Source organism: Cellulophaga baltica 18 (genome assembly GCF_000468615.2).
In the GTDB taxonomy this organism is placed as follows: domain Bacteria; phylum Bacteroidota; class Bacteroidia; order Flavobacteriales; family Flavobacteriaceae; genus Cellulophaga; species Cellulophaga baltica.
This window is the reverse complement of the sequence record NZ_CP009976.1, coordinates 3690969-3748639: the sequence shown is the minus strand read 5'-3', so window position 1 is coordinate 3748639 and position 57671 is coordinate 3690969. Positions and strand designations below refer to the sequence as shown.

Annotated in this window: 51 protein-coding genes and 1 riboswitch (2 of these 52 cut by a window edge); of the genes, 29 read left to right on the top strand and 22 right to left on the bottom strand. The window is 34.8% G+C overall.

The genetic code is table 11. The annotated features are described in order from the left end of the window. A protein-coding gene (locus tag M666_RS16065; RefSeq protein ID WP_029446679.1) for a zinc-binding metallopeptidase family protein crosses the window boundary here: on the top strand, positions 1–304 show its final stretch. The gene continues 740 nt to the left of window position 1, outside the view; 304 of the gene's 1044 nt are visible here — the last part of the coding sequence; its start codon lies off the left edge, out of view; the stop codon is at positions 302–304. Between the two features lie 100 nt (positions 305–404). Here M666_RS16065 and M666_RS16060 read toward each other — a convergent pair whose 3' ends face one another. From M666_RS16060 to M666_RS16050, 3 genes are read right to left on the bottom strand one after another with little or no spacing between them, the layout of a single operon-like run. Beyond that, the gene (locus tag M666_RS16060; RefSeq protein ID WP_029446678.1) at positions 405–1049 is read right to left on the bottom strand and encodes a response regulator transcription factor; all 645 of its coding nucleotides are present in this window, start codon (positions 1047–1049) and stop codon (positions 405–407) included. After that, positions 1050–1646, bottom strand: coding sequence for a sensor histidine kinase (locus M666_RS16055; RefSeq protein WP_029446677.1), 597 nt, complete (start codon positions 1644–1646; stop codon positions 1050–1052). Continuing rightward, positions 1625–3070: a tetratricopeptide repeat protein gene (locus tag M666_RS16050; protein ID WP_151198077.1), complete on the bottom strand. Its 1446-nt coding sequence runs from the start codon at positions 3068–3070 to the stop codon at positions 1625–1627. The genes M666_RS16055 and M666_RS16050 overlap by 22 nt, the downstream gene beginning before the upstream one ends. Positions 3071–3710: 640 nt before the next feature. Here M666_RS16050 and M666_RS20810 point away from each other — a divergent pair. The 3 genes from M666_RS20810 (at position 3711) to M666_RS16040 (ending at position 5131) form a co-directional block, all read left to right on the top strand. Continuing rightward, complete coding sequence (locus M666_RS20810) at positions 3711–3845, top strand: hypothetical protein (protein WP_262486524.1); 135 nt, start codon at positions 3711–3713, stop codon at positions 3843–3845. Between the two features lie 108 nt (positions 3846–3953). Then, the gene (locus M666_RS16045) at positions 3954–4280 is read left to right on the top strand and encodes a hypothetical protein (RefSeq protein ID WP_029446675.1); all 327 of its coding nucleotides are present in this window, start codon (positions 3954–3956) and stop codon (positions 4278–4280) included. 62 nt (positions 4281–4342) lie between these two features. Beyond that, positions 4343–5131: a hypothetical protein gene (locus tag M666_RS16040; protein ID WP_029446674.1), complete on the top strand. Its 789-nt coding sequence runs from the start codon at positions 4343–4345 to the stop codon at positions 5129–5131. A 72-nt stretch (positions 5132–5203) separates the two neighbouring features. Here the strand turns inward: M666_RS16040 and M666_RS16035 are convergent, their stop codons facing one another. After that, complete coding sequence (locus M666_RS16035) at positions 5204–6466, bottom strand: mechanosensitive ion channel family protein (protein ID WP_029446673.1); 1263 nt, start codon at positions 6464–6466, stop codon at positions 5204–5206. A 267-nt stretch (positions 6467–6733) separates the two neighbouring features. Here M666_RS16035 and M666_RS16030 point away from each other — a divergent pair, with 267 nt between their 5' ends. The 10 genes from M666_RS16030 (at position 6734) to M666_RS20650 (ending at position 17092) form a co-directional block, all read left to right on the top strand. After that, positions 6734–6925: a cold-shock protein gene (locus M666_RS16030; protein WP_024481017.1), complete on the top strand. Its 192-nt coding sequence runs from the start codon at positions 6734–6736 to the stop codon at positions 6923–6925. A gap of 209 nt (positions 6926–7134) precedes the next feature. Continuing rightward, complete coding sequence (locus M666_RS20280) at positions 7135–8901, top strand: cellulase family glycosylhydrolase (RefSeq protein WP_029446672.1); 1767 nt, start codon at positions 7135–7137, stop codon at positions 8899–8901. A gap of 163 nt (positions 8902–9064) precedes the next feature. Next, complete coding sequence (locus tag M666_RS16020; protein ID WP_029446671.1) at positions 9065–9739, top strand: NUDIX hydrolase; 675 nt, start codon at positions 9065–9067, stop codon at positions 9737–9739. A gap of 20 nt (positions 9740–9759) precedes the next feature. Next, complete coding sequence (locus tag M666_RS16015; RefSeq protein ID WP_151198076.1) at positions 9760–10269, top strand: nucleoside 2-deoxyribosyltransferase domain-containing protein; 510 nt, start codon at positions 9760–9762, stop codon at positions 10267–10269. A gap of 11 nt (positions 10270–10280) precedes the next feature. Then, a complete protein-coding gene (locus M666_RS16010; protein ID WP_029446669.1) occupies positions 10281–11735 on the top strand; it encodes a nicotinate phosphoribosyltransferase in 1455 nt (484 codons plus the stop codon). Between the two features lie 9 nt (positions 11736–11744). Beyond that, positions 11745–12773 carry an ADP-ribosylglycohydrolase family protein gene (locus tag M666_RS16005; protein WP_029446668.1) on the top strand — a complete coding sequence of 343 codons (1029 nt, stop codon included), beginning with the start codon at positions 11745–11747 and terminating at the stop codon, positions 12771–12773. Beyond that, positions 12748–13506: a phosphoribosyltransferase family protein gene (locus M666_RS16000; protein WP_029446667.1), complete on the top strand. Its 759-nt coding sequence runs from the start codon at positions 12748–12750 to the stop codon at positions 13504–13506. Before M666_RS16005 ends, M666_RS16000 begins: the two co-directional genes overlap by 26 nt. Positions 13507–13669: 163 nt before the next feature. Continuing rightward, positions 13670–14548 carry an AraC family transcriptional regulator gene (locus tag M666_RS15995; protein WP_029446666.1) on the top strand — a complete coding sequence of 293 codons (879 nt, stop codon included), beginning with the start codon at positions 13670–13672 and terminating at the stop codon, positions 14546–14548. A gap of 96 nt (positions 14549–14644) precedes the next feature. After that, positions 14645–15604, top strand: coding sequence for an MBL fold metallo-hydrolase (locus tag M666_RS15990; protein ID WP_158400253.1), 960 nt, complete (start codon positions 14645–14647; stop codon positions 15602–15604). Positions 15605–15637: 33 nt separating this feature from the next. After that, positions 15638–17092, top strand: coding sequence for a nuclear transport factor 2 family protein (locus M666_RS20650; RefSeq protein ID WP_226989920.1), 1455 nt, complete (start codon positions 15638–15640; stop codon positions 17090–17092). Positions 17093–17208: 116 nt separating this feature from the next. Here the strand turns inward: M666_RS20650 and M666_RS15980 are convergent, their stop codons facing one another. The 3 genes from M666_RS15980 to M666_RS15970 all read right to left on the bottom strand — a co-directional run bounded on the left by M666_RS15980 (position 17209) and on the right by M666_RS15970 (position 19803). Further along, positions 17209–18183: an alpha/beta fold hydrolase gene (locus tag M666_RS15980; RefSeq protein WP_029446663.1), complete on the bottom strand. Its 975-nt coding sequence runs from the start codon at positions 18181–18183 to the stop codon at positions 17209–17211. Further along, positions 18183–19169, bottom strand: coding sequence for an alpha/beta fold hydrolase (locus M666_RS15975; RefSeq protein WP_029446662.1), 987 nt, complete (start codon positions 19167–19169; stop codon positions 18183–18185). The genes M666_RS15980 and M666_RS15975 overlap by 1 nt, the downstream gene beginning before the upstream one ends. A gap of 70 nt (positions 19170–19239) precedes the next feature. After that, entirely contained in the window at positions 19240–19803 is a 564-nt protein-coding gene (locus M666_RS15970) for a TetR/AcrR family transcriptional regulator (protein WP_029446661.1), read from the bottom strand. 219 nt (positions 19804–20022) lie between these two features. Here M666_RS15970 and M666_RS15965 point away from each other — a divergent pair, with 219 nt between their 5' ends. The 3 genes from M666_RS15965 (at position 20023) to M666_RS15955 (ending at position 22251) form a co-directional block, all read left to right on the top strand. Then, positions 20023–20772, top strand: coding sequence for an SDR family oxidoreductase (locus tag M666_RS15965; protein ID WP_029446660.1), 750 nt, complete (start codon positions 20023–20025; stop codon positions 20770–20772). 61 nt (positions 20773–20833) lie between these two features. Then, positions 20834–21706 carry an RNA polymerase sigma factor gene (locus M666_RS15960; protein WP_029446659.1) on the top strand — a complete coding sequence of 291 codons (873 nt, stop codon included), beginning with the start codon at positions 20834–20836 and terminating at the stop codon, positions 21704–21706. Positions 21707–21951: 245 nt separating this feature from the next. After that, the gene (locus tag M666_RS15955) at positions 21952–22251 is read left to right on the top strand and encodes an EF-hand domain-containing protein (protein ID WP_029446658.1); all 300 of its coding nucleotides are present in this window, start codon (positions 21952–21954) and stop codon (positions 22249–22251) included. Positions 22252–22371: 120 nt separating this feature from the next. Here M666_RS15955 and M666_RS15950 read toward each other — a convergent pair whose 3' ends face one another. Continuing rightward, positions 22372–23124, bottom strand: a complete 753-nt coding sequence (locus M666_RS15950) for an arylesterase (RefSeq protein ID WP_029446657.1) — start codon at positions 23122–23124, stop codon at positions 22372–22374. A gap of 26 nt (positions 23125–23150) precedes the next feature. On the opposite strand from M666_RS15950, the gene M666_RS15945 reads away from it, so the two are divergent. After that, positions 23151–23840 (top strand): ABC transporter ATP-binding protein, encoded by a 690-nt coding sequence (locus M666_RS15945; protein ID WP_029446656.1) that lies wholly within the window; start codon positions 23151–23153, stop codon positions 23838–23840. 47 nt (positions 23841–23887) lie between these two features. Next, positions 23888–26383 carry an ABC transporter permease gene (locus tag M666_RS15940; protein ID WP_029446655.1) on the top strand — a complete coding sequence of 832 codons (2496 nt, stop codon included), beginning with the start codon at positions 23888–23890 and terminating at the stop codon, positions 26381–26383. A gap of 495 nt (positions 26384–26878) precedes the next feature. Here the strand turns inward: M666_RS15940 and M666_RS15930 are convergent, their stop codons facing one another. After that, a complete protein-coding gene (locus tag M666_RS15930; RefSeq protein WP_082007920.1) occupies positions 26879–28939 on the bottom strand; it encodes a tetratricopeptide repeat-containing sensor histidine kinase in 2061 nt (686 codons plus the stop codon). A gap of 435 nt (positions 28940–29374) precedes the next feature. On the opposite strand from M666_RS15930, the gene M666_RS15925 reads away from it, so the two are divergent. Beyond that, positions 29375–30706: a sensor histidine kinase gene (locus M666_RS15925; RefSeq protein ID WP_029446652.1), complete on the top strand. Its 1332-nt coding sequence runs from the start codon at positions 29375–29377 to the stop codon at positions 30704–30706. 21 nt (positions 30707–30727) lie between these two features. Here M666_RS15925 and M666_RS15920 read toward each other — a convergent pair whose 3' ends face one another. The 4 genes from M666_RS15920 to M666_RS15905 all read right to left on the bottom strand — a co-directional run bounded on the left by M666_RS15920 (position 30728) and on the right by M666_RS15905 (position 36143). After that, complete coding sequence (locus M666_RS15920) at positions 30728–32029, bottom strand: Na+/H+ antiporter NhaC family protein (RefSeq protein WP_029446651.1); 1302 nt, start codon at positions 32027–32029, stop codon at positions 30728–30730. 46 nt (positions 32030–32075) lie between these two features. Then, positions 32076–32173, bottom strand: a riboswitch (SAM-I-IV-variant riboswitch). A gap of 243 nt (positions 32174–32416) precedes the next feature. Further along, positions 32417–34162 (bottom strand): thiamine pyrophosphate-dependent enzyme, encoded by a 1746-nt coding sequence (locus M666_RS15915; RefSeq protein ID WP_029446650.1) that lies wholly within the window; start codon positions 34160–34162, stop codon positions 32417–32419. Positions 34163–34313: 151 nt separating this feature from the next. Beyond that, positions 34314–34730: a DUF6789 family protein gene (locus M666_RS15910; RefSeq protein ID WP_029446649.1), complete on the bottom strand. Its 417-nt coding sequence runs from the start codon at positions 34728–34730 to the stop codon at positions 34314–34316. Between the two features lie 537 nt (positions 34731–35267). Then, positions 35268–36143 carry a putative outer membrane beta-barrel protein gene (locus tag M666_RS15905; RefSeq protein WP_029446648.1) on the bottom strand — a complete coding sequence of 292 codons (876 nt, stop codon included), beginning with the start codon at positions 36141–36143 and terminating at the stop codon, positions 35268–35270. A 376-nt stretch (positions 36144–36519) separates the two neighbouring features. Here M666_RS15905 and M666_RS15900 point away from each other — a divergent pair, with 376 nt between their 5' ends. The 5 genes from M666_RS15900 (at position 36520) to M666_RS20070 (ending at position 46083) form a co-directional block, all read left to right on the top strand. Next, complete coding sequence (locus M666_RS15900) at positions 36520–39561, top strand: hypothetical protein (protein ID WP_029446647.1); 3042 nt, start codon at positions 36520–36522, stop codon at positions 39559–39561. After that, a complete protein-coding gene (locus M666_RS15895) occupies positions 39551–41179 on the top strand; it encodes a hypothetical protein (protein WP_029446646.1) in 1629 nt (542 codons plus the stop codon). The genes M666_RS15900 and M666_RS15895 overlap by 11 nt, the downstream gene beginning before the upstream one ends. Positions 41180–41434: 255 nt before the next feature. Beyond that, positions 41435–42949 carry a reverse transcriptase family protein gene (locus M666_RS15890; RefSeq protein ID WP_029446645.1) on the top strand — a complete coding sequence of 505 codons (1515 nt, stop codon included), beginning with the start codon at positions 41435–41437 and terminating at the stop codon, positions 42947–42949. Between the two features lie 115 nt (positions 42950–43064). Beyond that, positions 43065–44840 carry a leucine-rich repeat domain-containing protein gene (locus tag M666_RS15885; RefSeq protein WP_029446644.1) on the top strand — a complete coding sequence of 592 codons (1776 nt, stop codon included), beginning with the start codon at positions 43065–43067 and terminating at the stop codon, positions 44838–44840. Position 44841: 1 nt separating this feature from the next. Beyond that, on the top strand, positions 44842–46083 hold the full coding sequence (locus tag M666_RS20070; RefSeq protein ID WP_082007919.1) for a leucine-rich repeat domain-containing protein: 1242 nt from the start codon (positions 44842–44844) through the stop codon (positions 46081–46083). A 16-nt stretch (positions 46084–46099) separates the two neighbouring features. Here the strand turns inward: M666_RS20070 and M666_RS15875 are convergent, their stop codons facing one another. The 9 genes from M666_RS15875 to M666_RS15835 all read right to left on the bottom strand — a co-directional run bounded on the left by M666_RS15875 (position 46100) and on the right by M666_RS15835 (position 55593). Next, positions 46100–47212 (bottom strand): acyltransferase family protein, encoded by a 1113-nt coding sequence (locus M666_RS15875; RefSeq protein ID WP_039326519.1) that lies wholly within the window; start codon positions 47210–47212, stop codon positions 46100–46102. A gap of 105 nt (positions 47213–47317) precedes the next feature. Beyond that, the gene (locus tag M666_RS15870; RefSeq protein WP_029446641.1) at positions 47318–48196 is read right to left on the bottom strand and encodes a LytR/AlgR family response regulator transcription factor; all 879 of its coding nucleotides are present in this window, start codon (positions 48194–48196) and stop codon (positions 47318–47320) included. Between the two features lie 99 nt (positions 48197–48295). After that, entirely contained in the window at positions 48296–48499 is a 204-nt protein-coding gene (locus tag M666_RS15865) for a hypothetical protein (RefSeq protein WP_029446640.1), read from the bottom strand. Positions 48500–48556: 57 nt separating this feature from the next. Next, positions 48557–49897, bottom strand: a complete 1341-nt coding sequence (locus M666_RS15860) for a DUF3526 domain-containing protein (protein WP_029446639.1) — start codon at positions 49895–49897, stop codon at positions 48557–48559. Beyond that, positions 49898–51337: an ABC transporter permease gene (locus M666_RS15855; RefSeq protein WP_029446638.1), complete on the bottom strand. Its 1440-nt coding sequence runs from the start codon at positions 51335–51337 to the stop codon at positions 49898–49900. Positions 51338–51339: 2 nt separating this feature from the next. Beyond that, positions 51340–53838 carry a TonB-dependent siderophore receptor gene (locus M666_RS15850; RefSeq protein ID WP_029446637.1) on the bottom strand — a complete coding sequence of 833 codons (2499 nt, stop codon included), beginning with the start codon at positions 53836–53838 and terminating at the stop codon, positions 51340–51342. A 5-nt stretch (positions 53839–53843) separates the two neighbouring features. Then, the gene (locus tag M666_RS15845; RefSeq protein ID WP_029446636.1) at positions 53844–54533 is read right to left on the bottom strand and encodes an ABC transporter ATP-binding protein; all 690 of its coding nucleotides are present in this window, start codon (positions 54531–54533) and stop codon (positions 53844–53846) included. A gap of 237 nt (positions 54534–54770) precedes the next feature. Then, positions 54771–55073 (bottom strand): hypothetical protein, encoded by a 303-nt coding sequence (locus M666_RS15840; RefSeq protein WP_029446635.1) that lies wholly within the window; start codon positions 55071–55073, stop codon positions 54771–54773. A gap of 139 nt (positions 55074–55212) precedes the next feature. Further along, the gene (locus tag M666_RS15835; protein ID WP_029446634.1) at positions 55213–55593 is read right to left on the bottom strand and encodes a Fur family transcriptional regulator; all 381 of its coding nucleotides are present in this window, start codon (positions 55591–55593) and stop codon (positions 55213–55215) included. 82 nt (positions 55594–55675) lie between these two features. On the opposite strand from M666_RS15835, the gene M666_RS15830 reads away from it, so the two are divergent. The 4 genes from M666_RS15830 to M666_RS15815 form a co-directional block, all read left to right on the top strand. Further along, on the top strand, positions 55676–56077 hold the full coding sequence (locus M666_RS15830) for a MerC domain-containing protein (RefSeq protein ID WP_029446633.1): 402 nt from the start codon (positions 55676–55678) through the stop codon (positions 56075–56077). A 59-nt stretch (positions 56078–56136) separates the two neighbouring features. Next, on the top strand, positions 56137–56442 hold the full coding sequence (locus M666_RS15825; protein ID WP_316932427.1) for a GTP cyclohydrolase I: 306 nt from the start codon (positions 56137–56139) through the stop codon (positions 56440–56442). Positions 56443–56648: 206 nt separating this feature from the next. Then, a complete protein-coding gene (locus M666_RS15820) occupies positions 56649–57221 on the top strand; it encodes a Crp/Fnr family transcriptional regulator (protein ID WP_029446631.1) in 573 nt (190 codons plus the stop codon). A gap of 118 nt (positions 57222–57339) precedes the next feature. Then, positions 57340–57671, top strand: partial view of a cupin domain-containing protein gene (locus M666_RS15815; RefSeq protein ID WP_029446630.1) — the 5' portion only. 151 nt of this gene lie beyond the right edge of the window; 332 of the gene's 483 nt are visible here — the first part of the coding sequence; its start codon is at positions 57340–57342; the stop codon falls past the right edge of the window.

Here is a 57671-nt window from a genome sequence, read left to right as displayed (position 1 = left end):
GGAAGATTGGGCAGAAACTTGGGCACATTATCTTCACATTATGGATATGGTGGAGACTGCTTACTTTTTCGGTATAAATGTGAAGCCTATTAAGAAACTTAGGATAATGAAAACTAAAGTATCTTTTGATCCATATACTAAAGAAGACTTTGATGTTATTGTACGGACCTGTGTACCGTTATCTTTTGCGGTCAACAGTATCAATAGGGCTATGGGGGTGCCAGATGTGTATCCTTTTGTCATTACCCCTCCGGTAGTAGAAAAACTAAAATTCATTCATAAATTATTATTGCCTAAACGATAATTAGATAAGTACGTACAATATTCTACCATTGGATAGTCTTTAGAAAAAACGACACCTTCTCTTAAGCAAATAAAAACTTGGTTGATTGCGGATGAATTAGTTAAATGTTTTCTAAAAACTCTTTATGCTCTTTGGTCCATAAGAGTAGCGCATCTGTTGCAGCAACTAGCCCTAATTTGGCAATAATATTAGCGCGGTGCTTTTCTACGGTTCTATATGAAACACTTAAGAGGACTCCAATTTCTTTAGAAGATTTTTCTTGAGCGACCAAACGCAGAATGGTTCTTTCTGAAGGAGATAATAATTTTATTTTTTTTAATTGCGGTGCTACTTCATTTTCAAAGACATCACTAAAAAGTGTGCTAAAATAAGGTACACCCATACGTACACTCTGAATACATTTATGTAGCTCTTGAAAAGGTTCGTCTTTAATAATATATCCAGAAATTTCTAGGGTTTTTGCTTTATACACAAAGGCCTTTTCTTTATGGGACGTAAGGATGATAAATTTGGTTGCTATATTTTGTTCCTTACATTTTTTTATAATTTCAAACCCCGTAAGCATAGGCATTTCTTCATCTAAAATGGCAATAACCGGTTGAAACTGCATTATTTTATCGAGTGCTTGAGCTCCGTTTTCTGCGGTTGCTAAGATACTGTAATTGTACGCTTTAAGTTCATCTATTAAACCTTTTAATAAAAGAGGGTGATCATCTGCTACAACTAAGGTAATGGCGTTTGTCATTTAGGTGATTGGTATTTGTACTGTGATGGTGGTGCCTTCTGATTTTTTACTTTTAATTATAAAACTTCCCTTGAGCATACTAATTCGTTCTGCCATTGTTTTTAAGCCTAAACTACTTTGTTTTATTTGTTTACTAAGCTCAAATCCTTGTCTGTTATCTTTAATGAAAACCTGTAGAGCGTTGTTTTCTTTTATAATGGTCACAATTAATGTTTTTGCTGCCGCATGTTTTAAAACATTATGTGCCGATTCTTGTATAAATCTATAAAAATTAAGGGATTCCGTAGCATTAAAGTAAGAATCTATAGGATCAATCTCAACCGATACAAACAAATCTGTTTCTTCATCTATGTTTAATAGTAATTGTTTGATACTTTCTGTAAGTCCTAATTTGGCTAATATTACAGGGTACAAGCCTCTAGAAATATTTCGGACATCCTCTAGAGCATTGTGTGCTAATTTCACAAATTCTTTTTGGTTAGTTTTCTGAGCTTTCATTTTAAGCAATGTAATTTGTTGCCCTACGCCATCGTGCAGCTCTTTTGCAATCCGCGTACGTTCTTGCTCTTGTGTTTTTATAAGTTTTTGAGAGAACACTTTTTGTGCAATTCCTCTTTTTTTAGCATTGATAAAAGAACGGTAGAAGTTGAGTCCCCAAAAAGTAAAAGTAAAACCAGTGCACTAAAGAGAAATATTTGCGTTTTGTTCTCATTTTCAAGATGTAAGATATCAATGCTTGAGTTTTGAGTTTCAATTTTAAGATCTCTTTTTTCTGTTTCGTAGAGCGTTTGGTAGTAGGCTAAAGATTTTATATTTTGAACATTAGCAATAGAATCTTTTATGGCGTAGTACTGTACCAAATGGATATTACTCGCAATAGTATCTTTTAAAGCCCTATAAGTTTTTGCTAAAAATTCTTCAGCTAACATGATGTCTTCCTTCTTTTTTCGCTCTTTTTGAAAAGCTAAAAATGTTTTTCCATGGACTAAAGCTTCTTTATAGTAGCCTTGTTCAAATGATAGTGTCTTTTTTGCATCAATATAGTGCCGCGTATTTTGTGCCGTTTTATCGTTCTCATAGATGGCCTTTAAGCTTTTAAAACTTTTATCAGCAAGTGCTATGCTATCACTCTCTGCATAAGCATTGGTGATGGCTGCAAGTAGGGGAGCTCTGAGGTAAAACATTTTAGGGTCCTTGGTATTTGCCGCTAAAGATGCTTTTAAATACGCTATTTGTTTTACCCTATTTCCCATCCGCTTATAATCTTCCGCAGCATTAGCATATAGGGGGATTAGCATGTTATAGTTGTTGCTCATTTGAGCAATGGTAATAGCTTCTTCGCGCTCTTTCTGCGCTTCTCTGTAAAAAGCATTTTTGCTGTAGAGAATAGATAATCCGTTCTTAGCGGAGAGCACATTGGTGGTGTCGTTTAACTTGGTATAAATTAGGGAAGCTTCTCTAAAACTTAAAGAGGCCTCTGCAAATTTACCGGTATCCGTTAATACAAAACCCAGATACAATTTAGCAAGCCCAACAATGCGTTCTTTTTTTAAAGCAGTACCCAGTGAGATTGTTTTCTTGTAAAAGGCAATAGCCTGCTCTAAATTGTTCGTAAAGTTGTATCCATCTCCCGTGTACAAGTGTAATTCTGCCCAAGTATAGTCATGTTCTAGTTTTTGCAATTGGGGAGCATATGTATCAAACAATACAATAGCTTCTGCAGGAGATTTACTGGTGTATACATGGTAATAAATTAAGTCAGTTAAATCTTTTGCGGCATGTGACAGGGAATCTAATTCAATCGCAAAAGAAATGGTTTGCTGCGCTATACTATCATAATGCAATGTGGGTTTTTCAAAAACTACTTGGTGTAGGCTATCCATCCACTGCAGCCGTTCTCCCTTCTCTGTATGTTTAATCTTAGCATTGAATTGTGAAATTTTCTCTGCTATACTTGTGTTTTGAGCAAATGCACCGGTGGTGAAAAAGATGAACATAATGCAAAGGAAAGTACTTTTCATAGGTTCTTTTACTTCTATTTAGGTGTCTAAACATCAAAATTTTTTTGATGCATTTGGGCCTTTCTCTTAGAAACAAATAACGCAAAATTTATAGACAATCGGACTTTTAGTTTTCAGGACCACCCAATTAGTACGAGGATAAATACGAGTTTTTTAGGGTCTTAACTATTTGTAGATGCTGATGTGTAAGCTTGAAATGCCTGTTATTATTGGTGTTACGGCCGAAATTGATTTTCAATAATGCTCTTCTTTCTTCATTCTTAAAAGCTAGTACCCCTACGTAGTAATAGACCTTACTACTTATTTTAAGAAAGCTGCCTAATAAATAGCTTGCATTAAGATTTAAACTAGAATGATAATGACCCTAGAAGTACTTTTTATTACCAGTGATTTATGGAACCTAAGTTTAGAAAAGCCTTTAGAATGTGGTAGCTATTGGCAGCTAACGTTCAAGAAAAAGTACGGTGAGTTATAGGATTAGAAAGCAGAATTAAGTTATAAAGAATTATGTAAATCTTCGGGGGAATGATTTTCATAGTGTTTGCTAAAAAAGAGTTCTAGTTAAATCGTTAGGACTCTTTTTTTTAATGCTCCCCCAGTAAAAAATGTAACCAATAACAGATAACAAATAATCAAATTTATGAAATCATTAAAAATTATTTTCACACTTGCACTAATCAATTTGGCTTGTATTACAAATACGCAAGCGCAAGCTCAAGGCACAAGCGAATTGAGTTTAGGCTATGGCTCTAACAGTATTTATAAAATTTATTAATTTTACGATGTTTCAATTTCTACAGCATTATCATCTATTTCGTATTCTGAAATTGAGAGTAGTGGGGTGGCCATTTTAAGTTATAAATATGCCGTAAATAATCGGTTTATGCTTGGAGGCTCTGTAAGTTATGAAAACCTAAAAATCAATAAAATCGAATATTTTGGATTTTTAGATTTTGAACAAACTTCAGGACAAAATTTCTCCAATTTCAGCATCGCTATAGAGGCAGATTATAGGTATATCTCAAATCCTAAATTTCAAATGTACTCTGGTTTAGGTATTGCCTATTTCACAAGTGAAGCGTTTGAATCAAATATATCATATCAATTAACTGGTTTAGGATTTCGTGTAGGGAGAAAGGTAGCAGCCTTTGCAGAGTTAGGGTTTGGTTATAAAGGATCTTTTGCTCTTGGTGCTTCATGGCAATTTTAAATGTAAGTTCTATTAGAAGCGGCGACTAAATCGCTTCATAAATAACTTATATGTCTTTAACTATGAAATTATCATTTAAAAACACCCTTGCAAGTGCTATCGTAGCATTTGCTTTTACCTTTTCTATTTCAGCGCAAAATACAGATACTAAATCAGCAGCATTATTAGATGCCCTAGAAACTGTAAATGGTGGATACAAAAAATTGTCGACTAAAAAAGATGTAGAGTTTACCTATGTCTATGATAACTTTGAGAAGGGGAAAGATGTCTCGTTAGAGCGTCATATCTTTAATGGAGAACAATCATGGGCTTCTTACTCGCAACATGACCTTAACGTGCTACCTGGTAAAAAAGGAACGGCCGTACAATCATTAGTAGATGGTATCCCTGCATTAACTTTAGAAGGTAAAGCAATAACGGATCCTAAAGCGATTGGTGGTACGAAATTTTTACGTGAAGTAAACTTTTATTGGTTTGCCATGATGTACAAACTAAAAAATGAGGGTGCTAATTATAAATTTTTAGGAACTGAAAAAGTAGGTAACATTACTTATGATAAGGTAAGCTTAACTTATAGTTCTGAGGTTACTAAAAAAGAGCAGAATGATGAATACATCTTGTTCTTTAATCCTGAAACACATTTAGTAGATCAATTCTACTTCTCATTGCCAGCATGGGGTATTAATAAGCCAGTATTGAAAATGACCTTAACTTATGAAACTATTGATGGTATTTTAGTATCTACGGTTCGTAAAGGATTTGGGCCTGATGGTTCTCCAATGGGAGTTTTCACATTCAGCAACGTAAAATTTAACAACGGTTTCAAAAAAGAAGCGTTCTTATTAAAATAAGAAACGTAACAAACACTAGTTCTAAAGTCCACCTCAAAAGGGTGGACTTTTTTTATGCCAAACGATGAAAGGTTATGCGTCTGAGCTTTTTTTAGGGGCTACAAAGCTTGAATTGCTAGGAAGCTCAAAGAGTTCTAAATGAAAATAAGGTACTGCAGCAATGATATGATCAAAGATATCTGCCATAATATATTCATAATTCTGCCAGCGTTTATCACTACTAAAGGCATAAATTTCTAAAGGAATTCCATGAGCTTCAGGAGCTAATTGGCGTACCATAATCATCATGTCTTTATTGATGCCAGAATGATTTTCTATGTGGGTTTCTATGTACTTTCTAAAGACACCAATATTCGTAAGATTTCTACCATTTAATAGCAATTCTTTGTTAATGTTATGATTGGTGTTATAAGTATCTATATCTTCTTGTCTAGTTTCCAAATAGGTAGTTATGGATTCAATTTTCTTAAGTTGCTCTATTTCTTCTTTTGCTAGATATTTAATACTGTCTAGTTTTATATGGAGAGCTCTTTTTATACGTCTCCCATCAGAAATTTCCATACCTCTCCAATTTTTAAAGGAGTCGGATATTAATGCATACGTGGGAATAGTAGTGATGGTCTTATCAAAATTTTGAACTTTAACTGTAGAGAGGTTAATTTCAATAACATCACCGTCTGCCCCATATTTTTCAAAAGTAATCCAATCCCCAATTCGGACCATATCATTAATCGATACTTGAATACTGGCTACAAAACCCAAAATAGTATCTTTAAATATTAAAATAATTACTGCTGAAGCAGCACCAATGGTGGTAATAAATTTGATAAATTCTATTCCTGTGATAATGGCAAAGGCAGACATGATTCCTAGAAGCCATGCAAAAATCATAAATACCTGTATGTAACTATCTATAGGTTTATCTTTTAAACTGTTTAAGGTTTTAAAGTAATCCTTAAGTGTATTTAAAAAACTACGAACAATCCATAAGGTTAAAATAATAGCAAATACTTGCAAACCTTTTTCTACAAGATTTTCAAAATAGGGGAAATCTATAAACACGTAGGGAATTAGTTCTAGCGCTATGATTAATGGAATGATATGTGCAATGCTGCGTGGAGCTTTATTCTTTACCAATAAATTATCAAAATTGGTTTTTGATTTAAGGGTGAATTGGGTGAATAGTTGTATTAAAACTTTTCGAAGAACAAAATCTACCAGCACAGTTAAAAGTAAAAGTGCTACCAGTAGTGTAAGCATGTTTAAATATTTAGAAGAGTTGTGAGATAATCCTAACTCTATTAAATAAGTATATAAAAGGTGTTCAAAATTCATAGTTGTATAGTTTCAAAAAATAGCGATGCTAAGAAAAACGGAGTCGTTTTTATGGACCGCAAAAATAAGTATCTGCCCATGTAATTCCTTTATTTTAGCATATTTTTATTAATTATGGGGATTTAGAAAAGTTTTTTACACTTGTAACTAGCGCTATCAGAGCCCTCGTAATAAAAAACAGTTAAAAAAGCCCGTAATATGTTGTTTATTAATAAAATGGCACGACCTTTGTCTTTTAATAAGTATTATAAATTTAATTACATTACCATGAGTAAAGGAACAGTAAAATTTTTCAATGACACTAAAGGATTTGGATTTATCACAGAAGAAGGTGTTGAAAAAGATCACTTTGTACACATTTCAGGATTAATTGACGAAGTACGCGAAGGCGACGTTGTTGAATTTGATCTTCAAGAAGGAAACAAAGGCTTAAACGCAGTAAACGTAAAAGTTATTTAATATATACTTCAAGTTTTACAAAAGCCCATCTATTTATTTAGATGGGCTTTTTTTATTTAATATGTAGTCAAATAACATTCTTTTTTTAAGGTAGGCCATCAGCCTATAGGATATGAGGTATAGGCGAATTTGTAGAGATTTTAGTAACTATTATTTTTGATAGAGAGAAAATATCAATTAGCTTAGTGTCTAATTAAAACCCCAATATCATGAAAAAAAGTAACTTTAAACAAAGAGTAAACGCCTGTTTATTCTTCACAAGTCTGCTGTGTAGTTCCGTAGTCTTACAAGCTCAAAATTATTGTTCCTCTACACCCGTAGCGGTTCACGGTAGTTTAAGCGTAAGTGGGAATAGGATTGTAGACAAAAACAACAACCCTGTAAGTTTTGCTGGAAATAGTTTTTTCTGGTCCAATTCCGGATGGGGAGCAGAAAAGTATTACAACGCAGATGTTGTAAATTGGCTGGCGGCCGATTGGAATACTACTATTGTGCGAGCAGCAATGGGAGTAGAAGATTCTGGTGGGTATTTGAGTAATCCTACTGAGAATAAGAACAGAGTTAAAGCGGTAGTAGATGCTGCTATAGCAAAAGGTATTTATGTCATCATAGATTGGCATTCTCATCATGCAGAGGATAATGAAGCTGCTGCGATTTCTTTTTTCCAAGAAATGGCTCAAACCTACGGCAACAATCCACATGTAATTTATGAGATTTACAATGAGCCTTTACAAGTATCTTGGTCTAATACTATTAAGCCGTATGCAGAAAGAGTATCTGCGGCCATTAGAGCGATAGATCCAGATAATTTAATTATTGTTGGAACATCTACTTGGTCTCAGGATGTAGATATTGCTTCAAATGATCCTATTACCAGTACCACTAATATTGCATATACATTACATTTTTATGCGGCTACGCATAAAGAAAGTCTGCGTCAAAAAGCACAAACAGCCTTGAATAATGGTGTTGCGCTTATGGTAACAGAATGGGGTAGTGTAGAAGCGAGTGGTAATGGTAATGTAGATACTGCGTCTACTGATGCTTGGATGTCTTTTCTAGCTACTAATAATATTACGCATGCTAATTGGTCTCTTCATGATAAAAGTGAAGGCGCTTCTGTTTTAAATCCAGGTGCCAGTACCACTGGTGGTTGGGCCGCTAGTAACTTAACAGCATCAGGGACTAAAGTAAAAAGTATTGTCAAAAACTGGAAACAGTATTGCTCAGATACGGGTACTGGTGGTGGTACGACTAACCAAGAGCCTAGCGTAAGCATAACAAGTCCTGCAGCAAACAGCTCTTCTGCAGCCGGAACGACTATTCAAGTAAAAGCTACAGCTACGGATGCGGATGGCACAATAACTCAAGTAGCATTTTATGCAAATGGGAGTCTTATTGGTACAGACGTGAGTAGTCCATATACGCAAAACTGGAATCCAACTTCAGGATCTTATACGTTAACGGCTATAGCAACAGACAATGCTGGGGCTAAGACTACAAGTACAGCAGTTGCGGTTACCATAGGAACTCTGCCTGGTGGTGGCACCTGTACTGATTTACCAGTATGGAATGCTAATACTGTGTATGCAAATGCCGGAACTCAAGTTGTTTTTAATGGTAATATTTATAAGAATAACTGGTACACCAAAAACCAAAGTCCCGCAACCAACTCTGGACAATGGGAAGTATGGACTTTAGAAAGTTCTTGTACCGCCATAAATGCTACGAGTGCACGTACTGAAATAAAGCTCTATCCGAATCCTTCTAGTGATAAAATACAAATTGAAATAGGTGATACAGAAGATTTTTCTAGAGTAACCATCTTAGATTTTCAAGGAAGCGTAGTGTATGAAAACAAAATCACCTCAAAAGGAACCATTGAAATTCCGTTAAATAACTATAATGAGGGAATGTACTTTGTAAAACTATCGGGTAAAAAAGAAGTGACCAAAAGCTTTATTAAAAAGCGATAACGAAAACTAGTTATACTATTTTAAAAGGAAACCGTCTCTAATAAAGAGACGGTTTTTTTTTATAGAATATATAAGATGAACTACCATGGTGGGCAATCCAAACAAAGCATTGATTGTATCACAGTTGATTATTGTATATATTAGCGTACTAAATACGCATAGTATGCCACAATCAATTCAACTTTCTGTAGATGCTGTAGTCTTTGGCTATGAATCAGGAACCATATCTGTATTGCTTATTAAAAGAAAATATGAGCCTTTTAAGGGGCAATGGGCAATTCCTGGTGGTTTCGTTTTAGAAGAAGAATCTTTAGAAGAAGCTGTAGCAAGAGAACTTAAAGAGGAAACAGGTATCGCTATAAATTACCTAGAACAATTGTATACGTTTGGTCATCCAAAGAGAGATCCAAGAAATAGGGTCGTGTCTGTGGCTTACTTTGGTTTAATTAAACCCAGTGCATTTAAAATATTAGCAGCAACTGATGCAGAAGAGGTGCAATGGTTTAAAATAACCGAACTACCAAGTTTGTCTTTTGATCATGAAGAAATACTGCAAATGGCGATAACACGGTTACAAGGAAAAATCACCTATGAGCCTATTGGTTTTGAATTATTAGATACAAAATTTCCCTTCTCTGATCTAGAGAAACTATACACAACACTTTTAGGAAGAGCTATAGATCGACGTAATTTTAGAAAAAAGATGCTAAGTCTTAATATTTTAGATGAACTCGATGAGAAAGTTTCTAAAGGTTCGGGTAGACCTGCTAACTTGTTTAAATTCAACAACAAGCGCTATTTTGAGCTTAAGGAAAAAGGCATAATTTTCGAGATTTAAAGGGTTTAAAATTATTTTGTGTGAAAATAACGCAAATAAAAGTTGCGGAATGTTTAAAAGCATTTTATATTTGCGTCATAATTACGCAAATAAAGATTATGGTATTCACATCAGAAACAGCGCTTCCAATAAAAGAATCAGACCAACGTTATATTTTCTTAGCAGGAAGTATGGCATCTAAGCAGACTATAAATTGGAGAAATCAAGTGGTTAATAGCTTACGTAATTCCTATCAATTTTTAGATCCTACGAAGGAGCATCATGATACTTTAAATGCAACTCAAATGGAAAAACATGTGGAGTGGGAGTTAGACGCTATGGCTATGGCAGATATCATACTGCTTAATTTCCTTCCCAAAGCATTATCACCCATATCATTAGTAGAGTTGGGTTTGTATGTAAATACTAAAAAATTATATGTAGTCTGTCCTAAAGCGTTTTATAAAAGTAGTTATGTGCTTACTTTATGTGAAAGGTATCATACGCCAACTTTTAAGACACTTCCAGAGGCAATAGACACACTAACTTAAAATAACATAACATGAACGGATTATTTTTAACAGACGGATACAAAACAGGACACCACCAACAATATCCAAAAGGAACAGAAGAAGTATATTCTAATTGGACACCTAGAAGTAATAAATATGCGCCAAAAGGGTGTGATAAAGTAGTTTCTTTTGGGCAACAATATGTATTTCAATGGTTGCATAACTATTTTCAGGATAATTTCTTTTCGAAACCAAAAGCACAAGTCTGCAATGAGTTAAAAGAGGAGCTGTCTTTATACCTGGGAACCGATTATGATGTAACGCATTATGAAGAATTACATGATTTACAATATTTACCTATCAGAGCTAAATCGTTACCAGAAGGACTAGAGGTTCCTATTAGAGTACCTATGGTAACGGTGGTAAATACAGATAAAAAATTCTATTGGATTACAAACTTTTTAGAAACTATTTTGTCTGCCATGTTATGGCAACCAATGACTTCTGCATCTATTGCCTTATGTTATAAAAGGATTTTCAAAAAATGGACGTTAGCCACCGACAAAGAAAATATGGGCTTTATAGATTTTCAAGGGCATGATTTTTCTATGCGTGGAATGGGAGGTTTACAAAGTGCGGTTTCTTCTGGGATGGGCCACGCAGCAGTGTTTTTAGGATCAGATACCTTACCTGTAATTAGTACGCTTCGCAACTACTATCATGCCAAAGGCTTTGTGGTAGGCTCTGTGAATGCTACAGAACACTCCGTAATGTGTGCAGGAACAAAAGATGATGAATTGGGTACATTTAGAGCTTTAATGGATACGTATCCTACAGGGGTATTATCTGTGGTGAGTGATACTTGGGATTTATGGAAAGTACTTACGGAATATCTCCCACAGTTAAAAGAAGAAGTTTTAGCAAGAGATGGTAAATTGGTGATTAGACCAGATAGCGGAGACCCTGTAGACATTATCTGTGGCGAAGCTGCGGTACTTGGCGCTCAAAGTCCTAAAGATAAAGGTGTTGTGGAACTCCTTTGGGATATTTTTGGAGGTACTGTAAATGCACAAGGTTTTAAAGTTTTAGATGCACATATTGGTGCTATATACGGGGATAGTATTACTACAGAAAGAGCAGAGAATATTTGTCAACGTTTGAGTGATAAAGGTTTTGCTACTACGAATGTTGTCTTAGGAATTGGTTCTTTTACTTATCAATTTAATACTAGAGATACTTTTGGTTTTGCAATGAAAGCTACCTCTGTAGTGGTAAATGGTGAACGAAGAGAAATTTTCAAAGATCCAATTACAGATGACGGAGTTAAAAAATCGGCTAAAGGATTGATAAAAGTGGATGTGGTTGATGGAGAGTTTGTTTTGGTAGATCAAGTAACACCAGCAGTAGAAAGCGAAGGAGCATTGCAGGTAATTTATGAAGACGGAAAATTTATGAATCAAGTAAACCTACAAGAGATAAGAGATCGGATCAATGAGAATCTATAAATTTTTGTAATGATAAAGGAAATACTTTTAGGTATAGCGATTGGAGATGCATTTGGAGCGGGAGTAGAGTTTCAAGATAGAGATTGGATACGCCAACATGTAGATTTCTCAAAATTTGTAAATGCTAGAGACCAAATAAAAGTTGCACCAGAAAAAAAGGAAGTATTTACCAAAAATTACACTGCTTGGGAGTATACAGATGATACTGAAATGACTATTGGATTAATAAACGCCTTAAATTCGGGAGAATTTTTTTCTGAAAATTTATTAGTTCAAAAATGGAAAGAAGAATATGACCTTGGTAAAGCTCAAAAGGGATACGGAAGAAATGGTCATGGCTCTATGAGTTGGTACTATTCTGGAGCTAAAACAATAGAAGAAGTTCGGGATTTTCAAAGGGATAGACCTAATCCAGGAAATGCTCCAGCAATGAGATCAGTTCCTTTGGGCTTGTTGCGGGATGATTTGATTAATGAGTATGCCGCTATTAACGCCAACGCTACGCATCCAAATAAAAATGCAGTACTATCCAGTCAATGTATAGCTAGAGCATCAGAATATGTACTTATAAAAAAAGGAGATAGAGCCCATGTTATTGACTATTGCTTTAGTACGGTTAATTTAAACGAAGAATACAAAGCATATCTGTCAAAAGTGAATGAGCTAAGTATGTATGAAAACTTGAATACAGAAGAATTTACCATTCTATGTGGAAGTCAACCCATACAAGCTCCGTATTTTTTGCCTGGAATAAACGGAGTGCCGTCAGATTCAAAGTTTACTGCAGGAGCGGTTTTATATGTACTTAAGAATTCTAAAAATCCTTTTGAAGCATTGAAGAAATCAGTTTTATTAGGAGGAGATGTAGATTCAGTCGCTTCTATTACAACAGGGATAATGGCTGGAAGATTTGGTTTAAAAGGCATTCCTCAGTTTATGATCAATACTATTGAAAACTTAAATTATTTAGAACAAGTAGCTGAAAAATTTGAACAAAATAAAAATCTTACAGATGAAATACGAAATAAAGAAATTTAATGATGGGCAAGTAACCGCCAAAATTATAGAAGGAGGCAATTTAGACCTTAAGATTAGAGGAAATAGCTATCAAGATTTATTTACCATAGCTGCTATAAAAGAGGCTTGGGATGCAGAAAATGCCATGCATAAAAATGCAGTCGCCACTTTAACCATTTTATGTTTAATTGGGCAACGTTCCGATAGACGGTTTCATAAAGCAGAATCTTTTGATCTGAAAGTCATTGCTAATTTTATCAATAGTATGAAGTTTGATAAAGTTTCTATCTTACATCCGCACAGCCCTATTTCTCTAGCATTGATAGCGAATAGTGAAATGATTTCTCATTTTCAATATGTAGAAAAGACTTTTAAGTCATTAGGCCATCCGGTATTGGTGAGTCCAGATGCAGGGGCTTATAAAACCACGCACGAAATTGCAGAAAAGCTGGCAGCGGATTTAGTGCCTTCTAATAAAGTTAGAATTAATGGCGCTCCGGTAATTAGTATTCAAGGCAATGTAGAAGGAAAAGAATGCTTGATTGTAGATGATTTAGCAGACGGTGGAAGAACCTTCAAATTCTTAGCAGAAGCACTTAAAGTTCAAGGAGCCACTAAGGTATTTTTGTATGTAACCCATGCACAATTTAATTATGGCTTTGAGGAGTTAAAAGAGAGTATTGATCATATTTATTGTACTAATAGTTTTAAAGATATCACAGATACTTATGTAACGCAATATGCAGTTCTTTAAAGCGATAGAGAAGTAGTCTTTTAAATAAAAAACGCTAAAATTAGAAGTGTAGGAACAGATTATAAAAAAACGTATTCTAATGAATACGTTTTTTTATAATCGTATCTCTTGTAGAAAAAGCGATATAACCTAGCAGAAGCTAATAATTTCATACTTTTACTTTATGATAAGCTCCTTGCCTCAGATAGCGTATAAATCAGATATTCCATTGGATATTGAGGTAATGACTTTTGCCCAAACTCAAGCACAATTGAATAAAACGGAAGATCATGATCCATTTTCTCCTCATAAGATTCAGTTTTATTTAATATTGATTGTTACAAAAGATTTCTATACCCATTATGTTGACTTCAAATTTTACGAATTAAAAAAAGGGAGCATTCTATTTATTGCAAAAAATCAAGTACATCATTTTACAGAAAATTTTCAAAATATAGAAGGGTTTTGTATTCTATTAAACAGTCAGTTTTTAGAACAAAATTACTTCCTTTCTAATAGTATTCATTTAGATAGGTTATATAATTACCATTTAGAAACGCCATTAGTGACCTTGGAAGGTACAGAGGGAGCTATCTTTTTAGAGACAGTCCAAAACCTTTATGTAGAGTATAATTTAGAAGGTGGTTTTGCAAAAGCAGAAATGTTACGTGCTTACCTACATATATTACTTATAAAAGCAGAGCGCGTTAAACAATTACACTCTACGAGTAGTGTTAAAACGCTCTGGCTTGAAGTATTTAATACGTTTAAAAATTCACTTGAAGTGAATTATGTAACTACTAGAAATTCAAAATTTTACGCAGAAGAATTACGTATATCCTATAAGTTTTTAAATGATGTCGTTAAAAAATTAACGGGTAAAACAGTGAAAGGCTTTATTGACGATTTTGTGACGATTGAAATCAAAAGATATTTGTTATCAACCTCCTTATCCGTAAAAGAAATATGTTATAAAACGGGCTTTGATGAGCCTGCGAATATGACTAAGTTTTTTAAGAAAAACACCCAGATTACTCCCTTAAAATTTAGACAACAAGTTTAAGTAGTTGGTTATACTTTTACTGTTTTTGTCATCATTTTGATAATTGAGATATGCCTTGCAAACTGCAACTTTGTCGTATCAAAAAAATCAATGAAAATGATGAACTATTTAAAATTACCCTTAGGGCTTTTAGCCATTTTTACCACACTATTTTTTGTGTCATGTTCAGATGATGAAGACGACGCACCAACGAAAACCGATTTTGGAACAGCACCTTCCACCTCTTTAATTACTACTGGAGTAGTGCAGGTACGTACTGAAGATACCGTGCGTTATCACACGATTGATTTTGCATCGGCACCCTACACGGTTACGATCGTAGAAACTGCAGACGCTTTAATCCTTGTAGATTTAGGTCCAGCTCCAGATTTTGCCGTAGAATTGGAAGCTTACGTGTCCGCAATTGATAAGCCAGGTTCTGTTATCATTACCCATAATCATGGAGACCATTTTGGAGGAGCAGGTAGTTTTTCCGATTTAGACTTCTATGCGGAACTGACGGTAGCAGAACAATTGAACAGTACCGAAGATTTTACAAGCCTACATCCAAACAAAGTAATTGGTGTTACTGGTTCGCAAACTATAGGAGGCTTAGACTTTACCTTTGATAAGGTGTCAAATGCAGAAACAGGAGAGAATGGCTATTGTTACAATGAAAAGTACCAGCTACTCTTTTCAGGAGATTTAGTGTATAACTTATCACACCCTTACTTAAGAGAATACACCCCGAATCTTGGTGAAGATGAAATTGACAATTGGTTAGCAGGTCTTGCCGTACTAAAAAGTAAATTCTCTAATTATTCACATTTATTTGTGGGTCATAATGGGTCACGTACAGATGTAGCAAAAGCAATTGATGAAAATATAGCCTATTTAAATGACGCACAAGGGTTAATCAAAGGCACAAAATTAACTTCTGAAGGAACTACAGCTACAACACAGCAGCAGGTAATTGATGAACTTCAGTTACTGTATCCTACCTATACGGAAGGCGGACTCTTCCTATCGCTTCCAGAGGCATTTTTTCCTGGTGATCCTGGAGCAGATTGGTTTTAATATTTCTCTTAACTAAACACACACATATATATTATGAAAACAAAATTAATAGTACTTAGTCTATTTACCATGGTAATAGCAAGTTGCCATGCAGAAAAGAAAGAACCAACAACAGTTTTAGAGTTCACAAGCTTTAAGCTAAAAACTACGGCAAGTGAGGCAGAATTTAATAAACTTGATGCAGAAATAGAGGATTCATTCACGAGTAAACAACCTGGTTATATCAGACGTCAAAGTGGCGTTAATGAGCAAGGGGAATATGTGGTAATGGTGTATTGGGAATCTCTTGATGCAGCAAAAGCTTCTATGGATAAATTTATGGCAGATAAAGCTGTTGCTACTTATGCGGGTATGATTGAAAGCAGCACCATGAAAATGTCTCGCTTTACCATCGCAGATAAATTTACGGCAACAAATAGTACGTTTACGGAAGTAATGACCTTTGAAACAAAAGAAAATACGGATGCCAAAGCCTTTAAAAAGGTAAATAAAAAAGTTGGCACGGAATTTAGTGAGCAACAAAAAGGATTTTTACAACGTATTACGGGCTCTAATGAAGCGGGAGAGCAAATTGTAGTAGCGTATTGGGATACTAAAGCAAATTCTGATGCCGTAATTAATGATTTTATGCAGGCGCCAATTGCCAAAGAATTTATGGGAATGATGGATCAAACGTCTATAGCTATGATTCGTTACCAAGCATTAAGTGCATTAAAAAATGTGACACTCACGAATAAAGATAAAGTGGTTGCTTTGCTAAACAGTTTTAATACTGGAGATCAAACACCAATTTCGTATATTAATCCAACAAAATATATTCAGCACAATCTAGGCGTTGCAGATGGTTTAGAAGGTTTTGGAGCTGTAATGCAACATGCTCCAGAAGGAGGCTTTAAAGCTGATGTACTTCGTGCTTTTCAAGATGGTGCTTATGTATTTACCCATACATCTTATGACTTTTTTGGTCCAAAAGCAGGCTTTGATGTTTTTCGTTTTGAAGATGGGAAAATAGTAGAGCATTGGGATAACTTATTACCTGTTGAAAAACCAAACCCTAGTGGAAGAACACAATTTGATGGAGCTACAGCGCTAACAGATTTAGATAAAACGGAAGCCAATAAGGCTGTTGTTAAAGGGTTTATTGAACATGTTTTATTGGGGCATGAAATGGATCAATTAACGAGCTATATCAATCCTAAAGAGTATGTACAACACAATCCTGCGGTAGCAGATGGTTTAGAAGGTTTTGGAGCAGCTGTGCAGTATTTCGCAGCCAATAATTTAGTGATGGAATATGATAAGCTACACTTAGTGTTAGGGCAAGGCAATTTTGTGCTTAGCATTAGTGAAGGTAAATTTGGAAAAGGAGCACATACCGCTTATTATGATTTATTTCGTTTAGAAAACGGACTTATAGTAGAGCATTGGGATGTTATAGCGCCAATTCCTCCAAAAACAGAATGGAAAAATAATAATGGGAAGTTCTAATAACTATCCTATTTAAAAAATTATAAAGGAGGACTATCAATATTTTGATGGTCCTCCTTTTTTTATAAAGCAACGCTGCAGCTATTACTTGTAAAAGCTTAAATTTTACCGAAGCACTATGGGAGGAAATTAAGTATTAGTAATGCAATATCACGAGTCTTTTCTTCTACGGCAAAATGCCCAGCATCTAATAAATGTAGTTCCGCATTGGGTAAATCTTTTAAATAGGCTTTAGCGCCGTTTGCATTAAATTTTACGTCTTTAGCACCCCATACAATTAATGTTTTGGGCTGAGTTTCTTTCAACATCTTTTGCCAAGTAGGGTAGGCAAGTAGGTTGGTGTAATAGTCTTGGAACAATTGTACCTGAATTAATCTATCGGCTCGGGTTTTTAAGAATGATAGGTCGTGAGTCCAAGCATCAGGACTTTGAATGTTATAATTGGTCGTATCAAGATCAAACAAGTATTGTTTCGTAATAATCACCTCTTTACTGGTAATGTGATATAAAAAATCAAGTTCTTCTTGTGATGTATCTTCTTGTGCCTTCTTAAAAAATGCTTGTCGTTCAGGTGTCAATCCGTCTAAATAAGCATTAGCATTTTGTACTATTAAAGCATCGATTCTTTCAGGATCCTTCATCATCATTCGGTAACCAACAGGGGCACCAAAATCTTGCATATACAAGGTGTAATTGGTTATTTTAAGTTTATTTAGTAATTCATTAGTGTATTCAGCCAACAAATCAAATGTATAGGTGGTTGTTTCAGGATTAAGATGATCACTATAACCAGAACCTAAATTGTCTGGCGCAATAATATGATATTGGCTAGCCAACATAGGAATCAAATTCCGGTAACTATGGGAAGAAGATGGGTAGCCATGTAATAATACAATCGTGGGTTTTTTAGGATCGCCAGCTTCTCTATAAAACAAATCTACACCGTTTACTTCTAGGGTATTATAGGTAGTGGGTGGTGGCAGAAAAAAGGATACCTCCTTAGCGGTTTCTTCTTTAGTTTCTGTGGGCAGTTCTTGGCAACTTATCACGAGTACACTCATGACGGCAAACAAATAGGTGCTAATTTTCATTATCCTCGTGTATGTAAAGTTTTCATAAAAGCGCTTATTTTTTTAATAATAGCATCACCATCTTCTTCCAGCGCAAAATGGCCCGTATCATAAATGTTATAATCTATGGTCTTTACATCTTTCTTAAAAGCTTCTGCGCCACTTTCAGGAAAAAAGGCATCGTTTTTACCCCAAACAATCAATAATGGAGGTTGATGATCTCTTAAGTATTGTTGCCACTTAGGGTATAGTTTTACATTGTTCTGGTAATCATAAAATAAATCTAACTGTACGGCATGTGCATTTGGTCTAGATAAGCGCAAGTAATCCAAATTCCAGCTATCAGGGTTTACCGTTGCTATATTTCGTACGCCATGGGTGTATTGCCATTTTAAACCTTCTAATGAAAAAGCTGGTAACAAAGCAACTTCAGTTTCTGTAGTTCTATGTTCCCAAAGGGCTCTAATTCCCGCCCAAGCTTCACCTAATCCTTCTTCATACGCGTTTCCATTTTGGTTGATGATAGCAGTTACACGTTCTGGGTGCGCTGTTGCAATTCTGAAACCAATAGGAGCTCCATAATCTTGGATCATTAAGGCGTAGGAATTAACTCCTTTTTTTTCTAGGAATGTATCTATAGTAGAGGCGATAGTATCAAACGTATAGGTATAGTCTTTTGCATCAGGAAAATCACTATTTCCAAAACCAGGATAATCAGGAGCTATTAAATGGTATGCTCCAGATAATTGTGAAAATACTTTTCTGTATTGATGGGATGATGCCGGAAATCCATGTAGCAAAACAATAGTTTGATTTTCAGGATTACCTGCTTCTCTGTAGGCAATATCAATGCCATCGATCTTTATGAATTTGTATCGGGTGGCATACTCTTTTGACGTCATTAGTTCATTAACGCTAGTATTATTAATAGGAGATGGATCTTCATTTTTTGAGCCACACGAGAATAACGTAATGGCGAAGAGTACTGTTGTTGCGAGATTTTTCATAATTTTTTTAAATTTCAAGTATAAAAGATGTAATTACCGACCATTCGGTAAAATATGTATGTAAATTTTTTTATGGTTTTAGGTAGGTAGTTTGTATTTCTTGTAGAGTAGTTTCAAATATAGCTAAGTCATTCATGCCTCTTGTAACAATAAGACTTCCTTGTATCTTTATCAGCGTATCAACAGCTTGCTGCTGTGCTTCAGATGCCGTTAAGCCTAAAGCTATTCCTATATTTTTGAAGGCATGAATCCATTTGCTCATTCCTCTATGAATTTGGACTTCAAATAATTCTAAACTTTGGCCCAAAGAAAGCGCCCTAAAAATGCAAGTTTCTTTACCATGATCATAAGATTTTCTAATTTCGGCGATGCCTTCTTTTATTCTTGCTTCAGGGGATTTGTTCTCATCTAACAATAATGTAAACAGATGTTGATCTACCCATTCTTCTAAAAAATCGAGAACAGCAGTGGCCATTTCTTGCTTGCCCTTCGGAAAACGGTGATAAAGACTCGCTTTTTTTAATCCGGTACTTTCCGCTAATTCAGCAAGGCTAGTGCCTTCATATCCTTTAGAACGAAAGGTTTTAACTAGACTTATCATGATTTCGGTATCTTGTACTTTCTGTGGTCTCATGCTGCAAAGATAAACAAATAAAGTTATTACCGAACGATTGGTAAAATAAATTAATCCTATTGGAATATGTGAGATATATTTAAGGTAATTCTGTTTTCATCTTTTTACGACTGAGCGGTAATTATTTGCGCCTAGAAAAAATAGTTTTGTAACACCATCACTTTTCTAGTGTCCAAATAAAGCAGGACAGCGAATTGTCTTGACTAAATAAAAAAAAGCATGAGAAAGTTAGAAGGAAAAACAGCAGTTATTACTGGCGGTACTAGTGGTATTGGTTTAGCAACAGCGCAAGAATTTATTACTCAAGGCGCCAATGTAGTTATTTTTGGTAGGGGTCAGGAAGCTTTAGATGAAGCTGTAACGCAATTAGGAGACCATAGTTATGCGGTACAAGGAGATGTTACCAATCAATTGGATTTAGACCGACTTTATTCAGAAACGGCTAACAAATTTGGGGGTATCGATGTTTTATTCATCAATGTAGGAAAAGGAAAATTAGCTCCAGTAGCAGACACAGATGAAGCTTTTTTTGATGATATGATGAATGTAAATTTCAAAGGTTCTTATTTTACTTTACAAAAAGCTATTAAAAATCTGAATCCAAAAGCATCCGTAATTATCACTACGTCTTGGTTAAATGAGATTGGTTTTGGCGGGAGTAGCTTGTTAAGTGCTAGTAAAGCGGCATTAAGATCTTTAGTGCGTGTAGCGTCCGCAGAACTTGCAGAACAGGGAATTCGTGTTAATGCCGTTAGTCCAGGGCCTATAGGAACTCCTTTCTGGGGAAAAATTGGATTGCCTGAAAAGGTACTTTCTGGAGCAGCCGAAGCGATTACCGCACAAACAGCCTTAAAACGTTTTGGAAACCCTGAAGAAGTGGCAAAAGCAGTATTGTTTTTAGCATCAGATGATTCCTCTTATATCGTGGGCGAAGAGATTCCAGTACACGGTGGAATAAATGCCATATAGTAGTACTTAAAAACCTCATTTCTATATATTTGAAATGAGGTTTTAAAAAAAAAATAAACATATGAAAGCTCTATTCTCAGATAATTATCCAGACTATACCGATACGGAGTTGGTTCATTTAGCCTTAGAAGGTGATAAAAAAGCATTGCAAGTAATAATTATACGGCATCAACTTTTTGTATACAATCTTGCACTTAAAATGGTGGGGAATGTAAGTGATGCAGAAGACCTTACCCAAGAAGTTTTTATTAAAGTCATTACAGCTTTATCCAAATTTAAAGGCGAAAGTAAGTTTACCACTTGGTTGTACCGGATTACGGTAAATCATTTTATTAATAGCAAACGCCAACACTCAAAATTACAACGGGTAAATTTTGAAACTTACTTTAATGCCATTGAAGCCGTGCCTAACCATGCCTTAAATGATCTTGACGAAAAGGAGCTCAAAGATACCATAGAAGAAATCAGGATTAACTGCACTACAGGTATGTTGCTTTGCTTGTCTAAAGAACAACGCATGATCTATATTCTAGGAGAAATGTTCGAAATTGATCATAATCTAGGCGCAGAAATTTTAGGAATTACCGCAGGTAATTTTAGAATTAAACTAATGCGCACGCGCAAAGAACTCTACAATTGGATGAATCAAAAGTGTGGTTTGGTCAATACCAATAATCCTTGCAGATGTGCGAAGAAAACAAGAGGGTATATAGCGCAAGGAAAAGTTAATCCTGATAATTTACAATTCAATACCAGATATACTTCAAAAATTAGTGCGCTTTCAAAAAAGAAGGCAGTAAGCTTTACGAATACCGTAGAGGATTTAAATAAAAAAGTATTTCAAAGTCAGCCAGCCCAAACACCCATACAAGCCTCAAAAATAGTGACGGATATCTTGAACAACGATTTAATAAAATCAATTTTAGACTTCTAAATTAAACTAGTTCAGTAATTCTAGGTTCTGTAGGCATTGTAGCGTATATAGTAGTTTCTCTCATTAAAAAGAAAATACCTATTTCAAAAATATTACGCGTTTTCTAAAGAACCTATAATTTTAATTTTTCATCTATACATAGCTACCATGTGTAGGGAGAATCCGGCGATTGGTCTAAAGTTTTTTCTACGGCAATTAGCTAGGGGTATTTTTGTGGTCAAATAAAATAATCTAAACACAAAATCATGAAAAAAGTTCTTCCCACTATGATGTTAATTGCGGCATTATCTAGCTGCTCTAGTACAAAAAATATGAATACGGCTACTATATCACAGGCTGCTACATTATTGAGTTCCTTAAGTTCAAACGCAACAGTTCAGCAAGTCGCTAGTCTTTTCAGTCTTTTAGATACTAATAATGATGAAACCGTTAGTTCATCAGAAGCTATAGGTTCTATTGCTGATAACTTTGGCGTACTGGATACAGACAACAGTGCTGGCCTGAGTCTTACGGAAATGGAAGGTATTCTTGCTTTATTGAAGTAGAGAAATAACAAGGTAATTAAAGTCCTTTCACCGAAAATGGAAGGATTTTTTTATAGCGAGCATATAGGTAGCTAAAGAGAAGGGGCGTCAAAATAGCCTATGAAATCTGAATGCTACAGGTTATTTTTGGGACTTCAATAATGGTAGTAATACATCCCAAACAGTATTTGCCAAAATTTTATGGCCTTGAATATTAGGGTGAATGCCATCCTTTTGATTTAGCGCCGCAATTCCTCCAACATCTTTTAAGATAAAAGGTATAAATTCTAAACTATTCTTCTCAGCTATATCTATAAATAGCTGTTTGAATTTAGTGGTATACTCCAAACCTATATTTGGAGGTAGTTGCATTCCGGCAAGGATAATTGTTGTATTCGGACTTTTCTCTTTAACCACATCAATGATGGCCTGCAAATTAGCACTGGTTTCAGATAGCGCTACACCACGTAAACCATCATTAGCACCAAGTTCTAATAAAAATATGCTAGGTGTCTGTTTAATTACCCAATCTATTCTGCTTTTACCTCCAGCAGTGGTTTCGCCACTTACTCCAGAATTAATCACTGTATATTTCAAGCCCAAAGAATCTAACTTTTGTTGTAATATACCAGGGTAGGCATTGGCGGTATCATCAAGTCCATAACCAGCTGTAATACTATCACCAAAACATAGAATAGTTTTGGTGGTGGCATCAGTAGCTAAGGTCTGTTCTGTTGCGGGAGTGGTACTTTCGGTTTCTGTTGTTTTTTCTGTTTTGGCATCACCACAAGAGTAGAGTAAGACCACCATTAGAATATAACAAAACTTTAGGAGTTTAGGCACTACTGATATTGGCAGATTTGAAAGCAATTGTTTATTTTGGGGCTTGGTCATGAGTCACGATCTAAATTAAATTTAAGATGTCAAAGATATTAAAGATTACCGGGTTGGAAAAAACATACACTAGCGGTAACAAACAATTAACGGTATTGCACGATATCTTCTTAGAGGTAGAGAAGGGGCAAACTTTTTCTATTATTGGTCCTTCTGGAAGTGGGAAAACCACATTACTGGGTTTATGTGCAGGTTTAGATCAGCCTAATAAGGGTACTGTAGAATTATGTGGTCAAGATTTAAGTTTACTGAATGAAGACCAACGTGCGCAATTACGAAATAAGGAAGTTGGTTTTATTTTTCAAAATTTCCAGTTATTACCAACACTAACGGCACTTGAGAATGTAAGTGTTCCTCTAGAATTACAGGGAGCTAAAGATGCCAAAGAAAAGAGCGAAATTTTATTGGAAAAAGTAGGGCTAGGCAAGCGTATGCATCATTACCCCTCACAACTTTCTGGTGGCGAGCAACAGCGGGTAGCATTGGCGCGCGCTTTTGTAAACTCACCTTCCATATTATTTGCCGATGAACCCACGGGAAATTTAGATGAGGAAACTGGTGAAAAGGTGATTAATTTATTATTTGATCTCAATAAAGAACTAGGAACTACCTTGGTGATTATTTCTCATGATTTAGAATTGGCGAATCGTACACAACAAATTGTACGACTTAAAGGTGGAAAAATTATTGCAAATCAACTTACCACAGCACTGTGAACAGATCCAACACTAAAAATAAGTTACAAATAGCCTGGCTTTTTAAAATGGCATGGCGTGATGCCAAAGCAAGTAAAGTACGGCTTATTTTATTTATGTCATCCATTATCTTGGGTATTTCTGCTGTGGTATCCATACAGTTATTTAGCACCAACTTAAAGGACAACATACAGCGCCAATCTAAGAGCTTAATGGGGGCTGATTTTATTATAGATTCAAAACAAATACCTAGTGAACGGGCACAAACGATTATAGATTCGCTGCAACCGGATGCCTATGAGGTAAATTTTGTCTCTATGATTACTTTTCCAAAAAGTGGCGGCACTAAATTGGTAAAAGTACGTGGTCTGGAAGGCGAATTTCCATTTTATGGAGAGATTGAGACAGAACCTACCGTTGCAGCAGATACGTATCAGGATTCAGGAGGAGCCTTGGTGGATGCAACCTTATTACTTCAATTTAATGCGAAACCGGGAGATTCTATAAAAATTGGAAAACTAACATTGCCCATTTCCGGTGCATTAAAAGCGATTCCTGGGAGTACTGCCATTTCTACATCGGTAGCACCACTTGTTGTTATTCCCTATCGTTTTATAGCAACTACGGAATTATTGCAATTTGGAAGTAGAAAAGAATACCAATATTTCTACAAAGCGTCGGACACTTTAAATATGACAAATCTTGAAAGTAAAATCGGACCACAGCTCGACTTTGAAGATGCAGATTTAGATACCCATACGAGTACCACAAAACGTCTTGGTAGACGCTATGATAATGTAGGTAAGTTTTTAAACTTAGCGGCGTTTATAGCTTTGCTCTTAGGATGTATTGGTATTGCGAGTTCTGTGCATATCTATATTAAAGAAAAATTAAGTGCCATCGCCGTATTGAAATGTATGGGCGCATCTAGACTGCAAAGTTTTTTAATATTTCTCATTCAAATTGCTGGGATTGGAATTCTTGGAGGGCTTATGGGTTCATTGATTGGAGCAGCGTTGCAAGAGATTTTTCCATACCTTTTAAAAGACTTCTTACCGTTTACTATAGAGATGAATTTATCGGCACAACCTATTTTTATGGGGGTATTTTTAGGGCTATTTATGGCTGTTTTATTTGCACTCTTGTCATTGCTTCATACTTGGTATGTTTCACCATTGGAAGTGTTGCGTGTAGATGAGCAGGCCGTTAAAGAACCCGTTGGAATTAGGATTTTAGTATTTTCTATTATTCTAATATTTCTATTTTTATTTTCTTTCTGGTTGCTTCGTGATGCGCTCTATGCTCTGTTTTTTGTAGGAGCGACACTTCTTACTTTTGCTTTGTTAACGGGGGTAGCCTTAATTTTTATAAAAACAATAAAACGATTTTTTCCCAAACGATGGAGTTTTCCATTACGACAGAGTTTACTCAATTTGTTTAGACCTAATAATCAGACTGTAGTTTTGGTGGTTGCGATTGGTTTGGGGACCTTTTTAATTAGCACCTTGTATTTTACCAAGGATATTCTACTGGCAAAAACGGAAGTAGGTCAGGGTACTGAAAATGCTAATATCATTGTATTAGATGTACAACCAGCACAGGTTGATGCCGTGGCACAAAACATAACATCTAAAGGCTTACCTATACTCAATAATATTCCATTGGTGACCATGCGGATGCATAGCATAAAAGGACAACCGGTAAACGTATTACGTCAAGATAGTACACGGCACGTGCGCGGTTGGATTTTAAACCACGAATTTAGAACTACGTATCGTGATTCTCTTGTCTCGTCAGAAAAACTGGACAAAGGTAAGTGGACACCGCGAATAGCGTCAGGTGATCCAGTGCTTATTTCTATTTCAGATAATATTGCAGCTGATGCCAATATTACGGTTGGTGATCCTGTGGTGTTCAATGTACAAGGTGTTCTTATGGAAACTACAGTGGGAAGCATTCGAAAAGTAGATTGGACACAAATACAACTCAATTTTTCTATAGTATTTCCAGTAGGTGTGCTAGAACAGGCGCCACAGTTTAATGTCTTTACGACCAAAGCCCCCGATGAGGCAAGTTCAGCAGCTTTTCAACGTGATTTAGTGGCTGAATTTCCAAATGTTTCCATCATCGATCTAAGACAAGTTTTCACTGTAGTAGAAGATATATTGGATAAAGTTTCATGGGTTATTAATTTTATGGCATTTTTTAGTATTCTCACAGGAATTATTGTTTTGATTGGTTCTGTAAGAACTAGTAAATACCAGCGTATTAAAGAGAGCGTTTTGCTTCGCACATTGGGAGCTAAAAACGCGCAGATTTTAAAAATTTCGGCTTTTGAATATGTCTTTTTAGGACTGCTCGGAAGTTTAGTCGGTATTTTATTGGCATTGGTAAGTAGCTTATGTTTGGCCGTATTTGTATTCAAAGAACCATTTGCACCCTCTGCAATTCCGTTTTTAGTGTTTTTACCCGGAATTACATTGTTGGTTTTAGCGATTGGTCTAAGTAATATACAAACGGTTCTAAGGAGTTCTCCTTTAGAAGTATTGCGTAGAGAAAGATAGATTTTCGTCTTTAAATTTTAAAACTTTGAGTTAAATTCCAAGCTAATAGTAAATAATGATTAGGGAGTTAGCGTTGAAAATCTAATAATTAGGTGTCCTGTAATTTGAACCATTAAAAAATAACTATGTTAAATATTTTGTATTTATTTCAGATACCTATGGGTACTCGCAACCCGGATGACAATGGTCCTATTGATTTTTCAAGTCCGTTTGAGGTCATAATGTATATTATCATGCCTGTACTAATGATTCTTCTTTATATTTTTTGGAGGCGAAATAAAAAAAAGAAAGGAAATTAATTAGTTTATATTTTCTATGTATTTATCAGTAGAACTGAAAGTACGCGAATCCAATACACACTAAAATGAGTTGTAGTGTTTGGGTACACTATCTATTGAAATAACTAAGAGATCCTATTTGAAGGTATGGACCACCCTTTTATTTGTTACTATTAAAGAGTATTAAAAGAAAATGATGCTTGGCTTATTAAATATATTAAATTGCCACGGTTGTTACGGTGGCTGTAGGTACTGTAAAGTAAATAGTGGTACCTTTATTTTGAATACTTGACACCCATAAGGCACCACCATTGCTTTCTACCATATCCTTACAGATAGAAAGTCCTAGACCAGTACCTTTTTCATTATGGGTACCATAGGTAGAAGTAGCATGTTTTTTATCAAATAGTTTGGATTGGGTCTCTAAAGCCATTCCAACACCATTGTCCGTAATTTCTATTTGCAGTTCATTATTTTTTTCAACCATCTTAAGGATAATTTCACCCTTTTGATGGGTAAATTTGATAGCGTTGCTAATAAGGTTTCTTAAAATAATATCTAGGTGATTTTTATCACTAAAACTAATGGTGTTTTTTGGAATATTATTTTGAATGCTAATTTCCTTTTTATTCGCAATAGGGATTAAGAGCGAAAGGGTAGAAGTAGCAATCAAATGAACATCAACATTTTCTTGTTTTAAGGTAATACCCTTCATTTGTGTTCTAGCCCAAACTAGAAGATTGTTGAGCATTTCAGAAATACCTTGAATGTTTTTCAACGCTTCCGGAAATAATTCATCATAGTCTTCCTGGCTGATACTTTCATCAGAAGACATTTTCATTAGACCATGAAAGGAGTTTATCGGGCCTTTAAGGTCATGAGCGATAATAGAGAAGAGTTTATCTTTAGTTTTATTAGATTCTTTGAGTTGTGCTTCACGCATTATCAAAGCATTTTGTTTCTCTTGTAAATTCTCGGTGTATTTTTTTTGAAGTTTATTAGTTCTATAAATCAGGATTAAAATAAGGGTAACTACTAAGAGCGCCGCTCCGGCTAGATAGGCGTAATTTTTTTGTTTAGCAATGGCTTTATGCTGTTCTTCAATTAATGCTTTCTTTTGGTTTTCAAACTGCATTTTACTGCGCAGTACGCCGAGTCCCTTTCTAAATTTTTCTACTTGCCCTTTTTCATAGAGCTCCATATATTTTTGTTGATAGGAGTAGGCTAAAGCATCGTCTCCTTTTTGATGAGCAACTTTAGATAAAATTAGATTGGCGTCTTTTACACTTTCAGCAATACTAAACTCGGTAGAAATTGCTAAGCCTTTTAAAGCATAATTTTCTGCTTCCGCAATATTTTTAAGTCCTAAATAACACTTCGCAATTCCGTTATAAAGCAAAGTGTATCCGTAAGAGAAATCTATTTCATCACATAGTTGCTCTGATTTTTTGTACCAAAGTAAAGCCTCATCATAGTTATTTTGCTTCAAGGCTATAGATCCTTTTTGCTCATAAGCATGAGAGATCCAGTCTTTCGTATTTTGTTTTAAAAAATAGTCAAGGCTTTCATCTACCATACGTTCTGCCTCTTTATAGTTTCCTAAATCAGCGTATTCCGAAGCCATGTTTAGAAGGGTATAGGCCAGTATTTCTTTGTTTCCTAACTCCACATTTAACTTTCTGGCAATCTCTAAAAAACTTAAAGAGGTCTCAAAATCTCCATTCTCACTATATAAATTAGCAATATTTACGTTAAGGCTTACCATCATGTCTACATTTTTAGCTTCGGTAGCCACGGTCAATGCTTCTAAAAATTTAGTTAGGGCGCTAGAAGAATCTCCTAGAAGCCAGTAATCAAGGCCCATATTGTTTAGCGCCTTCAGTTTCTCATTACTCAAATGGTAGGTATCTGCTACCTTCAAAGCCTTCATGTTGTAGTCATGAGCTTTATCGGTTTCTCCTTTTTCAAAGTAAAAATATCCGTAGGTAGATAGTGCTATACTTTCTCCGCTTCTGTAGTGCGTATCTAAACTTAATTGGTAGGCTTCTTTCAGTAATAGTTCTGTACTATCGGCATTGGTTCGTATTTGAGATTTTGCCAAATTAAGCATTAGATCTATATATTCAGGATTCTGGGGTTTGAAATTAGCATTAGAACGAAGTTCCTCTATTTTAGTACGGGTACTTTTTTCTTCCTGTGCAGTAAGTGAAGGCGCACAACACATAACGAAAATAATAGCGATGATGAGACGCCTATAGCAGAAAATGAAATATTCCATTACTTGTAATTTTAGAAAATGTACAAATACTAATAATTCTCACATAATTTTTGTTGTGAATGGAATAGTTTTGTTTGCCAGTGATCATTTCTTGTTTTTTAAGTATCCAGAGGGGCCTAGGTTTCACAACTCAAGGACTCAAAGACTTCTTTTATTAGATAATCCTAATGCACCGTTTTGTTTAGAATAAAAACGATAACTTATTGTATATTAAGTAATTTATAATTTTTATAAGGATTTTTAATAGCCATGTTTTTTGCGGATAAGGCATATTTAATTGCTGTAGTATAATGCTTACTTTTAGAAATTGTTGTGGCATTAAAATTTATTTACGTTCTTACAAATTCTTTTTATCCTCCTTAATTTTTGTATTAAGTAAGGAAAGAGTATTTTGGGGAAAAGAGCTATTTTTTATCTTAAATCTTTTAGAAACGAATGAAAAATCAACCACTAGAGACCAACAGTTCCCTTTCAGGAAAGCAAGAAAACGCAATTCTTCAAGAAGAGAAAGATAAAATTATAGAACGCCAATTACGTTTTCAAAATCTATTGATTAGTATCTCAACGCAATATATCAACTCAGATTTATCAGATATAGATACCTTAATTAATGATTCGTTAAAGCAGATTGGGGAATTTGTTTCTTCTGATCGGAGTTATATTTTTTCGTATGATTTTGAAAATAGAACTTGCTCTAATACGTATGAATGGTGCTCGGAAGGTGTTGAACCCGAGATAGATAATCTGCAAAATATCCCTACGGACTATATCAATCAATGGCTTGAAGCACATCAAAATGGAGAGGCGTTTTATGTAGAAGATGTAAGTCTTTTACCAGAAGATGGAGAACATGGATTGCGAGCGATATTGGAACCGCAAGGAATTAAAAGTTTAATCGTTATTCCGAAGATTAAAAACAATGAATTGATTGGTTTTGTTGGTTTTGATTCTGTTCAAAAAATAAATAAGTACACCGAGAATGAAAAAGAAATTCTTTTTGTTTTTGCCAATATGCTCGTAAATGTTATTCAACGAAAAGAGAACGAAGAACATATAAAAGCGCAGGAAGAAAAGAAAGAAGAATTACTAAAAAACTTATCCATACAGAATCAGGAATTGAGTGAATACGCGCATGTAGTATCACATGATTTAAAGGCACCGCTGATTAATATTCACACTTTAATTGGTTGGTTTATGGATGATCATAAGGAGACTTTGGGAGAAGAACTCTTGAATCCGTTAAACCAAGTTTTGTTTAATGTAGAACGAATGGATTTTCTAATTAAAGGAATATTAGATTATTCTACGATAGATAGAATGGAATCTCAAGATGCACAGATAGATTTTAATGTGATGTTGAAAGAAGTGCTAGAAACCATGCTTATTCCAGATACGACTACAATTAAGATTCAAGAAAACTTACCTACCCTCTTTGGCAATGCTTGGCGCTACAAGCAAATTTTTCAAAATTTAATTCAGAATGCCGTACGGTATAGTGATAAGGAACAGGGGAATATTGAAGTCGGATTTGTTGAAAAGGGCGATTTTTATGAGTTTTTTGTAAAAGATAACGGCATTGGGATTAAGGCAGATTATTTTGAACGCATTTTTAAAATTTTCACCAAATTAGAAAGCACAGGATCTTCATCTGGAATAGGCCTTTCTATCGTGAAAAAAATAGTAACGTTTTGCAAAGGTTCTATCTGGTTAGAAAGCGAAGAAGGCGTAGGAACTACCTTTTACTTCACACTTCTAAAAACCAACTAGAAACTGAATAATCAAAAGTTCTTACGCTTTTCTCAAGGGCTTTAAAGTTATAAATGCTATAGTATATAAAAATAGTAATAGTAAATACCAAGTGTTTGATACTAGGTCTAGGTAATCTATTTTTCCTTTTGAGAAACTCAAAATCATTAATACTTGGGCGCCATACGGTAATAACCCCTGAATAATACAGGCAAATATATCTAAAATAGAAGCTGTTTTTTTAGGGTCTAAAGCATACTCATCATTTATAGTTTTAGCAATTGGGCCAGCAATAATGATAGATACCGTGTTATTGGCTATAGCCATATTAATAGTACTTACCAAGCCTGCTATTCCTAACTGTGCTGATTTTTTGTTTTTGATTAGTTTTTTGATGTTAACGAGTATAAAATCAATACCTCCATTTTTTTCTACTAATGCAGCCAACCCTCCCGTGAGCAAAGACAGTAAGAAGATCTCTGTCATATTGGTAAAACCAAGGTACGCAATTTTCGTGGAGGCTATCAAGGTAAAATCACCATAATAAATGCCTAGAAGTCCTGCAAAAATAGTACCTACCAATAAGGTGGCAAATACGTTTACGCCAACTATAGAAAGGATGATAACCAATACATAGGGGGCTATTTTAATGATTGAATAACTATAAATAATGCTTGCTGTTTCATCAGATTTTAGCCCTAATCCCTGAAAAACTAAGATAGCAATGGTAAACAAGGCAGCAGGAACTGCAATTTTAATATTCTGTTTAAATTTATCACTCATTTTGCAGCCTAGAGATTGTGTTGCGGCTATGGTGGTATCAGAGATTACGGATAAGTTGTCTCCAAACATACTCCCTCCTAATAATGCCCCACACAAAATGGCTAAATCTGCACTACTTTTATCTGCAAAACCTACAACAATGGGAGCTAAGGCCACAATAGCTCCTACAGAAGTTCCAGTAGAAACCGATAAAAAGCTAGCGATAATAAAGATGCCCACATAGATATATTGAAGTGCAATATAATCTAGTCCAAGGTTTACAATGGCATCTACACTACCTGTTTCATTGGTAATTGCGGCAAATGCACCCGCCAATAAATAGATAAGGCACATGGTCAATATTTTATCATCTCCACAACCTTTGAGTAAGGTATTTATTTTGGAATCTATAGATTGTTTAAACAGAACAAAAGCAACGATAATACCCACAATGACGGCAATTGGAGCCGGCAGCGCATAGAAATCATTTTGATAGATGCCCACGCCTAAAAATGTAAAAACAAATACGAATAGGGGAATTAATGCTGAAAATTTAGGGATACGTTCTTTTTTCTGTGCCATCTGATCTTATATTTAAAAAAAGAAATAGCAGCAATAAATAGAAATATGAATTAACATTGGTTCCAAGTAATTGGCTTATCTCTTTAGCACCTTGCTCGTTATTGCAGGTTGCTATCTCTTTTTTTGAGATTCTTGATAATTATTTTAAGGCGGCTAATTTAGGGTATAAAAGCAGAACTATCTCTTAAAAAAAGTTAATTCTTAAAAATATTTTTTAGGAAATTTTTACTACTAATTAATTTATAGGCTAAATAAGAATTTTAGATAAATCATCAAAACAGCAAGTAAAATTAAAGATCAAGCAAACATATTTGTGCTTACTTGATCTTTGATTAGTAATTCGGTGTAGACCTATAACAAATCTAACAAGTGCTATTTTAAAAGTAACTAGTCAAAATAAGATTGTAGTTCTTTTTTTATATTCTCCCATTGTGATTTATCTCCGGTAATGACTTGTGCTACCTCTTTAACTTTCGCTGTACCAAATCCTATGGCTTGTTTGAGTCCAATATGTGGGGGTAATGATAACTCTCCACTGCTCACTACGGCATCTATTATAAAAGGTTTTGTACTATTTTTTGCTTGCTGTATGGCAGCGCCAATATCTTTAGCATGTTCTACACGTACCCCGTCGCCGCCGCATAGCTTAGCATAGTCTGCAAAATTAACATTGGTTTCATGCAAGGCATCTAAACTTGCCGCTAAACCTACTTCTTCCATTTCTAATTTTACAAAACTAAGTTCAGAATTATTAAAAATTAGGATTTTAACAGGAAGCTTATATCTAACCGCTGTAATAAAATCTTGCATCGCCATATTAAAAGCACCGTCACCACTAAGGCACCAAATTTCTTTCTCAGGATGCGCTAATTGCGCTCCAATAGCAGATGGTAGGCCAACTGCCATAGAACCATGATTAAAAGAACCAATAAGGCGTCTTTGTTGGTTAAACGATATATGATGTGCAGCCCAAATTGCTGATGTTCCTGTTTCTACGGTAAAGATGGCATCATCCGCGGCATATTCATTTACAAAACCAGCAAATATCTGTGGGTGTAAAGGCTCGTTCTCACGTGTTGGAGAAGCCTGTTCTTTCATGTTTTCTTTCCAACCGAGAAAGCTTTTTCTTAATTTATCAAGAAATGAGGTATCGTCTTTCTGGTGTATCTTAGGATTTAGTAAAGTTAAAAATGAAGAAATATCACTCCAAACTCCTAAAGAAACAGCGGTTCTATTTCCTATATTTTCCTGTCTAATATCTACCTGAATAGTTTTTGTATCATGAGGTAAAAAATCAATGTATGGAAAATCGGTTCCTAGCATCAATAATAAATCGCATTTCATTACGGCATTGTAACCAGAAGGATTCCCGATTAAACCCGTAAGGCCCACTACATTTTCTGTATCGTGATCAAAAATGTCACTAGCACGTAAACTGTGTGTGATGGGGGCGTTCAATTTTTTTGAAAGGGTCAGTACTGCTTCTTTACTTTCTCTACATCCGTCACCAGCCAAAATACCGATAGTTTTAGCAGTATTTAAAAGTGCAGCAGCCTCAGAAACAGTTTCCTCATTGGGAACCAAACGAGAAGCATATGTTTGTATTGGGTGAATAAATTGCTGATTTTCGGCTTTCATTTCTGCCACATTTGCTGGCAATTCTATTCTGCAAACCGTATTATTGGCCAAGGCTATTTTAATAGCCCGTTGAATAATCATAGGTGCTTGCTCTGGTGTTTTAATAATCGCCTGATATTCACACACATCATCAAATACCTTTTTCAAATCTACCTCTTGAAAAAAGCTAGTTCCTTGTTGTCGTTGATCTATTTGCCCCGTGATAGCAATGAGTGGGGTGCGTTCCTTTTTGGCGTTGTATAAGCCATTAATTAAGTGTAACGCTCCAGGACCTACCGTTCCTGCACATACCCCTAATCTTCCGGTGGTCTGGCTTTGACCAAAGGCAGCAAAAGAGGCATTACCTTCGTGTTTCATTCCTATCCAATCTACGCTATCGCGCTCTTCTATTGCTTTTACAAAAAAGTTCAAGGCATCACCAGTCACACCATATACATGTTCTACGCCGACGCTTTCTAGGATATCTAATAATTGTTCTGATACATTTTTAGACATAATTATAATTTTTAAAGATTCTGTTTTTTTTAAAAGTCTCTATAGCACGTATATTGCCATAAGATTACTCATCAATTGATTATTTTAGGGTTGTGCCTACCTTATAGTAATCCGTTGCTATAAAACACCTTACTGCTATGTAAAAGTTTATTTATTTTCCAATGACTCTTGCCGTAACCATACCAAATACAATGTGACCAATAGTCATAGCAACTAATCTCATAGGCATTGAGCCATCCATCGGAGGCATTTCAAATAACATCCCCATCACTTTCATCCCTATTTGGGCTAGCACTAGGGCTACAATACCAAAGGCAATTCCTTTTAGCCAGATATTCGTTATAGATATGTTGGGTGCGAAAACATACCCGTATAATAGGGCGAAAGTAATTCCCATAATAAAGTGTAATATCCACCCTATTGTAATAGAAACACTCATGGCGCCTGCTAATAGTTTCCAAGGTGCCATTTCTGGCATTCCAATGTTTGGAGCCATAATCATAATAATAGTCATTAAGACGGTTCCTAAAATTCCTGCTAATACATATTTTGTAAATTGATGATTCATTTTGCTCGTGGTTTTAATTTGATGTGACTGTTCGTTAGTGAGAATCTTATAGTATTAAGATTTCCTACTAATTTTAAAAGGGTATGCTATTACTTACTAAGATGCAAGGTAGGGGGGAGTTTTATGCTTTATTACTTCATACCATTTGATTTTTGCCGTATATGTTTTAGAGAATTTATGGGGTATTTAAAAATTGTTTTCTAAACACATTGCTTTAAATAGCAATTTGGTACTGAAAAATCGGATTTGAAATTAAGGCGTAGGAATGATGGTTTGAGCTATAAACCTTGCTTTACTATTAATTCCGTTTAAGCTTGTGTGCTTGATAATAATTTCAAGAAAGAGATTCCAAAAATCATAGAGAGCGGAGAGTTTAAGAATAGAGGAAAGGAAAGGAAAGAGAGGCTTAATTTATCTATATAAGAAACAATAAGCTTTTGTTAGAATACTACGGTAATGTGCTTGTTGGTAAAATAAAAAAACCTGCGCTTTAGAAAAGGCAGGTTTTTATGACAATACTTAATATGAAGTATGTTGTTATTCTTTAGCAGCCGAAGGCTTGAATTTGTACGTAATACCAAAATTAATTCCAAAAGAAGAATAAGGTACCTTTTGCGATAATCTTTTAGTAGTATCTGTATCACTACTTGATAAGTTATCTACGTACGTTGTTTTTTTGTTGGTGCCATCAGGTAGGTTGTCTATAGAAAATACACCAGCAGCAGCAACAGTTCCATCAGGTAAAACAATATCCGTATTAAATTCTGAAATCTCAGAATCTTTACGCTTTAAGCTAATCCCATAATATTCTGCTTCAGCAAAAAGGCTAAGGTTAGGACTTAATTCATAGTTATATCCAAGAGCAGCTACTAAACCGATTGGAAAATGTCCGTGAAAATCTTCTTTATAGTTTGTTTCTGAATAGGATCCAGATGGTAAATTTTGTGCTTCAGCCTCTTGATCAGTAAATACTGCTTTGTTATACACTACAGCTTCTGTTTTACCAGCAACCTTAAATAACCCCCCTATACGTCCAAAAACATTGTTATTAAACTTATAAACCAATGAAGCAGATCCTCCAAAAGCACGAGCTCTAGCAATGGCGTTTACTTGTTGACTGGTAGAATTTACTACCGTAACATCTTGGTCAGATCCATGTAAGTATCCTAAACTTACGTCTGCTCCGAAAGTATCATTAAAAAAGTAAGTACCTCTTATTTGAAAATTTACACCTTCACCGTAACTTCCGTAAGAGTTCTCAACATTTGCTCCTGTCTCAGAAACAGTAGTTATTTCTCCTAATTTCATTCCGGCGCTACCTACTGCATATCCTGTACTGGCAGAAACTTGAAATTGGCTGTACGCTGAACTTGTCATTATAAGCGCGGTAAGCGCTATAAAAATATGTTTCATAATATTTGATTTTAGTTATTAAATTAATTTAAAGTGTTGTTTTTTTTGTTTAATCGTCGGTAAATATACTTGTTTTTGCTTGTTGCAATAGTTAAAATCCGTGTAAGAATTAGTTTACTTTACAAAGTTTTAACTTTTTTTAAAACTATCTGTTTATCGTTCAATTACTTAGAGCTTTTGTTTCTAAAGATGAAGGCCAATAGTAAATGTTAAATTGAGGAGGAAAGGGGGGTAAATACGGTTTTATGTACATCAAGTTTACAGTATATAGAAAATTAGTTGTGTTATTTATAGCTTTTTTTATTCATTTACTCGTTCAAATCCGTTGATAGTTTCTTAGAGTTTTATATATTTAAAAACTAAAAATGTTTATAGGTTGAAATTAGTAAAACAAAAGAAACTCTATTTTTCTGAAGGAAAATCGGACAAAGTTTATGAAGTAGATCTCTGTGAAAATCAAGATTTATTTGTAGTAAACTTCAGGTACGGGAGGCGAGGAGCACAGTTACGGGAAGGTACCAAAACAGTTTTTCCGGTTGCTTATGACGAAGCTTATAAAATTTTTAATGCGCTTATTGATAGTAAAGAAAAAAAAGGATACTCCGATACGCTACTGGAAGTATCGGCTGAAACGACTAAGATTCCAAGTTCTTCTGTAAATACAATTAGAGAAGAAACTATCTCAAAATATTTGCAACAAGCTTTAATCCATACATATACAAGGAACTGGAAGGTATCGCGAATTATTTTAAGAGCAGGAACCTTAAAAATGGTTACTGCTTCAGATGTAATTGCTCAATTTTTATCAGCAACGGATGAATTTCAGCAACATAACGCCATAACAGTATTAGCATCATTTGGAAATACTACATATACCCAAAAAATTTTAGAAGTATTTAAACAACATACTTTCAAAACAATAGCGGGTAGAGCAGCATGTGCATATATTTTAAAGTACGGAAATACTGTAGACCAACAAGTTATACACACAGAAGTTTCTAAGTATATTTCTGAGGATCAGATTCATTCTTTACCCATGCAATATATTAGCGAGAATACCGTGGATGCTTCTCTGTTATATTATGCGTATGTTTTCGCTAATAAGAATGAGGCCTTACGCCACAAGATATACCAGCTATTAGACAAAATAAGTTTAGAGGTTAATGTATTTAAGTCTATAAGATACATCTATAGAACAGTACAAATTACAAATGATATTTCATTCTTTGCGTTACTTTCCAAGCGTATAGCAGTAAGTAAACCGGGATATACATCAGACTATATTTACAGCAACGATTCATGGGTACTAGCAATAGATGAAAAGAAGAAAGAGAATCCTTCTATAGCCTTTTCAGCTAAGACAAAAAATTATTTTAATAAGGTCACCTATAAGAAAGTATATGAATTAAGCACAGAAAATACAGATGCCTATATCAAATATGCTACAGAAACGCTATGTGCGCTTAATGACGAGGATGATGGCGCAAAACAAGAAGTTCAATATGCCTACAATTATGACTCTTATACGGGTCGTTATACTTCGGAGAAAAGAATTTTTCCTAAATACCATGACTACCTAGCTTTAATGTACATTTTGTACGGGAACTCATCAAGAGTACAGCATTTAAAAAATAAATGGTATTATGTAGATGAAATTCAACCAGATAGCCCCAGAGAAGAAGCGCTATCTAGTGTATGGGATACAAAACCAGATAATGTAATAAACATTTTAGCTAATGCTAAAAGTACGATTGCGGTAGATTTTTCATTGCGAATTATAAAAGAAAATGCACATTTTTTAGATACAATTGACGATGATTTGATAGCGAAGTTGGTAAGTCATTATCATCCGAAGGTGTTAGATTTAATACTTGATATTTTAGAAAACAAGTACAGAATAGTGCAACCAGAGGAAACTGTTTTATTGGCTCTTTTAAAATCTGAAAATGAAAAAGCAATCGAACTAGGATTGGGTTGGTTAAAAACCTACGAACATAATTATTTTGATAACAGCCACTTTATACCCGCTTTATTACTTAGTAATGCGATTGAAGTAATCACTTATTTGAAAAGCTTATTTCAATACAATCTTCCTTATAATCATCCTATTCAAATTGCGTCCTTACAACCCCTGTTCGACCCTATAAATAGTTTTAGCAAAGATTTTTTAATTGCGGTTAATGAGCTGATTGGTGAGTCGGAATTTGGCAAACTCTTAAAGGAAACACCTTCTAATAAAATTGCAGAATTATCTAATTCTAATCTAACAACTAATAAATTATTTGCACTCAATCTGGCAAAATATAATAGTGTACCCGCCTATGAGTTATTTAAAGACTCGTTCGAGGAGTACATCAATTCAGATGAAGCAACCCTACGAAAAGCAGGAATTGCATTGTTAGCTCATTTTCCAGATGATTTTTTATTAGCGAATAAACAAGATATTGTAGGTTTTTTATTTTCTGAATTTCAGGAAGTCAGAGAAGCTATTCAGCCTACTATTGAACGATTAGTGAACTTAGACCATGCCTTTAAAGCTAATTTATTGCACCAATTATTACAAGTTCTAACAGAGGCAGAAACGTACCAAGGGGTGCATCAGAATTGTTATGAGTTACTGATAAAGTATTTCGAAAGAGATTTGTCGTCTTTATCCAAAGCGCAGATTATGACGCTTATAGGATCAAAATATGAGAGTGCACAGAATTTAGGAACTCCAATTTTTGAAAAAAACATCAGCCTTTCTAGCTTAACGATGTTAGAATTGGTACAATTAGCACATAGTGATGTCTATTTAATTAGGGCAAAATTGTATAATTTTTTCAAGGATAATACAGCCCGTGTAAATTATGAGCTAGAAGATGCATTGCATATTTTTAATACAGAATGGCAAGATGTTATAGATTGGGCTTGTACGTATTTTGAGGAACATATAGAAGCAAAAAACTGGACGGTAGAAATGCTTTTATATGCCTGTGATCATGTGAAACAAGATGTTCAGGCTTTTGGAATGAAAATGGTCACGAAACATTTTTCAGAAGATAAAGGTTTGCCGTTACTGGAAAAACTGCAGGAACACCCTACAGAACGTATGCAGTTTTTTGTTACTAATTATTTAGAAGGATATGCTAAAGATAAGCATGAAGTAATTTTAGCCTTAGAAAATTACTTTAAAACCAGTTTATTCCGGATCAATTCAAACAGAGCAGCAAAAACAAGAATTTACGCATTCTTAGAACAAGAGGCGCTAAAAAATGAAGAAGTCGCGGTTATGACAGTGCGTATTATCAGTGCTATTTTAGGTACTAAAACATTGAGAGATAAAAGCAGAAGTATAGATGTTTTATTGGCCATAGCAGTACAATATCCAACTATAGAAGTTCCACTATTAATCCATGATTTAAGTAATGAAATTTAATTATAAATATAGTGGCACCAGCAGTATAGTTAACGGAACTTCGTCTACAGGGGTGAGTTTTGCACCAGATATTTTACGAGAGCCTACATATTTTGTGGGCAGTTTAGATAAAAAACTGCCTTTTAGAGAAGCAATTTCAGCTTTGCATGAAATAGTAGTAGCAGATTTTAATTTTCAACCCAAAGATAATTCTGAATATTTAGCGTGGTTAAAAAATGAAGAAACAAATTGGATAGCAGAAGCCTCGGCAGAATTGCCTAAGATAAAATATGAGATTAGACAATTACAAGGACAATTAAAAGGATTGCGCGAACAACGAGAAGAGATTACTAGACCTTACTATAAATCTCAAAAGGAATATTTTAAATATATCTATACAAGAGACTATGCTGCATGGTTAGTATTAGATCCTGTAATTACGGTGCACCCAGATCAAGTTTTCTTTGAGTGCTTTAGTAAAGACGAATCGGTCTATGGAAAATTATCATGTGGTCTTGATGTATTCAATAACATCAACGAGTTTAAATGTGGAACTACCAACATTGACTATTCGCAAAAACTTTATAATGAATTTCAGAAAATTAGAACCTATAAAGACACAGAATTTAAAATAGATCCTAAAGGTTTTGATGTTCAAACTTCAGGTGAAGAATCGTATAGAGAGGTGAAAATTGATTTACCAGACAGTTGGGTTCGTGGTTTCTTACAAGTAAGCTCTGCGATGACAAGTGATAAGGTCTCTTTTGATTTGCACCCTATAGATATTGCTAATTTTATTGCTGTATTAAAACGAAATAAAGAAAAAAAAGGACCTAGGGCGATTAAGTATATTTTAAAACCAGGACAACCTATTCTTGCTGTCTTTGAGCCTTGGAATATAGAGGTAGTTTGTTTGCAGTCTATCTATACTGGCAATGAAGCTAAAGAAATTAGAGTTTGGGGAAGAAGAAGAATTCAATTATTAGAACGCTTATTACCCATAACAGGAAAATTTACGGTGCATTTATTAGGAACCGGAATGCCTTCTTTTTACATAGCTCATTTGGCTAACGACATGTATTTTACTTTAGGTCTTTCTGGTTGGACTGCTAATGATTGGTCTCAAGCCACGCAACTAGATTTATTAGCACCAAGAGGTAAAGTTCCAGCAACCACAATGCAAAGCATTTATTTAGAATTAAGAAAAGATTGGTTGAATACGGAAAAAGGGATTGCCACTAAACTAAACTTAGACGTACAAACCGTAAAACAGTCTTTAGAAACTTTTACACAAGCGGGTAAGGTTATTTATGATTTAAAAAACGAGGTGTATAGGGTTAGAGAATTAAAACGCGAAGGTATTGATCTTGAAGAATTACGCTTTTCTAGTTCCACGGATAAAGAAGCCTACCAATTAATGGAAAATGGTGAAGTTCGTAATTTAAAATCCGAAGTTCAAAATGATAAAATAGAAGTTACTGCCGTAGTGAGTAATAGCTTCAAAACAACGGTAGTGATTAATAAAGATTTACAGATTACAGATGGTAAGTGTAATTGCAATTATTATTACATGAATAAGATGACAAAAGGCCCTTGTGAGCATATTTTAGCAACAAGAATAAGCTTTGATAAAAAATAATTAATATATTTAAACTTTGGTAGCAATAAGATAAAAACCTTGCATTTTGATTGGTGGATCGCCAATCTTGTTTACAGACAATGAACGCGTCACTGACTCGAACTTAACTTGTGAAATAGGTACTAGTGTACCATTTCCGGTTAGACTTCTATGAAGTGAAATAGTACACTAGTACCTATTTCACTGGAGTTGTTCAATTCAGTCTTTAGAGTCGTACGAAGGGAAAAAATACATCTTATTTGCTACCTTTTTTTTATGAGTAATTCAACAGAAAGAAGACAGGAAATCTACGATAAAATTAGACAGTCGTCTAAACAAGAGTACATCATTTCAGAAATGAAACGATTGGGTTTTTGGGGAGAAGATAATGTTGATTTTGATAAAGTTGATAGGTTTTTCAAAAAGGAAAGCGAGCTTTCTAAGCAACTCCATGACTTATTAAAGAAAGAAAAGTCTGTAGAGGATACAGAAGCATTTATTGCCGCAAAGCACATAGAGCGCAAACGAATTTCTAAAGAAAAGCAGAAAGAAACCAAAGAGAAAAGGGCTTTAGAACGTATAGAAAAAGCTAAGCGCTGGCAGCTCTTAAAGAATGAAGATATTATTTATTTGGGTGAAGGATATTCACATCAATTAAACGATAAAAATACAGCTACAGATCTTCTAAAAGCTCAAGGATTACCCGTGTTAGAATCAGCTAATGATATTGCCAAGGCTATGAAAATTAGCTTAGGAGAATTGCGGTTTCTAGCCTATTCTCGTAAAAACTCAAAAACAAGCCATTATAAACGTTTTAAAGTAGCCAAAAAATCTGGAGGGCATAGGTTAATTTCAGCCCCGATGCCCCGTCTAAAAAAAGCACAACACTATATCTTAGAGCATATTTTAAATAAAATAACCATGCACCCAAAGGCACATGGCTGTGTCTTAGAAAAATCAATACTTTCTAATGCTTTACCCCATGTGAATAAAGATGTGGTTATCAATCAAGATTTAAAAAATTTCTTTCCATCCATTACCTATACAAGAATCAAAGGCGTATTTAAAGCAATGGGTTATTCAGAGCAAGTATCCATAATATTTGCATTACTCTGTTCAGAGCCAAAAATCTTAGATATCTCTTTATTAGGCGAGCATTATTTTGCGCAACAAGGTCATCGTTTTTTACCGCAAGGTTCGCCTTGTAGCCCGGCTATCACTAATATTATTTGTAAGAAAATGGATTATCGTTTGGATGGTTTAGGATCTAAATACGGCTTTACATACTCAAGATATGTAGATGATATCACCTTTTCAGGAGACAAAAATCAATTTTCAAAAATTACAGCACTTTTAAAATATTCAAAGAAAATAGTAACTAGTGAAAACTTTACGTTACATCCAGATAAATTAAGGATTATGAAACGCCATCAACGGCAAGAGGTAACGGGCGTTGTTGTAAACGAAAAGCCTAATATTAACAAAGTCTCTTTAAAACGCTTTAGAGCCTTAATATATCAAATAGAAAAAGATGGTATTAAAGGTAAAACATGGAATGGCGGAGCTAATGTACTGGCAGAAATAGAGGGGTATGCTAATTTTATTTTTCAAATAGATCAAGAGAAAGGCAGGGGTTTTAAAGAGCGTGTAGCAAAAATATTAGCACAACATAATTATATAGAAAAACATATTGTTACTTATGCAAAAGAAAAGGTTGTAGTGGCGACCAGCAGTGATGCAAAACCAAAAGACACCTTCTTAAAAAAGCTATTTTCTATATTCAAAAAATAAGCAATTTTTTGAGCGTTAGTTTTTCGATTTAATTGAGCTACCGATAAATCTAAGCATAATGCCAATATTAAATTATTTAAATCCGTACTATATCCTATAGCATTTACCAAACTACATGGCCTACGAAAAGGAAAAGAAAGATGTTCTAGATTTATCCAATCAAAACCTCAAAGAAGTACCGAAAAGTATTCTGAAGAATCTTAAGTTAAGAGAGCTTAATCTAAGTGATAATCAACTCTCAGCGTTGCCAGATTTTATTACGGAACTGAAATATTTAGAAGTTTTACATCTTCGCGGCAACAATTTTACTAATGTTCCTGAATTCCTGCTTCAATTTAGGTATTTAAAAACACTCTCGCTCTCAGAAAATCAGTTAGAAATTATTCCTGAATCTTTCAGTGCATTAACAAACTTAAAAGAACTGGGTTTTGGTGCTAACCCTTTAGTTAAATTCCCGCAGTGGCTTGATAAACTATACGCGTTAAGAGATTTAGCAATCTTTAGTCTTAAATTAAAGCAGGTACCAGAAGTAGTTGCGCGTATCAAATATTTAGAAGTATTGTCTTTAGATGGTAATCAGTTAGAAAGCCTACCGGCAAATTTTGCTAATTTGAGGTATTTAAAGGAGCTATGGGCAGCGGACAATTACTTCGAGTATTTACCTGAAAATTTTGGTAAACTCCATCAATTAGAGAAAATCAATTTTGGGAATGGTCAATTAAAATACCTACCGGAATCTTTTGGTGAGCTAAGAAGGTTGGAGTGGTTAAGTGTTGATGGCAATAACCTGCAAGAACTACCAAGTACCATTGGTTTGTTGCATAGCTTAACTTTTCTAGACCTTAGTTATAATAAGATAAGCAGCTTCCCAAGTTCGTTTTTTAGATTACATAGGGAAAGTTTGGAAATTTGGTTCAATGGCAATTTATATACGGAAGAAACTAAAGTACTCCTCAAGAACGCTTTTCCGGGTATTAATGAGGATGAACTGGAAGAAGAAGATCCTGAATCAGAAGAATATAAGCACCTAGAAGATACATTTGAATCTCCACTGAATAATTCAATGGCTTCAGAATTAGGTACTGCTGCTTCTGAGACGAATAAGGGCTGTAGTGCGTTAGCACTGTTTATTGGAGGAATAATTTTTTTAGGTGGAATAGTGTTTTATACCGCAGTGCTACGTAAAAAAGATCCTATCATAGAAGCTCATAATGAAGCTGTAGAAGCCTATAATGAGGTGGTGAATAGCTATGAGTTGCAACGAGATGTAATCCTTAAAAAGAACAAGACAATTTTGGTGTATACCAATGATACAAGCTTATTAGAAGCACATATTAGTCCTAATATAGAGGTATATGAAAACCCGTATGCTCCTTCATACACTAACATACAATCTAAAACAGAAGCACTTATAGAACTATTGAACGATAAGAGTTTAGGGTACCAGGTGGTGTTAGATAACGGTAGGGTACAACTAATCCAAGGATATTTTTATGACTCGGTATTCCCTCCAAAAACTATGAAAAAATACCGTCTTTTGGCAGATTATAAAATGTCAGCTAGGGAAAAAGAATATAAAAAAAAGAGCATGGCTAAGCATCCTTATATCGAATATATTAAAAAAACAGATACGGTATATAATACGGAAGGAGCGGTGCTAAGCCATGAGGAACTTGTCAATAGAAAAATGAATTCAGGGATTCATAGGTTAATAGCACCATTAATAGACTTAGATAATGAGGAATACTATTTTTATTTTTCGCCGTATGATAATAATTATTCCAGGCAAGAATTTTTAGAAGCCATTGAAGATTTCAAAGTTATGTTTCTAAAAAAACACAAAAAGAAAGATTTAGGCACCGTGCGAGAGATCGCTATAAAAATTAATTGATATGAAATACCTGAGCTTAGCAATCCTATCTTTTTTCAATTTTTTATCATGTGATACTACAACAATGAGTTTTGAAATCATGAATCATCCAGAGGTGTTATATAATAGTTCTATAAACCCAAGAAATCTTACTTTAAATGATATTAAAATAGGCGATTCCGTTACTGTTTTTGATAAAAGTAAGATAAACATTCGTGTATTAAATTATGAATCTCAAGAGGATAAAAAGGCGAAAGAAATAGATTTCTCTTTGACTAAAGATATACATGTATCCTATGATGAAGGATACTATTATGTTTTAAATTACGGCAGGGTGCAGTCTTTGCTATTGAATGGTACAGCTTTAAATGCTTATAAAAACATCTCAAAGGAAGATATAGAACGGGTTTTTGGTAAAGCGGATAAAATAACCACAACTGATGATTGGGATAGTGGAGAGTTAACCTCAACGAGCTATCTGTATTTTGATAGAAATATGGAAATCTATTATCGTGATGATATTAGAAAGGGAATTTGGTCTATAAGTATCGGTAATTTGCCTCGAAAAGATCTACTATTAATTGAAGATGAAAAAGAAAAACTTGAAATAACAAGCTTAGATCTTTCAAATTCAAATCTAGCTGAAGTACCAGAAATCATTAAGGATTTTAAAAATTTAAAAGTATTAAAATTATCCAAGAATGCTATTTCAAAGCTCCCAAACTGGATAGGTTCACTAAAACATTTAGAAACATTAGAAATAGAACTAAACAATTTGGAAGGTTTACCTGAGGATATCGGGAAACTGAGTAAGCTTGAAACCATATGGTTAAGCAACAACAACATAAAAGAGCTGCCAGACTCTTTTTCTGATCTAAAATCCCTAACAACACTCTCCATTGAAAATAATGAACTTACTCATTTACCAAAGAATATAGGAAACCTATCGAATTTAGAATTTCTTTTTGCCACGAATAATAGCTTATATGATATTCCTGAATCTATAGGGAACATGAAAAACCTTTATTATTTATTTCTCGAGAAAAACAGATTAAAAGATTTGCCTACAGCCATACAGCATTGTAAAAAATTACATAAGTTACGTTTAACAAAGAATTATATTTTAGAAGAAAATAAAGCGAAAATAGATAGTTTAACGAGTTGTAGCCCATGGTTTGATTTAAACCCTGTTAAAGCTATAAAGTTTAAAAATTTAAAAGACACTATTATCGCTGTAGATGGTATTTATTATTACGTGAAATAAAGAGATAAAATATATTTTAATGGTCCTTCTTCTTAATCCCAAATAACAGTCTAGGAATTTTAAAGGGATAGATCAATAGCCTATACATAAGGATTGTTACTGGAAAGGAAGTTACGAGGAGTAGTGCAATTTTAGCAACAATAGATAGCTCTAATTGGATGATGTAATAGCCTAGAATAACAATAATGGTTTGGTGTAAGATGTAAAATGGGTAGATAGCCTCATTGCATTTTTGTAGGAATACACTTTTTTTATAAAACCAAATTTGACCATAACCAAGTAACGTAGTTATGAGCGTCCAGCTTACTAATCCGCATACTAGGTACCACACGTTCCACCTTGCGTTTATAGAAAGATATGGCGCTATATAGGCATTAGGCAACAAGTAATAGCCATAAAATAAGATTGTACTTAAGATAAAGGCTATCGCGTTAAATTCGCGGTGTGCTTTCAAGTGGGACCAACTCGTATTTGAGGTAGCAAATAGCATTCCCGCTACTAAAAAATAGCCGTAATAAAAGGTAGAGGAGAGGTTTGTCAAATCTTTAGAATCGCTTGGGTAGGCTTGTTTTAGAAGTATTGTAATGATCAGTAACGGAAGTACCCAAAGTAAGATGCCATATTTTTTAGCCGAAATAGTATCCAAAAACCTCATAATACTATCAGATTTAGGAGATTTCAAGAACAAAATTAGCGGAATAAGTACTATCGAATACACAAAGAGGTTTTCAATAAACCATAAATGATTGGTTTCAAAAACACCATTTTTATAAACGTCTAGATAAGAACCATAGGTAGCTAAATGTTCATAATAAGTTTGTGGCGGCACAATAAACAAGACTCCAAAAATAAGAGGAATAATTAACCGGGTACTGCGTTCTTTTAAAAATTGAAGCCATGTTCTTTTAGAAAAAGCATATATGGTTCCGGTTCCAGAGATTAGAAAAAGAAGCGGCAATCTAAATTGCTCAAAGAAAACCATAATATCATCCAAAAACTTGCTAGAATCTGCATTCATGATATGAAAAGTATCGCCATTAAAAGGCATCCCTATATGGTGCAGGTATACTGCAAGTATGGCGATAACTCGGAACCAATCTAAATCATACCTGCGTTTTTTTTCTTCCAAATCCTTGTTTTTATATCCTGAAAACAAACCTAAAAACTAATCTGAATGATTTCTTTGACTTGTGATGGCGGACACGCAAATGTGACGAAATACAAGGGCTTATTATTACAATTTAGAATACACAGCATTAAAGCGCGCGATAGTAGAGCGCGAAACAGGGATTAGCGTATGACAGTTTTTTAAGCTTAATTGATACCCTTGCGCATTTCCTGTAATAGTATCAATAGCCCCTAAATGTACCAGATAAGAACGGTGAGTTTTAAATACTTGGGGAGCCATGGGGGTTAATTGTTCTTCTAATTCTTTAAGGGTGATACGAAGTAACATTTTATGAACTCCCGTAGCGGAAAACGTAAATACTTCGGTATAATTACTTTCTACTTTAGCAAAGAGAAACTCACTACTATGTAGTTCAAAAATCTCCTGTGAAGCATCATCTGTAATGGAAATAAGCTTTTTATGTGCAGCTTTGGTTTGCTTCTCAGGCAGCTGTTGCACGCTATGTGTATGTTTATGTATCAGCCGCTCTAGATTTAAGGGGAGCACAATAACAATTAATAGAAATCCTACTAAAAAGGTATTCCGTATTTCTTCCCAAAAATAAGTGAGAGACCAATTATCTGGGTTAGTATAAATAAAATCCCGAATTAAAAAACCGGCTATGCCTATAAGTAACAAAATTATGGAGAGGTGAAAAAGTTCTTTACCGAGTGTCCATCGGGTATCTTCTTTTAAGGTCCTATCTAGTAGCTTGAAATAACAAAAGGCTATAGGAAATGGAATAAAAGCATGCACGAATAGTATAACAATAGAGCTAATTTTATGCTCTGCTGCATTCACTTCAAAAGGTTCAAAAAAGTACGAGAAGCCAAAACTTAAGACTGAAATAAGTAACAACAAAAAAAGCACCCTTTTGGTATTGCCATAGTAATACGGGTAGGGTGTTGTTAGATATTTCTTAAATTTTGTAAATATATCCTTCATTTAGCAGCTAAAATACTTTTTTATAGCAACAATAGTAGGAGGGCAGGAATTTCTTTTTCTAACCTAGAATTCTATTTACATACATGGTAGCAGAAGTATTTATGTCTTTGAGCTAGAGCTTATAGATTTATTAGTTCGTGCAATCAAGATATTCAACTCCACAACGCCATTGCTATAGGAACTCATAAGTTGTGATGAATCAATCACTACTTCCTCATCAATGGTGTCTTTATCTAAATCTATACTAGCTACAGTGCCGTCATAACTACAAGGCGAAATATAGCAGGTAAATAGTAGTTTCATGGATTTAAAATCGACTTAAAAAAATGGACTAGAAATAATCACTAGCCCATTTAAAATTTACAATTTTCTAAGATTATAAAACGTAACTAACGCTATGATTAGCGTAATACAAAGGGTAGGTAGCAGTAAACTCAGCCAATTAAAATCCCGTTTTGTCGTATAGAATTTTGATTCATACTTAGACCAATCGATAGCATCTGCCGTGGTATGATCAAAAATTTTAGGATAAAAACCTAAGCGCAATTTTTCATGAAATTCGGTCAAAGCAATTAAAAAATCTAAATGATTCAACATGTCTGTACCAGCAAGAGTGTTGAAGCTTAATTGCGCATGCATAGTGGGTACAAAAAGAGCTATTTTTTCACTTACAGTGTTACGCAACATAATCTTCTCTGTCATTTCTTCGCTTGTTTCTTTTGCTGTCAAATCACCCATATGCTGCATGCCATAATACCAAATCCAACTGAATTCATCTTCTGGAACATCATATTTTGAAAACTGCGGATAGGCCTCTAAAAAACTTACCATGGTGGCAGCCTTTTCTAAATCCCACTTTTCATGGTAACCATCTCTTTGCTCCACCATGGCATCTAACGCTTCTGGCACTTGATATGTATTAATCACATAATTGTTCACCAAAGCGGGAAACAAAATGGTCAAAACAACCCAAATAGAAATCAATGTCAATGCATTAAAATTAGAGTTTTTTTGCAATGAAATTATCCAAAAACATAAGGCGCTCCAAAATAATAGGTACAATACACTTTGGAGAAAAATAGCCCAAAAATTTTGCTCTAGGGGTATTTGTAATGTTACACTTGCTAAAAACATCAAGAAAAACAGCACCCCGAATACAAAAAGTATTCTAACCACAAGTTTTTTAAGTAGAAACAGTGCTTTGCGTGAGGTTTGTGCCGCTAAGATCCGCCAAGTTCCTAGCTCTTTTTCTTCGGAATATAAATTAAAAGTCATGGCAATTAATACCAATGGAAAAAGATAAATGATTACAAACCCCAAATCTAGATTGCCCGACATTAGGAGTGACGGATTTTCAAAATCGGTATCATATTTCTGTCCTTCCAAACCACGAATGGTTACGGCTTGCAAGAGTGGATTTACATCACTCTGCCCAATGGAAATGGCACTAATATTTGCTGGTTTCTTGACTAAGGTAAATCGTAAGTAATACAATAATAACCCCAAATCATCACGATGGTATTCCACATTCTTTTTAATGCTTTCTTCTTGATATACTTGAGCTGCAGCAATAGCCTTTTCTTGTTTCACTAAATACTGCTTACCAGTTAAGATGCTAATGACACCCACGGTTAATAGTAGCACTAAGCTTACCAAGAAGATTTTCGTCCTAAAAAATGATTTAAACAATAATTTATACATCTATATGGCTTTTAGGTTGGTCGATAATTTTAATAGTCCGAATATGCTCCATACGCTCCATAAAAGTAGCGCTAACACTGAAGTCAACTCATTCTTAAAAACATTTGAAACTGTCATAAATTGATATTCAAACGGCGGGAATTCTTTCCAATAATCATTTGAGATGGCATTCGGACCTGCTTTTCCTTTATTAGGAATTAAATCCATTTGTAATTGATTCATTTCTTGGGCTAAATTGAAACGATACGCTTCCGCCTTATCCTTAAAAAGGAGGAAAGATTGAAAATCGGTGCCGGAGAACGCCATAGACAAATTTTTAATGGCGGTATATGGATTTATAAATGCCGAGTAGCGTTCCAGGTTATTCTGTTTACCATATACCTTATATAATTTTGCTTGATGTTCTAAATAAACATTAGCACTTAAAGCTTCACCTTTAGACATTACAAAACCACCATAATTAAAGGGCAAATTTGCTATATCAGTTACATTATTAGCTAGTAGTACCGAATCTTTTAAGGCTTTAAAATGTGGGTCGTCCGGATTATGACTATCACCCAATTGCATCAGATCATGCTCGACCGCTGTTTCCATTTCAATTTTAGAAGGAGTAGGGTATAGGTAGAAACCCATTGCTTGCAATGATTTAGGAACAATAATCACAAACAATAACCAAATGCCCAATAGTTTTACCAATGCTCCTTTGGCAGTAGCGCTAAAGGCGGAAACTAAAATGGTAATGGCACTTAAAATTCCGAAAAACAGTACGTATGCTATCAGCAAAATTACATATCTAAATATGCTATCAGCGTTCACGGCATCGTGAGATTCTATCAAAACAAAAAATAATAACACTAAAAAGATGGTACTAAGAAAAATCAAGGAAAGGCTCCACAAACCCAACCATTTTCCAAATACGATTTCTTTTCTTGTTATCCCTTGTCCTATTAGTAGTTTTAGGGTTCCATTTTCTCGTTCTTTGGCTATGGTGGCAAATCCTAAATAGAAAATCAATAGAGGTACAATCACTTTCAACAACATGGCCAGACTTACTTCTCCAAACCGTAATAAACCAGTAGACATACTGGCTTCAGAAAAGTTTACAGTGTTCTGTTTATGTGCCTCCAAGAAGACGGCATTACCCACAAAATTTTCCATTCCCAAGTCAAAAACACTTAGTATATGTTTTAGTCTAAAGGCAAATGAACCATAGTGCGCCATACGGTGTGGGTGCTTATCTGGATTGTTTTCCCAACTTTCTTGCACCTCGTGCTGTATTTCATCTCGCACGAAATTTTGATCATGATAATTCTCCCATCCGCTGTAAGCTGAAAAAACAAGTAAGAATAACATTAAAATAGAGGCTATGAACATCACCTTAGACCTAAAGGCATCTTGCCAAAACTGCCGTGCCAATAATTTTATTACGTACCTTCTCATAATTAAAAATTATAGGTTGCATTTAATAATACGTTTCGTGGTGCACCTGGGCCTAACCTGGAAGGGTTAAGACCACCTAACCAATACGTTTTATCAAATAAATTATTCAATTTCAGCGTCAATTGAATGCCTGTGTTATTTGGTTTGAAGTAAATGGCAGCATCAAAAACCGCATAAGACGGTAATAACAATCTATCCGTATCATAAGTGGGGTTATACCAAGTAAATCTTTCATCTACATATTGCGCTCCAAAACCGATTCCGATGCCATTTAAATTTTCATTTACAAAATCATAACGACCCCAAAAATTTGCGGTATGTTTGGGTGCTCCTCCAATAGGCTCGCCAATAAATTCTTCAATAGCATCTTCTACAATTTCGGCATCGGCAAAACCGTAAGACGCCGTAAGATTAAAGTTAGGAGTAACATAACCAGAAATATCCATTTCAAAACCGCTACTCCTTTGTTCTCCTCGAGTAGTTAGATTGTCTAAATCATAGGTATCACCCAATAAAATATTCTTTTGCGTAATAGTAAAAATAGCAAGGTTAGCAAATATTTTACCGTTCATAAATTCTCCTTTTGCACCAACTTCTGTTAAGCTACTTTCTAAAGGATCAAACCTACTTGGTGATGTTGACCAAAAGAAACCTTCAGCAGTTGGTGATAATGATACGGTATTGGTATGTGGTTGAAACCCTTCTAAATAGGTGGCATAAGCACTAATACTACTGGTTACTTCATAGGTTAACCCAAATCTTGGAACAATAGCAGTGTTCTTAAACTCTTGCTCATCTCCCTTATAATCAAAAATATCTTTGAACGACTCGTACCTTAAGTTCACTAATGCAGAGAATTTACCCACCTTAAATTGGTTCTGAATATAGAAACCATTGGAAGTATTTAAATTTGCTGGTATAGATAACTGAGCTAAGTTATAACTAGCTGTATTTCTAGCTCCATTAAATGGGTCTTCTAAATTAAAATGAGGAACAGCTGGTACGGGCATAGTAACACCGTCTACAACCATTTGTTGAAAATTATCAGGATTACTTGCGTCATAGTTAGACTGGCCACCGTTTACCGTTAAATATCTTCTTGCACGGAGAAAGCCAGCTCCAATTTTTCTTTCCCATCGTGTAGCATCATACCCCACTAATAATTTATTGGTAACATTCCCTTTTTTAATATCATAAGTAAAGTAGGTGCTAAAATTATCGGTCTCCCAAAATTGTTGTCGCTCATCGTAACGTAATCTTGCAAGCGTTGTAATCACAGTACCATCAATATCAACCGCAGTACCATCAACTCTATGCTCCGCTAAATCTTCGTCCCAGGTTTGTTTCATGAACTGGGCATTGAAGCCCAAATTCTCAGTAAACTTATGATTAAGATTAGCCATAAATATGACCTCTTTCGTTTTATAATGATCGCTTGATGCACCTACATTCATGGTAATAGGTGTACTATTTAAATCGTACTCCCCATTTATAGCGCCAAAAATTGGTTGACCTCTATCTAAATTTCCAACAGCATCGTTATAAATCATTTCCACATTAACTGATGTGTTTTTGTTTGGGATATAGCTAAAAGATGGAGAAATTAAAATAGCATTATTCTTTACAACATCTCTAAACGAATCTGCTTCTTGAAATGCGGCATTGAAACGATATAATAAGGTTTTAGAATCATTTAAGGGTCCTGTGAAATCTGCTGTTGCTCTTAAGGTTCCAAAACTACCGGTTGTAAAACCAACAGAGCTTCTTTTTTCGGTCAATGGTTTTTTGGTTACCATATTTACGGTACCTCCTGGGTCGGCACTGGAAAAGGTGACGGAAGACGGACCTTTAATAACTTCTACTCGCTCTAAATGAGAGGTGATTGGTAGTAAAAAATAGTATTGACGTGTACGCATTCCATTTAACATTTGCCCATCATCTGCCTGAGTAATGCCACGAATGTTGTAGTGATTGTATAAGCCCGTAACCGTCACATTACTTACTGTTTTGACAGCATCTGGCAATTGAAAAGCAAGTCGGTCAGCTATCAATTCTTTGGTAACGCTAGTAATAGCTTGTGGTAATTCTTTGTTTTTTATAGCCACCTTAGTTGCGGAGAATGAATAGTCACTATTGTAGTCTGTTCTAAGTCTACCGGTAACTTCTACAGATTGCAATTGTTCTACATTTTCATGTAATTTTAAAGCTCCTAAATCATAATTTTTCAATTGATTAAAGGACTGTTGAACATTAATTTTTTTCATCCCAATGTAGCTAACTTCAATTTGATAGCTGCCAGTTTCCGTTAGTTCAAAACTAAAGGTTCCGTCATCTTGAGTGATGGTGCCACCCATTTTAGATGTATTTTTTTTAGCATAGGAAATGGTGGCTCCAAATATAGGTTCCCCTTCATTATCGGTAATTTTACCGGTTACTGAATATTGAGCGAATGTTATATTACTCAGCAATAGTGTTGCTATAATTTTTATATAGTTGTTCATCTGTTCTAAATAGTTTCTAGGTAAAGTTGATTAAGTTCATTTGCGTTGATTTCGCTAGCTTTGAGCTGCTGTGCTAATACACCTTCTTTCATAATACCTATAGTGGTTCCTAACTCTACAGCATTAAAAATATCATGGGTTGCCATGAAGATTACTTTGCCCATTTGGGCTAGCTCTTTACAGATTTTAGTGAATTCAGCGGTTGCTTTTGGGTCTAAACCCGAAGTAGGTTCGTCCATGAAAATGACTTCTGCATTCTTGGCAAGTGCTATGGCAATGCCTACTTTCTGACGCATGCCTTTGGAGTATGAGGATAGTCGGTTATGCTGTGCATCTTCTTGTAAACCCGTTTTGGTAAGAAAAGCTTCTAATTCAGAAGTAGCATAATTAAAACCGGCCAATCGGCTAAAGAAGTTCAGGTTTTCAATACCGCTTAAATTTTCGTACAGTTGTACGGTTTCTGGAATGTAAGCGATGGCTTTATTTGTGTCATCCTTGCCTATTTCTTTTTCACCCACAAAGGCTTGCCCACCATCTTTTTTTATAAAACCTAAAAAGATATTGATTGTGGTGGTTTTTCCTGCTCCATTCTGACCAAGTAGACAAAATATTTCACCTTTCTGGACTTCAAAAGAAACATCTTTTAAGGCCACTTTCCCTTGGTATGATTTTGTTATGTTTATTGCTTTTAACATATGTATACTATGAATTAATACTGAAAATAAATTATGTAAATACGAGCGTATTTCTGATTTAACAGGAATACGATGTTTAATTATGTGGAAGAGTTCCCTCAAAAGAGGGCTAGTAGCCATCGCGTATCTAACTATTTCGAATTCAAATACATCGAAACAAAGGCATATCATTGCGTCCTTAAGTCTAAACAAAATATACCTATCCCATACATATTATGAGAGCTAAAAAAAAATGGACTAAGAAAGTGGTGGGGGAGGCCGTGTATAGAGGTAACTAGATAAATACTGATTACTGAAGGTAACCAAAGAACTATTCGCATTCGTTTTTTGTGCGACAAATAAATACTCGGTCTTTGCTAAAACAGGATCTGTTGTTTGCAGTAACGGAATAAAACTAAATGCTGTGGTAATATGACAGACTTCACAATGTTGAAGATCCGAGTCATCAGATTGATGTGAAAGTGCATGCAAGCCAGCCACCTTGAATAAAAGTATCAAGGCAATATAAAATACGGCGATAGTTTGCTTTACATTTCTCATGTGGAGCTTCAAAAATAAATAATAAAATAAGGTGGTGCGGAATTAAAATAGAAAAAACATTTTTAAGGCATACTGTAAGATGAAAATTTTGAGAAATTAAAGGGTGCTTGTTATTTTTTGGTTACCTATTAAATAAGTGCTACACAAAACACGTTTCGCACCTTCCTTGAATTAATAATTGGGACACCTCTATTTTTCTGTTTGGTATTTTTGGTAGTGTTACACTTACGGCTAAACATTCAACTTTACCACAATTAAGGCATTGAAAATGAGGATGCAGATCCTGATGCTCCGTGGCTGTACACCCATGGCATTTGGCATACCACTTTAACCCGTCTTTCCCTAAAAAAGAATGTAGAACACCATCATCTTCTAATTTATCCAATACGCGATAAATAGTGGTTTTATTAAACGTCGTGCGTAGTTGATCAATAAGTGTTTTCGCGGAAATTGCCACCGCACGGGTATTAAATTCGTTCAATAATACCTCTACAGCTTTTGTTTTTCTGATCACTCCCATAAAACAAATATACTGCAACCCTGTTGCAATAACAAGTTTTATGGCTACATTTGCAACCCAGTTGTATTAACGTGATTTTAGAATGATAGTAGTAAAACAAAAATCGGATATTTTAGGAACTTTAGCGAGTACGTTGTGTCTTCTTCATTGTGTAGCCACTCCGTTTTTATTTCTAGCTCAAGCAGGTTCCACTGCCTTTACAGAATCTCCTCTAACCTGGTGGAAATTTATGGACTATTTCTTCTTAGCTATTTCATTTATCGCTATTCAATGGACGGCAAAAACCACAACCATTAAGTGGCTAGTATCAATGCTTTGGTTAAGTTGGTTGGCATTGGCTGCAATATTATTAAATGAGAAGCTAGAACTCATAGTCTTACCAGAAGCGGCCATTTTCTTGCCCGCAATTGCTTTGGTGACGCTGCACTTGTATAATAGAAAACACTGTAAATGTAACGCGGATAAGTGTTGTGTTAATGAATAATAAAAATCAAAATAGTTAATATTCGTGATACTCATTTTTCTAGTAGTATTAGTGCTCCTTTGCGTGCAGATGCCTTTGTAAAGTCAGATGAGGAAAAGAGTACCAACATTCGGCATCATTTTAAAATGATCACGGAAGAAATGGGCCTAGATTTAACAGATGATAGTCTTCCGGGAACGCCATACCGAGTTGCTAAAATGTATGTGATGGAGTTGTTCTATGGTTTAAGTCCAGTAAACAAAATCGTACTTTCAACATTTGAAAACAAAAACGGGTATAAAAAAATGTTAGTAGAGCAGAATATCACTATAGATTCTGCACGCGAACGTAACTTTGCCTACAGTTGTTTTTTCCTCCGAAAATAGATCTGCAACCCTATAAAATAGCACAAAAAAGTGCTAGGTAGGAGAGAAGTGGAATTTATGTGGAATGAAAATTTAATTACCGGACTAATCAAAATACTTTAAACTCTTATTGATTATTAGAATATCAAAAACTATTTATACCCTTATCATTTAAAAGCGTTACTATTTTTATTTGCGTATTAATTAAAGAAAAGTATTTTTACTTTATGGAAGAAAAACTTCATTTATTAAGACAGCATTTTGAAGAAATTGTTTCTTTAACCGATGATGAGTGGAAGTTTATAATAGCACACTTTGAATATAAAAGTTTGAAAAAGCATCAATTTTTAATTCAAGTGGGGCAACCCGTAGCTTTTGAATATTGGATTATTAATGGTTTGGTAAAAGCGTATTCTATAGATGAAAAAGGCAAAGAACACATTCTTCAATTTGCCATGGAAAACTATTGGGTGAGCGATCATTGTGCTTTTCAGCATCAAGAGCCTGGAACCATTTTTGTAGATTGTCTTGAAGATTCCGAGTTTTTCTGTTTGTCTTTGGAAAACAGAGAAAAGATATGTTTTGAAGTACCTGCCGTTGCCAATTTTTTCAGAATTAAATCCAACCACGGTTACATAAATTTACAGCAAAGAATCTTGTCTTTGCTTACGATGACCGCAGAGAGTAGGTATGAGTACCTATTGAACAAACTTCCAAAATTAATACAACGCGTTCCTAAAAAATTAATCGCTTCTTATTTAGGCGTATCCAGAGAAACTTTAAGTCGTTTTAGTAGTTAAGAGTGACCTACATCACTTTTCAAGATTGATATACATCACAAAAAATCCGTGATGTAGGTCCTCGCACACCCCTTGGTTTTCATAGAATTTTGTATCGAACAATTAAATACAATGTACGATGAAAACTACAAGAACACTTTTTCTATTATTTACAGTAATTGCCATAGGTTTTAATACTTATGCGCAAGAAAACAAAAGACCGTTGATGGGTAACTCTTACGGTATTATCAATATTGATGAATACGTTACGCTACTCCCAAAAAATCATGACGGAATTATTAAAGACATCAGACTAATAGACCGTGAACACGCAGGGGTTAGAATCTTTAGGTTGTATGACGAAGTACCTATGCACTACCACGCAAAATCTGATGCCTACCTCTACATTTTAAATGGCAAAGCAGAATTTTATGTAGCCGATAAAGGTCCTGTTGTTGCAGGAAAAGGCGA

What these genes read in the sequence shown, in the direction of transcription:
- M666_RS15965 (WP_029446660.1), top strand. Translation starts at nt 20,023, where the DNA reads ATGAGAAAGTTAGAAGGAAAAACAGCAGTTATTACTGGCGGTACTAGT.
- M666_RS15830 (WP_029446633.1), top strand. Translation starts at nt 55,676, where the DNA reads ATGATAGTAGTAAAACAAAAATCGGATATTTTAGGAACTTTAGCGAGT.
- M666_RS15865 (WP_029446640.1), bottom strand. Translation starts at nt 48,499, where the DNA reads ATGAAACTACTATTTACCTGCTATATTTCGCCTTGTAGTTATGACGGC.
- M666_RS15970 (WP_029446661.1), bottom strand. Translation starts at nt 19,803, where the DNA reads ATGAGACCACAGAAAGTACAAGATACCGAAATCATGATAAGTCTAGTT.
- M666_RS16040 (WP_029446674.1), top strand. Translation starts at nt 4,343, where the DNA reads ATGAAATTATCATTTAAAAACACCCTTGCAAGTGCTATCGTAGCATTT.
- M666_RS15960 (WP_029446659.1), top strand. Translation starts at nt 20,834, where the DNA reads ATGAAAGCTCTATTCTCAGATAATTATCCAGACTATACCGATACGGAG.
- M666_RS15990 (WP_158400253.1), top strand. Translation starts at nt 14,645, where the DNA reads ATGATGAACTATTTAAAATTACCCTTAGGGCTTTTAGCCATTTTTACC.
- M666_RS15835 (WP_029446634.1), bottom strand. Translation starts at nt 55,593, where the DNA reads ATGGGAGTGATCAGAAAAACAAAAGCTGTAGAGGTATTATTGAACGAA.
- M666_RS15940 (WP_029446655.1), top strand. Translation starts at nt 23,888, where the DNA reads ATGGCATGGCGTGATGCCAAAGCAAGTAAAGTACGGCTTATTTTATTT.
- M666_RS15995 (WP_029446666.1), top strand. Translation starts at nt 13,670, where the DNA reads ATGATAAGCTCCTTGCCTCAGATAGCGTATAAATCAGATATTCCATTG.
- M666_RS16035 (WP_029446673.1), bottom strand. Translation starts at nt 6,466, where the DNA reads ATGAATTTTGAACACCTTTTATATACTTATTTAATAGAGTTAGGATTA.
- M666_RS15920 (WP_029446651.1), bottom strand. Translation starts at nt 32,029, where the DNA reads ATGGCACAGAAAAAAGAACGTATCCCTAAATTTTCAGCATTAATTCCC.
- M666_RS16005 (WP_029446668.1), top strand. Translation starts at nt 11,745, where the DNA reads ATGATAAAGGAAATACTTTTAGGTATAGCGATTGGAGATGCATTTGGA.
- M666_RS16045 (WP_029446675.1), top strand. Translation starts at nt 3,954, where the DNA reads ATGCTTGGAGGCTCTGTAAGTTATGAAAACCTAAAAATCAATAAAATC.
- M666_RS15925 (WP_029446652.1), top strand. Translation starts at nt 29,375, where the DNA reads ATGAAAAATCAACCACTAGAGACCAACAGTTCCCTTTCAGGAAAGCAA.
- M666_RS15980 (WP_029446663.1), bottom strand. Translation starts at nt 18,183, where the DNA reads ATGAAAATTAGCACCTATTTGTTTGCCGTCATGAGTGTACTCGTGATA.
- M666_RS15950 (WP_029446657.1), bottom strand. Translation starts at nt 23,124, where the DNA reads ATGACCAAGCCCCAAAATAAACAATTGCTTTCAAATCTGCCAATATCA.
- M666_RS15885 (WP_029446644.1), top strand. Translation starts at nt 43,065, where the DNA reads ATGGCCTACGAAAAGGAAAAGAAAGATGTTCTAGATTTATCCAATCAA.
- M666_RS20070 (WP_082007919.1), top strand. Translation starts at nt 44,842, where the DNA reads ATGAAATACCTGAGCTTAGCAATCCTATCTTTTTTCAATTTTTTATCA.
- M666_RS15930 (WP_082007920.1), bottom strand. Translation starts at nt 28,939, where the DNA reads ATGGAATATTTCATTTTCTGCTATAGGCGTCTCATCATCGCTATTATT.
- M666_RS16000 (WP_029446667.1), top strand. Translation starts at nt 12,748, where the DNA reads ATGAAATACGAAATAAAGAAATTTAATGATGGGCAAGTAACCGCCAAA.
- M666_RS15860 (WP_029446639.1), bottom strand. Translation starts at nt 49,897, where the DNA reads ATGTATAAATTATTGTTTAAATCATTTTTTAGGACGAAAATCTTCTTG.
- M666_RS16060 (WP_029446678.1), bottom strand. Translation starts at nt 1,049, where the DNA reads ATGACAAACGCCATTACCTTAGTTGTAGCAGATGATCACCCTCTTTTA.
- M666_RS16020 (WP_029446671.1), top strand. Translation starts at nt 9,065, where the DNA reads ATGCCACAATCAATTCAACTTTCTGTAGATGCTGTAGTCTTTGGCTAT.
- M666_RS15945 (WP_029446656.1), top strand. Translation starts at nt 23,151, where the DNA reads ATGTCAAAGATATTAAAGATTACCGGGTTGGAAAAAACATACACTAGC.
- M666_RS15910 (WP_029446649.1), bottom strand. Translation starts at nt 34,730, where the DNA reads ATGAATCATCAATTTACAAAATATGTATTAGCAGGAATTTTAGGAACC.
- M666_RS15890 (WP_029446645.1), top strand. Translation starts at nt 41,435, where the DNA reads ATGAGTAATTCAACAGAAAGAAGACAGGAAATCTACGATAAAATTAGA.
- M666_RS15870 (WP_029446641.1), bottom strand. Translation starts at nt 48,196, where the DNA reads ATGAAGGATATATTTACAAAATTTAAGAAATATCTAACAACACCCTAC.
- M666_RS20650 (WP_226989920.1), top strand. Translation starts at nt 15,638, where the DNA reads ATGAAAACAAAATTAATAGTACTTAGTCTATTTACCATGGTAATAGCA.
- M666_RS20280 (WP_029446672.1), top strand. Translation starts at nt 7,135, where the DNA reads ATGAAAAAAAGTAACTTTAAACAAAGAGTAAACGCCTGTTTATTCTTC.
- M666_RS15955 (WP_029446658.1), top strand. Translation starts at nt 21,952, where the DNA reads ATGAAAAAAGTTCTTCCCACTATGATGTTAATTGCGGCATTATCTAGC.
- M666_RS15915 (WP_029446650.1), bottom strand. Translation starts at nt 34,162, where the DNA reads ATGTCTAAAAATGTATCAGAACAATTATTAGATATCCTAGAAAGCGTC.
- M666_RS15905 (WP_029446648.1), bottom strand. Translation starts at nt 36,143, where the DNA reads ATGAAACATATTTTTATAGCGCTTACCGCGCTTATAATGACAAGTTCA.
- M666_RS15850 (WP_029446637.1), bottom strand. Translation starts at nt 53,838, where the DNA reads ATGAACAACTATATAAAAATTATAGCAACACTATTGCTGAGTAATATA.
- M666_RS15895 (WP_029446646.1), top strand. Translation starts at nt 39,551, where the DNA reads ATGAAATTTAATTATAAATATAGTGGCACCAGCAGTATAGTTAACGGA.
- M666_RS16030 (WP_024481017.1), top strand. Translation starts at nt 6,734, where the DNA reads ATGAGTAAAGGAACAGTAAAATTTTTCAATGACACTAAAGGATTTGGA.
- M666_RS16050 (WP_151198077.1), bottom strand. Translation starts at nt 3,070, where the DNA reads ATGAAAAGTACTTTCCTTTGCATTATGTTCATCTTTTTCACCACCGGT.
- M666_RS15840 (WP_029446635.1), bottom strand. Translation starts at nt 55,073, where the DNA reads ATGAGAAATGTAAAGCAAACTATCGCCGTATTTTATATTGCCTTGATA.
- M666_RS15820 (WP_029446631.1), top strand. Translation starts at nt 56,649, where the DNA reads ATGGAAGAAAAACTTCATTTATTAAGACAGCATTTTGAAGAAATTGTT.
- M666_RS15855 (WP_029446638.1), bottom strand. Translation starts at nt 51,337, where the DNA reads ATGAGAAGGTACGTAATAAAATTATTGGCACGGCAGTTTTGGCAAGAT.
- M666_RS15975 (WP_029446662.1), bottom strand. Translation starts at nt 19,169, where the DNA reads ATGAAAAATCTCGCAACAACAGTACTCTTCGCCATTACGTTATTCTCG.
- M666_RS16010 (WP_029446669.1), top strand. Translation starts at nt 10,281, where the DNA reads ATGAACGGATTATTTTTAACAGACGGATACAAAACAGGACACCACCAA.
- M666_RS15845 (WP_029446636.1), bottom strand. Translation starts at nt 54,533, where the DNA reads ATGTTAAAAGCAATAAACATAACAAAATCATACCAAGGGAAAGTGGCC.
- M666_RS20810 (WP_262486524.1), top strand. Translation starts at nt 3,711, where the DNA reads ATGAAATCATTAAAAATTATTTTCACACTTGCACTAATCAATTTGGCT.